41 protein-coding genes and 2 other RNA genes (1 of these 43 running past the window's edge) are annotated in these 51,863 nt (G+C 43.6%); 19 read left to right on the top strand and 24 right to left on the bottom strand.

The genetic code is table 11. From position 1 onward, the window contains the following. Nucleotides 1-2,960 (top strand): ImpA family metalloprotease (locus tag EGV92_RS13950; RefSeq protein ID WP_165525608.1); only part of this gene is annotated, 2,960 nt, incomplete at its 5' end. A gap of 190 nt (nucleotides 2,961-3,150) precedes the next feature. Here EGV92_RS13950 and EGV92_RS10775 read toward each other — a convergent pair. Continuing rightward, nucleotides 3,151-3,666, bottom strand: a complete 516-nt coding sequence (locus tag EGV92_RS10775; RefSeq protein ID WP_131669282.1) for a glycine zipper domain-containing protein — start codon at nucleotides 3,664-3,666, stop codon at nucleotides 3,151-3,153. Nucleotides 3,667-4,099: 433 nt separating this feature from the next. Continuing rightward, the gene (gene glpK / locus EGV92_RS10770; RefSeq protein WP_131669281.1) at nucleotides 4,100-5,692 is read right to left on the bottom strand and encodes a glycerol kinase GlpK; all 1,593 of its coding nucleotides are present in this window, start codon (nucleotides 5,690-5,692) and stop codon (nucleotides 4,100-4,102) included. Between the two features lie 1,129 nt (nucleotides 5,693-6,821). Between glpK and EGV92_RS10765 the strand changes: the two genes are divergently transcribed. The 4 genes from EGV92_RS10765 (at nucleotide 6,822) to EGV92_RS10750 (ending at nucleotide 12,483) form a co-directional block, all read left to right on the top strand. After that, the gene (locus tag EGV92_RS10765) at nucleotides 6,822-8,666 is read left to right on the top strand and encodes a TolC family protein (protein ID WP_242678699.1); all 1,845 of its coding nucleotides are present in this window, start codon (nucleotides 6,822-6,824) and stop codon (nucleotides 8,664-8,666) included. Nucleotides 8,667-8,820: 154 nt separating this feature from the next. Continuing rightward, complete coding sequence (locus EGV92_RS10760; RefSeq protein ID WP_242678698.1) at nucleotides 8,821-9,873, top strand: HlyD family secretion protein; 1,053 nt, start codon at nucleotides 8,821-8,823, stop codon at nucleotides 9,871-9,873. Nucleotides 9,874-9,880: 7 nt separating this feature from the next. After that, nucleotides 9,881-11,287, top strand: a complete 1,407-nt coding sequence (locus EGV92_RS10755) for an ABC transporter permease (protein ID WP_131669279.1) — start codon at nucleotides 9,881-9,883, stop codon at nucleotides 11,285-11,287. Next, entirely contained in the window at nucleotides 11,287-12,483 is a 1,197-nt protein-coding gene (locus EGV92_RS10750) for an ABC transporter permease (protein ID WP_131669278.1), read from the top strand. The genes EGV92_RS10755 and EGV92_RS10750 overlap by 1 nt, the downstream gene beginning before the upstream one ends. A gap of 204 nt (nucleotides 12,484-12,687) precedes the next feature. Here the strand turns inward: EGV92_RS10750 and sthA are convergent, their stop codons facing one another. From sthA to ppsR, 3 genes are all read right to left on the bottom strand, one after another. Beyond that, nucleotides 12,688-14,340, bottom strand: coding sequence for a Si-specific NAD(P)(+) transhydrogenase (sthA, locus tag EGV92_RS10745; protein ID WP_131669277.1), 1,653 nt, complete (start codon nucleotides 14,338-14,340; stop codon nucleotides 12,688-12,690). Between the two features lie 113 nt (nucleotides 14,341-14,453). After that, complete coding sequence (locus EGV92_RS10740; RefSeq protein ID WP_131669276.1) at nucleotides 14,454-14,843, bottom strand: DUF4377 domain-containing protein; 390 nt, start codon at nucleotides 14,841-14,843, stop codon at nucleotides 14,454-14,456. 102 nt (nucleotides 14,844-14,945) lie between these two features. Further along, a complete protein-coding gene (ppsR, locus tag EGV92_RS10735) occupies nucleotides 14,946-15,842 on the bottom strand; it encodes a posphoenolpyruvate synthetase regulatory kinase/phosphorylase PpsR (protein WP_131669275.1) in 897 nt (298 codons plus the stop codon). Nucleotides 15,843-16,856: 1,014 nt separating this feature from the next. On the opposite strand from ppsR, the gene ppsA reads away from it, so the two are divergent. The 6 genes from ppsA (at nucleotide 16,857) to ssrA (ending at nucleotide 22,874) form a co-directional block, all read left to right on the top strand. Then, a complete protein-coding gene (gene ppsA / locus EGV92_RS10730; protein WP_207401781.1) occupies nucleotides 16,857-19,238 on the top strand; it encodes a phosphoenolpyruvate synthase in 2,382 nt (793 codons plus the stop codon). Nucleotides 19,239-19,773: 535 nt separating this feature from the next. Further along, complete coding sequence (locus EGV92_RS10725; protein ID WP_242678697.1) at nucleotides 19,774-20,796, top strand: RDD family protein; 1,023 nt, start codon at nucleotides 19,774-19,776, stop codon at nucleotides 20,794-20,796. A gap of 259 nt (nucleotides 20,797-21,055) precedes the next feature. Then, entirely contained in the window at nucleotides 21,056-21,481 is a 426-nt protein-coding gene (rpsF, locus tag EGV92_RS10720) for a 30S ribosomal protein S6 (RefSeq protein ID WP_131669273.1), read from the top strand. A gap of 16 nt (nucleotides 21,482-21,497) precedes the next feature. Continuing rightward, nucleotides 21,498-21,725 carry a 30S ribosomal protein S18 gene (gene rpsR, locus EGV92_RS10715; protein WP_068404827.1) on the top strand — a complete coding sequence of 76 codons (228 nt, stop codon included), beginning with the start codon at nucleotides 21,498-21,500 and terminating at the stop codon, nucleotides 21,723-21,725. Nucleotides 21,726-21,749: 24 nt separating this feature from the next. Continuing rightward, on the top strand, nucleotides 21,750-22,247 hold the full coding sequence (rplI, locus tag EGV92_RS10710; protein WP_131669272.1) for a 50S ribosomal protein L9: 498 nt from the start codon (nucleotides 21,750-21,752) through the stop codon (nucleotides 22,245-22,247). Nucleotides 22,248-22,516: 269 nt separating this feature from the next. Continuing rightward, nucleotides 22,517-22,874: a transfer-messenger RNA gene (gene ssrA / locus EGV92_RS10705) on the top strand. 279 nt (nucleotides 22,875-23,153) lie between these two features. Here the strand turns inward: ssrA and EGV92_RS10700 are convergent. Together EGV92_RS10700 and EGV92_RS10695 are read right to left on the bottom strand one after the other, a co-directional pair. Then, nucleotides 23,154-23,435: a hypothetical protein gene (locus EGV92_RS10700; protein ID WP_131669271.1), complete on the bottom strand. Its 282-nt coding sequence runs from the start codon at nucleotides 23,433-23,435 to the stop codon at nucleotides 23,154-23,156. Between the two features lie 412 nt (nucleotides 23,436-23,847). Next, a complete protein-coding gene (locus tag EGV92_RS10695) occupies nucleotides 23,848-24,519 on the bottom strand; it encodes an alpha/beta hydrolase (RefSeq protein WP_131669270.1) in 672 nt (223 codons plus the stop codon). A gap of 302 nt (nucleotides 24,520-24,821) precedes the next feature. Between EGV92_RS10695 and EGV92_RS10690 the strand changes: the two genes are divergently transcribed. The 6 genes from EGV92_RS10690 (at nucleotide 24,822) to EGV92_RS10665 (ending at nucleotide 32,110) form a co-directional block, all read left to right on the top strand. Then, nucleotides 24,822-26,159 carry a glycerophosphodiester phosphodiesterase family protein gene (locus EGV92_RS10690; protein ID WP_131669269.1) on the top strand — a complete coding sequence of 446 codons (1,338 nt, stop codon included), beginning with the start codon at nucleotides 24,822-24,824 and terminating at the stop codon, nucleotides 26,157-26,159. Between the two features lie 138 nt (nucleotides 26,160-26,297). Next, nucleotides 26,298-27,074, top strand: coding sequence for a sulfite exporter TauE/SafE family protein (locus tag EGV92_RS10685; protein ID WP_131669268.1), 777 nt, complete (start codon nucleotides 26,298-26,300; stop codon nucleotides 27,072-27,074). Nucleotides 27,075-27,406: 332 nt separating this feature from the next. Further along, nucleotides 27,407-28,168 (top strand): winged helix-turn-helix domain-containing protein, encoded by a 762-nt coding sequence (locus EGV92_RS10680; protein ID WP_131669267.1) that lies wholly within the window; start codon nucleotides 27,407-27,409, stop codon nucleotides 28,166-28,168. A gap of 8 nt (nucleotides 28,169-28,176) precedes the next feature. Then, entirely contained in the window at nucleotides 28,177-30,039 is a 1,863-nt protein-coding gene (gene creC / locus EGV92_RS10675) for a two-component system sensor histidine kinase CreC (RefSeq protein WP_242678696.1), read from the top strand. Nucleotides 30,040-30,262: 223 nt separating this feature from the next. Next, complete coding sequence (creD, locus tag EGV92_RS10670) at nucleotides 30,263-31,771, top strand: cell envelope integrity protein CreD (protein ID WP_131669266.1); 1,509 nt, start codon at nucleotides 30,263-30,265, stop codon at nucleotides 31,769-31,771. 63 nt (nucleotides 31,772-31,834) lie between these two features. Next, nucleotides 31,835-32,110, top strand: coding sequence for a hypothetical protein (locus EGV92_RS10665; protein WP_131669265.1), 276 nt, complete (start codon nucleotides 31,835-31,837; stop codon nucleotides 32,108-32,110). Nucleotides 32,111-32,352: 242 nt separating this feature from the next. Here the strand turns inward: EGV92_RS10665 and ffs are convergent. Beyond that, nucleotides 32,353-32,449, bottom strand: an RNA gene (gene ffs, locus EGV92_RS10660) — signal recognition particle sRNA small type. A gap of 355 nt (nucleotides 32,450-32,804) precedes the next feature. Between ffs and EGV92_RS10655 the strand changes: the two genes are divergently transcribed. Next, entirely contained in the window at nucleotides 32,805-33,539 is a 735-nt protein-coding gene (locus EGV92_RS10655; RefSeq protein ID WP_131669264.1) for an SIMPL domain-containing protein, read from the top strand. 179 nt (nucleotides 33,540-33,718) lie between these two features. Here EGV92_RS10655 and EGV92_RS10650 read toward each other — a convergent pair whose 3' ends face one another. Next, nucleotides 33,719-34,480 carry a DUF4124 domain-containing protein gene (locus EGV92_RS10650; protein WP_131669263.1) on the bottom strand — a complete coding sequence of 254 codons (762 nt, stop codon included), beginning with the start codon at nucleotides 34,478-34,480 and terminating at the stop codon, nucleotides 33,719-33,721. 371 nt (nucleotides 34,481-34,851) lie between these two features. Then, nucleotides 34,852-36,261, bottom strand: coding sequence for a type I glutamate--ammonia ligase (gene glnA, locus EGV92_RS10645; RefSeq protein ID WP_131669262.1), 1,410 nt, complete (start codon nucleotides 36,259-36,261; stop codon nucleotides 34,852-34,854). A gap of 1,179 nt (nucleotides 36,262-37,440) precedes the next feature. Between glnA and EGV92_RS10640 the strand changes: the two genes are divergently transcribed. Beyond that, nucleotides 37,441-39,132, top strand: a complete 1,692-nt coding sequence (locus EGV92_RS10640; RefSeq protein WP_131669261.1) for a tyrosine-type recombinase/integrase — start codon at nucleotides 37,441-37,443, stop codon at nucleotides 39,130-39,132. 264 nt (nucleotides 39,133-39,396) lie between these two features. On the opposite strand, the gene EGV92_RS10635 is transcribed toward EGV92_RS10640, so the two are convergent. The 14 genes from EGV92_RS10635 to EGV92_RS10570 form a co-directional block, all read right to left on the bottom strand. Next, nucleotides 39,397-39,891, bottom strand: a complete 495-nt coding sequence (locus EGV92_RS10635; RefSeq protein ID WP_131669260.1) for a glycoside hydrolase family 108 protein — start codon at nucleotides 39,889-39,891, stop codon at nucleotides 39,397-39,399. Nucleotides 39,892-39,951: 60 nt separating this feature from the next. Next, nucleotides 39,952-40,275: a phage holin family protein gene (locus tag EGV92_RS10630; RefSeq protein ID WP_131669259.1), complete on the bottom strand. Its 324-nt coding sequence runs from the start codon at nucleotides 40,273-40,275 to the stop codon at nucleotides 39,952-39,954. 50 nt (nucleotides 40,276-40,325) lie between these two features. After that, nucleotides 40,326-42,245, bottom strand: coding sequence for a glycosyl hydrolase family 28-related protein (locus tag EGV92_RS10625; protein ID WP_131669258.1), 1,920 nt, complete (start codon nucleotides 42,243-42,245; stop codon nucleotides 40,326-40,328). Between the two features lie 362 nt (nucleotides 42,246-42,607). Further along, on the bottom strand, nucleotides 42,608-45,868 hold the full coding sequence (locus EGV92_RS10620; RefSeq protein ID WP_131669257.1) for a hypothetical protein: 3,261 nt from the start codon (nucleotides 45,866-45,868) through the stop codon (nucleotides 42,608-42,610). A 10-nt stretch (nucleotides 45,869-45,878) separates the two neighbouring features. After that, nucleotides 45,879-47,162 (bottom strand): hypothetical protein, encoded by a 1,284-nt coding sequence (locus EGV92_RS10615; protein WP_131669256.1) that lies wholly within the window; start codon nucleotides 47,160-47,162, stop codon nucleotides 45,879-45,881. 179 nt (nucleotides 47,163-47,341) lie between these two features. Further along, nucleotides 47,342-47,986 (bottom strand): hypothetical protein, encoded by a 645-nt coding sequence (locus EGV92_RS10610; RefSeq protein ID WP_131669255.1) that lies wholly within the window; start codon nucleotides 47,984-47,986, stop codon nucleotides 47,342-47,344. Nucleotides 47,987-47,989: 3 nt separating this feature from the next. Beyond that, the gene (locus EGV92_RS10605) at nucleotides 47,990-48,286 is read right to left on the bottom strand and encodes a hypothetical protein (RefSeq protein WP_131669254.1); all 297 of its coding nucleotides are present in this window, start codon (nucleotides 48,284-48,286) and stop codon (nucleotides 47,990-47,992) included. Then, nucleotides 48,283-48,597: a hypothetical protein gene (locus EGV92_RS10600; protein ID WP_131669253.1), complete on the bottom strand. Its 315-nt coding sequence runs from the start codon at nucleotides 48,595-48,597 to the stop codon at nucleotides 48,283-48,285. The genes EGV92_RS10605 and EGV92_RS10600 overlap by 4 nt, the downstream gene beginning before the upstream one ends. Next, complete coding sequence (locus tag EGV92_RS10595) at nucleotides 48,587-50,002, bottom strand: packaged DNA stabilization protein (RefSeq protein ID WP_131669252.1); 1,416 nt, start codon at nucleotides 50,000-50,002, stop codon at nucleotides 48,587-48,589. Before EGV92_RS10595 ends, EGV92_RS10600 begins: the two co-directional genes overlap by 11 nt. A 1-nt stretch (nucleotide 50,003) precedes the next feature. Then, nucleotides 50,004-50,411 carry a packaged DNA stabilization gp4 family protein gene (locus tag EGV92_RS10590; RefSeq protein WP_131669251.1) on the bottom strand — a complete coding sequence of 136 codons (408 nt, stop codon included), beginning with the start codon at nucleotides 50,409-50,411 and terminating at the stop codon, nucleotides 50,004-50,006. 3 nt (nucleotides 50,412-50,414) lie between these two features. Further along, on the bottom strand, nucleotides 50,415-50,948 hold the full coding sequence (locus tag EGV92_RS10585) for a hypothetical protein (RefSeq protein ID WP_131669250.1): 534 nt from the start codon (nucleotides 50,946-50,948) through the stop codon (nucleotides 50,415-50,417). A 164-nt stretch (nucleotides 50,949-51,112) separates the two neighbouring features. Beyond that, nucleotides 51,113-51,349, bottom strand: a complete 237-nt coding sequence (locus EGV92_RS10580) for a hypothetical protein (RefSeq protein WP_131669249.1) — start codon at nucleotides 51,347-51,349, stop codon at nucleotides 51,113-51,115. A 97-nt stretch (nucleotides 51,350-51,446) separates the two neighbouring features. Then, nucleotides 51,447-51,638 (bottom strand): hypothetical protein, encoded by a 192-nt coding sequence (locus EGV92_RS10575; protein WP_131669248.1) that lies wholly within the window; start codon nucleotides 51,636-51,638, stop codon nucleotides 51,447-51,449. An 11-nt stretch (nucleotides 51,639-51,649) separates the two neighbouring features. Further along, nucleotides 51,650-51,863: the 3' portion of a P22 phage major capsid protein family protein gene (locus tag EGV92_RS10570; RefSeq protein WP_131669247.1), read on the bottom strand. It continues 1,061 nt past the right edge of the window; the window shows 214 of its 1,275 coding nt (coding positions 1,062-1,275); its start codon lies beyond the right edge, outside the window; the stop codon is at nucleotides 51,650-51,652.

Here is a 51,863-nt window from a genome sequence, read left to right as displayed (position 1 = left end):
TGTCTTATGCTGCAAAGCTGCTACAAATTCTTCTAGCTTGCTACGGGTACGCCGATAGAGGCTGCCAAAAATCATCCCAGTACCGCTGCATCGTCGTTTATAAAGAACCAACTGTTAAAGAACCAACTGCTAAAGAACCAACTGCTAAAGAACCAACTGCTAAAGAACCGGCTGTTAAAGAACCGGCTGTTAAAGAACCGGCTGTTAAAGAACCGGCTGTTAAAGAACCGGCTGTTAAAGAACCGGCTGTTAAAGAACCAACTGCTGAGCAGTTGCAAACTCAGCGTATTACTCATGCTCTTAAAACAGGAGATGCTAGTGCTTTAATGCCAGCAGATAGTGCAGTATTACTGACTCAAGCAGCAACGTATTTACGAACCCAGCAAACCCAGCAACAAAAGATATTACATCAGATACTGACCAATGATGCAGGCGAAGCCTTAGATCAAACTTTTGCTATTTCCAATAGTAGCGTGCGTATCATCCCACAAGACTTTGTCAACACCTTACCTTTAATTGAATCTGACAATCATTTGCCAATGGCGGCACTCTCCATCAAAGACAATGGACGAGGTCTAAGCTATGGTGTTGATATACTCAAGCATGTGACTAGAGAAGCAGGTTTTTATCAGCATCAGCCAATTTTGGATAATGCCTTACGTTGGTTGTTGACAGGGAATGCGCACCAACGCCCTCATCAAGTAAAAATTGCCACACAAAATTATAATGCCGACTTTGTAAAATCGTACTTACAGTTTTATTTAAATGCGCAAGTCGAGGTTTTGACATGTCAACCATTAGCAGAGGACAGCCAGTGTTGGCAACAAGCTGACTTAATTGTCTTTGGCGCAGGCACACCAGCAACTCAAGCTACCACTGAGCGAGTTAGTCAAATGATGAAGCAGGGTAAGTCCGTGTTGTACTTAGCAAATAGCTGGAGTAGCGGTTCTAGCGCGCAAGCTGTGGGACAAGGCATGGGGCTAAGTGCCAGCGGTTATGGTGGCAACTACTGGGAAAGTGGAGAGTCTTTGCGCGTTACTAAAGACCGAACTTTAGCTGAAAGCTTAAAAATTGCAGATCGTAATACAGACTTGCTGCAACTATTAAAGGCATTAAAAGCCCCTCAAATTGTAAATCCAACAGATTTAGAAGCAACAGATATTGGTTTTAGCCATCCGTGGATTAAAACGATTAATAGCGCACAGCAACAGCTTCGGGCCTTTAATGAAGCTGGCAACTCTGTGTTTGCTAATAAAACTTTAGAAGATAAACTACTTTGGCGTTATTTAGTATTATTGGCGGACATGTATCGACACGATGCCACTTATACTAATACACAAAAAGATGGTGATTTAACAAAGTTTTTACACACCTATATCGCTGATTCATGGCTTGATTTTAAGCGCCCTATTATCACCCCCTTACCACAGGGTGCAGGTGACTACATGCCAGCGACGGCTAAAGACATACCCGTAAGTAGTGAATGGGAGACAATCACTGTTACTATTCCCCAGCAACGAGGGGTGACTTTAATTGGGCGTGCTAGTATTCCCAGCCATGCAGTTGAAATTGAAGTCGTCGATGATGCAGGTGCTAAACTTAAGATTCAAACAAGTTTTTTACGTCAAGTTGGATCGCCATTTTCTGACAAAGGATATGTTCGCCCACGCCAACCAAATAGTAATAGTATACCGTTAACAGTTGACAATACTACGATTTTCAACTCGCCCTTTGGTGGCCCCTTGATGCTTAACTATAGTGGTGCAACTGCAGGTAGCCAAGTAACTTTGCGTATTAAAGGCAGTGCAAAATATGCCCATCTCGACTTTACTCAACCTGTATCTGATACTCAAATAAATGAAGCAATTGCTGCTCTACAGCGTCAAGACTTTGGTTGGAATACCTTTAAGTTTACAGGTGGCGAAATACAGCAAATTACTCCGTACGCTCTGCAAGCCATTGGCAATAGCGATGCTCGTAGCTATGTTGACCGTATCCGCCAAGTAGTGTTTGACAGTAATCATATTGCTAATGGTTATAACAACATGGCACTAGACCCTCAGACAACACAACGTTGTCAACAGCTCGGCTGGGACTGTCAAAGTGACATACATCGCGCTCCCAGTGTTCAGCATTTTGTCGGCTGGCTAGCGCAATGTGGATTTTTATGTTCCGGCCAGCCAGTAGATGCTTATACAGGGGTTGGAACAGGCTGGGGCTGGGTCCATGAGCTAGGACACAATACAGTTCAACGTGTGCTAAACCTAACCTTCCCAAGTTCAGAAACAGGCGAGACCATTGGCTGTAGTGTTGAATGTGATAATAACCATTTAGCAGGCTTGAGTATGCTCAGAAAGTATGCGTTATTTCGCGAAGATGATAGTGGCGGACGCTTTGCTCATTGGACAATCTACCAGCAGATTGCTAATGCTAGAGCAACTAACCGCACAGGTGAGGCGCTAAGAGCAACTGTCGAAAAGAATATTTGGGATGGCAACGGCTATGTCAACAATAGCGGCAAGCTAGCCTTTGCAGTGCAACAGTCTTTTTTATACACTCAGCTAAACCAGCAAAAAGCTCAGCCAGATGTGCAGGGGGTATTTGAATATTTCCGCTTGCTTAATATTGGTACACGATTACTCAATAACTTGGATATGAAGAATGCGACAGCGGAGCAAAAGGCAAGCTTAGGATTGGGCAATTATACAGATAATAATATCAGCAATATTGATCTTAATTATATTTTGACGTCAAAGATAATCGGCTACGATATGAAAGCTGTATACGAGATGTATGGTTTGCCTATCTCTGAAAAAGCACATGCCTCTATCTCTCAGTTAAATCTACCGTTAGCACCGCTTAAGTTTTATGCTATACCTAGAAATCGAGCCAATCATCTAGATGAGGGAGTATGGATGACTATCCCTGCCACTGGTACTTTACCAGCTTATCCTTATTAAAGGACTATTCTATAAGTCAGAGTTTCAGAGAATCTTAGTTATCGCTATTGACTTTGAACCATAAAAAGCTCTTATAGTTTCCAGCGTACCTCTATCTTGAAAACAAAAAAACCTTTAGGTATACCTAAAGGTTTTTTACTAAAATAAAATTACTGGCTATGATAATTACTCGCTCAAAAGAGCAAAGTATTTATTTGCTAACACGATTCCATGCATCACGTGAAGCATGCTTAGCATCTTCCCACGCTAGCTTTGATTCGCCTTTCACTTCTTCCCAAGATTTTTTTAGATCAGCTTCATGATCTTCAAATCGAGCCTCAGCAGGATAACGATGACGGTTTGCATAACCTACAGCATAGGCTGGGTGATAGTCACGGTCAAAATCATGACCTTCGCGGTAGTAGTCTGCATTAGCATGTTCTGCACGCCAGTACGCTTCTTCACGAGTAGGATCAATGGCTTCAGCTGAAGCATGACCAGCAGCACCGCCAACTACAGCGCCAATCGCACCGCCAATAAGTGTACCTAGAGGTCCAGCTATAGAGCCAATAGCAGCACCAGCGGCTGCACCACCAACACCGCCAACACCTGTTCCTACAGGATGTGAGCCTGGCTCACCAGTAATTGGGTCAGCGTTTAAATCTTCTTTCGCCTCATCTGACATGTGTTTTACTTCATCACGGTCGATGCCATTATGGTCACTCATAATTTTATCCTTAATCTATTAATTTTAAGTTTATTTTCAAAGGTAGCATTAAGTATTAAACCTCACAAAGGCTTATACTAGTACTAGCCATGGGGTGAGTACCTATCTATTCTATCTTTCCAATATCAAACCTCTACTGAATTAATCAGAACTCCAATGTATCGATCATATGATCATATAATGATTCTCATTAGATAGACACTTATTAGATATTGTTGATTAGGCATCAATAGTCACCACCATGACTACAAGTATATAAAACAACTTCAGCAGTTAAGTAGCTGAGTTATGTAATGAATGTCCTTACCGTTATTAGTTTAGGTTACAAGTCGTATCAGATACATTAATTTAGTTTAGATTTATTATAACAGTATGTTATTAGAGACAAATTGACTCGTAATTCAGACTCGATAAGTCGTATAAGAATACTAATCTATTGCGTCTGCATTAACGTCTTTTTTATCGCCTGATGCCATTTAGCCAAATGCTGCTCTCGATGCTCGGTACTCATTTTCGGCTCAAATACACGATCAACCTGCCAGGAAGCTTCCATAAGGGTCTCGTCGTATAGCCCACTTCCTATGCCTGCCAGCAAAGCCGCTCCTTTGGCTGTTATCTCTGTATCTTTCGGTCTTAGGACTGGAACATCCAAAATATCAGCCTGAAACTGCATGAGTAGATTATTATTCGCAGCCCCGCCATCGACCCGAAGTTCAGTCAGTGGTTTTGGGCTGTCTTTTTGCATGGCCGTCAACACATCGTAGCTCTGATATGCGATTGCCTCTAGAGCAGCTCGAGCAATATGAGCCTTGGTCGTACCGCGTGTCATTCCTGAAATACTGGCTGTAATATCTGAGCGCCAGTAAGGGGCACCTAGTCCGGTAAAGGCAGGTACTAAGGTGACTTCTGCACTATCTGGCACTTGAGTCGCCAGTTTCTCAACGTCCTGACTGTGAGCAAATAGTCCTAGATTATCGCGCAGCCATTGAATGATTGCTCCAGCCATGAATACGCTTCCCTCTAGCGCGTATGTGACTTCCCGCTTGGGTGCTTGTAGCATACGTTTGCCGGATTTGACTAGCTTACTAAAGCTCATATTCTCTTGCTCTGAACTTAGACTTTTGCGCTGCCAGCCGACCGTCGTCAATAGCTGATGCTGACTTAGTCTTGGCGCCTCACCAATATTCATAAGCATAAAGCAGCCAGTACCATAAGTATTTTTTGCCATACCAGCACTCAAGCAGCCCTGACCGAATAAGGCCGCCTGTTGATCTCCTAGTACCGCGTGGATTGGGATTTGCTTAGCAAACAGACCCTTTTTAGTCTTACCAAACTCTGCATCTGAAGCCAACACTTTAGGGAGAATACTAGATGGGATGTTAAAGTGCGCCAATAAGGTGTCAGACCACTTTAAAGTATTAATATCGAATAATAGCGTCCGTGAGGCATTGGTGATATCAATCACATGCTCACCACCAGTCAAGTTATAAATGAGCCAACTATCGACAGTACCGAAGGCCAAATGATCTTGATGCGCCATAGCTCTCAGCTTTGGGTACTCAGAGAGCAGCCAGACAATTTTACTTGCACTAAAATAAGGGTCTACTCTAAGGCCAGTAATTGCTTGAATATAAGTATTCATCTGCTGCTCAGACTGCCCAGCATAAGTCACGCTTTGCTTATGCAGCGCCTCACACCATGGTGCGGTCCGCCGATCTTGCCAAATTATCGCTGGAGCTAGTGGTTTACCCGTTCGCTTATCCCAAACTACCGTGGTCTCGCGCTGATTAGTGATAGCAATGCTAGAGATATCCGTCGCAAGCAGTCCTGCTTGGTTAATAACATCATGAGCGCAGCTGATCTGAGTTTGCCAAATCTGTGTCGCATCTTGCTCTACATACCCAGCTTTTGGCGTAAGTAACGTCGTGGGTTTTTGGGCCATTTGTAGGGGCTGAGCAAGATCATCATATATTATAGCGCGACTGGAAGTCGTCCCCTGATCCAAAGCGAGTACATACCCTGACATAGCAGTGTCCTTTAGTAATATCTAATTGATTATGGCATTGCATATTTGTGCGCTGCATACTAATCCCTATTTTCTATCCCTAGTTCTATATTAGGGGCAGTCGCGATCTGCGCGCCATGGCTTCTGATTATAGATGAAATTCAACTCGTTGACAGTTGAGATAAGTTGGGGCTTAGCTATCGACACTATCGCTATTACAGTCAATCCATTTTATATTTGCTACAAAGTCGGTGGGATAGTTTTACGTCTGCCTCAGCCATATCATGACTTCTAGCCAGTAAACTTATCCTAGCGACTGTTTTACGCAGTAGTTTTAAATAGGATGACGCTATCTTTATGGGCAACAGTCAATAGAAACAACAATGCTAGCCCGCTAGTTCAGCCCCCTTAAGCAATATGAGAATAAGTACTTATAAAATAAAAAATAATAAAGCGCAGTGTTTTAAGAGCGCTATGTCATTCGGTATAAAGTAGCAAAAGGACTGAGTAAGGGTTATAGTGACTATAGATTAAGCACTCTGCTCCAAATTACTAAGTGATTATTTAACCGCTACTTATAAGGTAATATGGATAAACCAGTCTGGCTATTTACGCCAGCTAACACAGTTAGCTAGCATCTTCAATAGCTCCTACCATTATAGTATGCCTTGACCCGTCACGATTGACCGCCTAAAGTAAACCCCTGCTCATAAGATAGCAGCGACATTATAGTCGTAAGCTGCTAGGATGTTTAAACTGGTCAATCTATCATAGATGCTCTCTATGCCTTCTATCTTACCTAGTTTATTCACTCCTTTTTTTGATAACAGATTATTCTAATTTTAGTCTTAGGTCTTGGTCCAGTAATCTTGGAGCACATTGACGCTGCAGTATAGTTTTGTTGAGCCTATTGTCCTTTTAAGCGCTATACCGCGCCAAATAATCTCATTATGGATTTTTATCATCAAGTTGCAGGTAGTGGGACTTGATGAATGGTAGCGGCTTTGCATGAAGATGTCTTGTATACAAACTTAATCAGCTTGGCGTTAATATGGCTGAGTTAAGTCAGTCACTACCAGTTTTTGATAATTCGATTGAATTGTAATTAATGATACATTTTTGAATTTTTTTCTTTAGTTTAGGTAATGCCATGACTCTCGATTTACTCACTTATAATGTAGCCAGAGTGAATTCGTCTGCTATGCTGACGATGATAAGTGTTTTATGCTACTGCCCAGTTTCTGCTGCAGCGGCGCAAGATATTGACAGCGTGGTTTCGGTTGAGTCTAGCCTTGAGAGGATAGACGAGACTCAAATAACCCCTATTAAGGCCTTTGCTGATACACCTGCTAAGCCAAATGCGGCTACCAGCTTAGAGGAGGCGCCCACCCACTCAGAAGCGGGGTATCATCGCGTCGCTGGGCAGTCGCCACTCGCATCAGCCAGTAACACTATGTATGACGATACTCATGGCCGCGCCACCCCCTCCTCTTCCATGAGTACTGACTCTATAAGTGCTGGTCTAGGGTCACCTGCGCCCTTAACGACGCTGATAGACCCGACTACTCAGGAACCTATTAGCAACAGCTACCCAATTCAAGTCTCCAGCTATATGAGTCTAGATCAAGCGCAGTCGCTGCTTATCCAAGTCTCTCCTAAATTAGCTGCTGACCAAGCGGCGATTGCTGCCAGTCAATATCAGTCTGAAGCAGCCAGCAGTGTGGATCGACCATTTATATTTGCTCGTGCTTCTGCCAATGCTTATACCCTTGAGCGTGATATCGACTTGAGTAGTGTTAAGAGCAACATCGTCAATCGAGTGGACAGTATCGAGAATACCCTTCCGGATGTACCGCCGCTGCCACCTCTTCCTACAGTACCAAATCTTAGTGATGACCTAAATACACGCCTGCCTGATAATTATGACTTTAAGCATTCAGGCTCTAGTACTAGTGCTGGAGTTGGTGTGGTCTGGCCAGTTTATACAGCGGGACGTAGTGATGCCCTTACTGGACTATTAGATGCCCGAACTTTAGAGGCCAGTGCGGACCACCTCATCGACCAAAATGACCTCTATACCACATTGGTCGAGCGCTATTTTCAAGCACAGTTGGCCATCATTGCCTCCTACTTGCGCGATGATGCACTAGATACTATTGCTAAAACTGACCATATGGCGCAGCGCTTGTTCGAGGAAGGCTTCATCTCGCATGTTGAGCGATTAGAAGCCCAATCAGCTCTAGCCGATGCCAATAGTGAGGCGATTAAGGCTCGTAATACAGCTCGGCTAGCGATGATAGCTTTGCAGCGCCTATTACGCACTGAAACTCGTGTCCGCCCTACCACGCCTCTATTCGTCTCTAGTAGACCTCTTCCTGATGTTAGCTATTTTCAACAGCTGGCCTTATCTCATCATCCAGGACTACAAAAAGTAGCCGCTAAACAGCAGCAAGCCAGCAAAATGCACGCATTATCTGATACTGGATATAAGCCGACGGTCATGATGTTCGGCTATGGTCAACTTGATGACAAGCCCAGTTGGGTTGCTGGCGTGTCTGCGACTTGGAAGCTTTGGGGGGGCATAGATAAAGAGTCAACGTTAGCCGCCAGTCAAGCCAAAATCCGTCAGGCCGACCTTAGCAAGATTGATGTCAGCGATAATTTGCTACTGTTGGTCGAAAAAAACTGGAATGATGTTAATAATGCTCAGGCCCGTTATCAATCGTTACAGAGCAATATTGATCTGGCCGCTGAGGTACTACGACTCCGTCAGCTGGGTATGCAAGAAGGGGTCAATACAGCAATCGATGTTGTGCAAGCTCAAACTCAGTATTTAAAGGCTCGGACTGAGCAAGCGCAAGCGGCAAATGACTATGTCCAAGCTTTAGCTGCCCTACTAAATAGTTGTGGTACGCCAAAGGCCTTTAATACTTATATGAATGCAGCCGATATCCGCTTGCCAACATTATATAACCCTAGTCAACAAGCCCCTTAAGCGCTGCACACTAGTCCTTTACGATTTTTAGTTAGTTTATGATTTAATTATTTAATAGTAAAAAAAGAGTGTTGGCTAGATTACTTAGGCTATTTTAAGCCCGTCAATGAGCAGCACGATACCAATTTTATTATTAATTAGGAGCCACTCACCCATGTCTACCCCGCCGTCTCAGCTGCAGAAGCAAAAACGCTCTCCACAGATCATTATTATTGCTCTGATTGTCATCGGGCTTATAGCCTTTGTTGCCTATGGCTTGTTCAGTAGTAAACAGCAGTCACGAGATGAGACCGTAACCCTACAAGGTCAGATGGAGATGCAACAGACCTCAATTGCTGCCAAAGTCCCGGGCAGGATTGCCAATATATTGGTGATGGAAGGCGACTCAGTAGCAGTCGGGCAACCCCTTATTGAGATGGATTCACCCGAAATTACTGCTAAGATTAATCAAGCAAAGGCTGGCCAACAGATGGCTCAAAGCCAGTTGGACAAAGCAGAAAACGGTGCTCGGCCTCAAGAGGTTGCTCAGGCGAAGGCCGCTTGGCAAGCGAATCAAGCTGTAGCTGATCTGGCTGAAAGTACCTATGAGCGAGTCAATAGGCTATATGAAGAAGGGCTAATGGCGCGGCAAAAGCGTGATGAAGCTTATACTCAATATGTGGCCAATCAAGATAAAGCAGAAGCTGCAAAACAGCAATATGAGATGGCGCTAGAGGGGACTCGCAGCGAAGATAAAACTGCCGCAGAGGCACAAGTTGCTCAGGTCGACGCTAAGCTAGAAGAGGCGCAAGTTGCGGCAGACGAAGCCAATCTGAAAAGTCCTATCTCAGGTATCGTAGACAATGTCATCGTCAATCCTGGCGAGGTTATCGGTCAAGGCGTACCTATCTTAAGTCTGGTCGATCCTAATAAACAATGGGTGGTGTTAAATGTCACTGAAAACTACCTAAGCCAGTTTGCTATTGGCACGACCTTTGTAGGGACTCTACCAGCATTATCAAAGTCAGATACTCCGTATCAAAAGCAGTTTACAGTCTACGCCAGCTCTCCACTGGCTGATTTTGCTACTTGGCGCGCCACCAATAATAGTGATGGCTTTGATGTCCGCACCTTTGAAATTAAAGCACGGCCGACCACGCCTGATCCAAGTATCCGTTCGGGGATGAGTGTGCTCGTTGAAGCTCAGCCAACTAGCAAGACGGATTAGCCTTATTATGTCACGGTCAAACTCACGTCTTAAGTCATTGTCTCAGCACTCCGCCTGGATAGCCTTCTTCCGCAGCGCAAATTATGAGCGACAAATTTTGACTCATAATCGTTGGGACTTCTCGTTGGTCTTTTGGATACCGCTATTGGTGCTTTGTTTGGTCTGGTGGATCTTTTCTCGCTCGCACATCGTCGACCTGCCTATTGGGGTAATTAACGAAGATAATGGCCACGTTGCTAGTACTTTGGTACAGTATCTCGATACCAGTCCAGACTTAGAGGTAGTCGCGCGATTCAACTCGCCAGCTGAGGCCAAGAAAGCTCTCCTTGAGCGTCAAGTTTACGGTATCGTCATCATACCCAGAGACTTTAACCAAAACCTTTTATCAGCCAAACCTGCTCCAGTGGTATTACAGGTCAATGCTCAATTTGGCACACACTCTGGGATTATCCAAAGAGGAGTTCAGGCGGTCGTAGGAACGATCTCGGCAGGCGCGGAGATGCAGCGCCTTGTTAGGCAAGGTACAGCGCCCAGTCAAGTAGCAGCAACCTACTCACCGATTACCATTCAGCGTATTAGCTTATTTAACCCCTCGACTGATTACCAATTATTCTTGGCCTCTACCATATTGCCTTCGCTACTACATATATTGGCTATGATTATTGGCGCAACGACCGTCGGTCGAGAGCTTCGAGATCACAAGATTGACCTTTGGTATCGCTATATCAATCAAAATACTGATAAGCTGCCTTCTTATTATCTGACGGTACAGCCTGAGGATAGAATAACAGCCAATCCGCCAGAGCTAACCTTGAACTCACCGAGCGCACTATCCGATGCCAATAGTATGGCCTCTGACCCTAATCTCGCTCATAGCCCAACTGCTCCTGTGCATGATAAAGCGATTACTTCGACCAGCTTACTAACATTAATCGCGGGCTTAAATGGCAAGTTAATTTGGCCGATGCTGGCATTTACTCTATGGTCAGCCGTGGCGCTTAATCTATCTTATCGTATCAACCCCGTTAGCTTGTCGGCCTGGGCACTGAGCTATATCTGCTTACTGCTATTAATGATGGTCTCCTTTTGGTTAGGCGCTATTATCACTTTAGCGACGTTTTCCTTGCGCATTGGTCTATCTGCTACTGGCTTTATTTCAGCACCTTCCTTTGCCTTTGCCGGGGTGACCTTTCCCTATATCGCCATTAACGATAGTGCCAAATATTGGACAGATATTTTGCCCCTGACCCATTATTTAAAGCTGCATATTGACCAGCTACAAATGGGAGCACCGTTAGCACTGTCTTTCCCGATTGTTTATGGATTTATCGTTGCTACAGTAATAATGCTGCTATTGACTGCACTGCTGACCAAGCGCGCACTAGCCAGACCTGATCGTTGGGGAGCCAGATAATGTCGATTGACTATAAGCCTGATATGATTCCTGCGGATACTGCTATTGACAATATTAATAGCAATCAATCTTTTATTGCTGCCTTTATACAAACCCTTGCCGCTATTTTTAAAGATAAGGGGGTATTGTTAATGCTCGTTATAGGGCCTATTATCTATGGGTTTTTCTACCCTTGGCCCTATTCAACCGAGGTGGTCAATCAAGTACCTGTCGGCATCATCGACTATGACAATAGTGAGCTTTCTAAGACCATAACCCGCTACTCTGCCGCCAGCCCTCAACTGGATACCCAACCCTTTATGAATGAACAGGCCGCTAAGCAGGCCATATGGCGAGATGAGATCGCGGGATACATGATTATTCCGCATGGGCTTGAGAAAGACATTAAGTCAGGTAAAGGGGCGTCGGTCAGCGTTATTGGTAATGGTGGTTATTTTTTATTAAACAAAAATATTCAGCTTGGCTTCTCCAAAGCTGTGGGAACGGTCTCAGCAGGTATAGAGGTCAAAAAGAATGTCGCCAAAGGTGCTTATCTGCCTACTGCTAAGCAAAACACACAAGCGATTCCACTACAAATTATTCCGCTCTACAACCAGTCTGAAGGCTATGGTGCTTATGTGGTCCCTGGCGTATCAATTCTTATCCTGCAGCAGACTTTATTAATGGGTACGGCACTGTTAATCGGAACTTTATACGAGCAGCGACGTCACCATACCAGCGCTAGCGGCTGGCTTGGACGTATTGGTGCTTTAAGCCTTGTCAGTTTCACCATGGGCTGCTTTTATTATGGTTGGGTGTTTAATCTGCATCACTATACTCGAGGCGCTAATCTAGTCGGTAGCCTAGTATTTCTGGCCATATTCTTCCCCACCGTCTCCGCTCTTGGCTGCTTTTTGGGGCTTTGGTTCCGAGAGCGCGAGCGTGGACTTCAGATACTGATTGTCAGCTCCTTACCATTATTCTTTATCAGCGGCTATCCTTGGCCTGTTGATCAATTGCCGCTACCGCTGCAATTCCTTCGCTGGTTTATCCCTACCAGCTCTGGTATTACCACCTCGGTTCAGCTCGATCAGATGGGAGCTAGCTTGACTCAAGTATTGCCTAGCTTATGTCTACTGATCGCTCTATTCTTTCTTTACTACATTGCATTATTGACCTTAGAGGCGAGTCGCAGACGTCGCGACGCCACTCACTAGATAGTGATAATGTTGGCACTTATAGTCAACCAACTACTATAAACTGATATATTAGAAGAGTGATTAGCTATATCTTGTATGATTGTGATAAGTGATCAACTCAGTACTGTCGCTGCCAAGCAAAAAAAACTGAGCATCTATTATGATGCTCAGCTTTAGTTGTGTCAGTTACTGACGTTTAAAACAAACGCTTAACTTCGACTATTAAAACACTCGGTTTAGACCATTTAAGGCCGCTACCCGATAGGCCTCTGCCATAGTTGGGTAGTTAAAGGTGGTGTTAACGAAGTACTCCAACGTATTATTACACTTCATCACTGCTTGACCGATATGAATAATTTCAGAAGCATGATTACCATAACAGTGGATACCTAGTATCTCTAAGGTCTCACGGTGAAAAAGAATCTTCAAGACGCCAGATCGCTCACCGATAATTTGCGCGCGAGCCAGATGCTTAAAGAAGGCTTGACCGACCTCATAAGGGATCTTCTCATCCGTCAGCTCTTGCTCAGTCTTACCAATACTTGAGATTTCAGGAATGGTGTAGATACCCGTTGGGACACTTGAAACCGGCTCAGCATCTTGATCGCCAATCATAAAGGCAGCGGCACAGCGACCCTGATCATAAGCAGCTGAAGCCAGTGATGGCCAACCGATGACATCCCCTGCCGCATAGATATTATCCACTTCAGTGCAATAAGTATCATCTACCTTTAACTGACCGCGATTATTGGCCTTAAGCCCAATTGCGTCGAGGTTGAGCCCTTCTGTATTACCTGAGCGGCCATTACACCACATGATGGCATCAGATTTGATCTTCTTACCACTCTTCAAATGCAAGATCACACAGTCATCATGCGTCTCAAGATGATCAATCTCTTCATTACTACGAATCAACACGCCAAATTGTCTAAAATCGTGTGACAAGGCATCGCTAATCTCATCATCAAGATAACTTAATAGCTGGTCTTTATTGTTAATAAGATCAACTTTATAGCCCAAACCGGTAAAGATAGAAGCATATTCACAGCCAATCACGCCTGCACCATAGATAATGATCTTTTTGACAACATAGTCCATCTGTAAGATTTTATCTGAATCAAAAACACGTGGATGATCAAAGTCGAGGATATCAGGACGATATGGTCGGCTACCTACGGTAATGATGGCATTATTGAAGGTAATGGTGTCATAGCCATTATTATCATCATGATCGATTCTTAAGGTGTGACGATCAATAAAGCTGGCCCAGCCATGAATGACATCAATTTGATTGCGCTCATAAAATCTAGTATGAGTATTGACTTGTCGGCGAATAACTTGGCGCGCATTGGTCAGTACTTTATTGAGCGGTACTTGATGATACTCCATCGCTTGGGTGAACATTGGATCACGGCGGAAGTTAATTAGGTTAAATACCGACTGACGTAAGGCTTTACTCGGAATAGTACCGACATGAGTACAGTTACCACCGACTTGGTCTCGAGGATCAACGATAGCGACTTTTTTACCAGATTTAGCCAGTTTCATTGCTGCCGCTTCACCAGCCGGTCCCGCTCCTAAGACTACAGCATCATACTCAAATTCATGATCGTCTTTTTTGATTCGCTGCGAGTCTTTAGTAAAGCCAGAATTGATATCGATTCGTTCCCCATCTAAAGGACTGATAAGATTAGGATGATGTATGATGTCCTCATGAGCTTGTTCATGCGTATGCTCAATTCTAGCTTTTAGATCCTGCGGTCTAGTCTTTTCAGGTACCGTTGCTGGTGCGCTGCCGCTGTCTTTGTTAGAGACTTCAGTATTGGTGTCTTCACCGGTGTCGTTGGTTTCGTCGTCTTTACGCTTTTTTGCCATGAGTTCCTCTTTTTAATTCATTTCAGGGTATTTTATCGGTTGCTTCAAGGTATTCAACTTAACTTAGCTCGCAAATTAATTAGTCTGCTAACTTGATTTGCTAAGTCGTTGAATTACGACATTGCTACCATGCGCTGAGAAATAATATTTTGTAGTGTCCAATGCCCAGTTAAGCTTTGTTTATTTTCATCAACTTGCGGTCGAACGCTAATTTGATACTCCATTCCTGGCACTGCACTAAAACCTTCAATCCAGTCATAAGGAATCTGGAATATCTCGCCGCTTGCTGCGCTCTTAGCTAACATACACTGCATCGGTAGGGCAGACTCACAGGAGACGCGCGTGGGCAAGATGGTCAAGGTCTGCGCCTCGCCTAATATAATGGTGGGTACGTAGCGTGGCTCTGGCACTGGTTCACGCTTAAATACATTGCTTTGGCAGCCACTAATAAGGGTCATCGCTATAAACAGCCCCCCAAAAGCAATAGATTTATTTAATTGCATAACTCTCACAATATGTCCTACCTCTTATAGTAATAGTATTTAATGAAGATGATGGTGGCTAATTTCAATCTATAATTGCTGCTCATTGAACCAATTATTGGATTAACCAATTCGACGTTTTAGCCCAGTCATCTGTAAGATACGTGTGGCGATCTCTTCAACGGACATCTCAGAGACATCAATACTAGGAATGCCATGAGTGATATAGATACCTTGAATGGCACGCTGCTCTTGCTGTACCTGCTGATAGCTTGAATAGCGGCTATTGGCTCGTCGCTCGTTACGGATTCGAACCAGTCGATCGGTATCGATCATGAGTCCAAACAATTTATCTTTATGATCACGAAGCGACTTGGGCAGCTGATTGTCATACAGATCATCTTCTGTCAGTGGGTAGTTAGCCGCGCGGATACCGAATTGCATGGCCAAGTACAATGATGTCGGAGTTTTGCCTGATCGGGATACGCCGATCAAAATAATGTCAGCCATATCATAGTGCCGTGTCCGAGCGCCATCATCATTATCTAGAGCAAAGTGCACTGCATCAATACGAGATTTGTAGGTTTCTGAATCCACTCGATCATGGGCATGTCCCGAGTGACCATCTGGCTCAACGCCAATCTCATCTGCGATGCGGCCGATGAGCCCTTCATACATATCTAGGTTGCAAGCCTGAGCAGAATTAATCTTCTCACGGATCTCAGGGTTTACGATGGTATCAAAGACCAAAGGCAGCATTCCATCTTGCTGATAGGCCATATTAATCTGCTCAACCGCTTCCTCAGCGCGCTCAATAGAGTCTACGTAAGGCAAGACTCGCGTCTCAAACGGCACCGAGGCAAACTGACTTAAAATAGACCGGCCTAAAGTCTCAGCGGTAATCGCCGTACCATCAGAGATAAAAAATGCGCTGCGAAGGGCTTGCGGATTACTAACATTAAGAGCGTGACGGTTTTGAATGGTGGGCTTAGGCTGAACACTGCTGCTAAATTGGGGCATACATAACCTCAAATTGATAAGATATTAAAACGCAATTTTAAAAGCTCGACCAATTAAACATACTAAGAGACACTAGTACAATAAGCGAAGCCGTTTTAAGGCCGAGCCTATAATTTAAGGCGGTGCTTATAAAAGACATAGGCCACGTCTATCTACTGTAGCGCTTAGATATGACATAGCCCTAAAGATAAATAATGCCTACTATATAGTAGTCAATTAAAATGACAATCCATACATTGCTGTACTACAGCAATAATTTTGACTTAACACTCAAAGTTTGTATTGAGATTGAGGGATTCTACTTTTTTGGCATCATTAAAAATATAACTGAGAAAAATAGCTACGGTCAGTCTCCATTCTATCTTTTAAGGATCACACAGACCCTAGACTGACCCTATAGACATATTATAACCACAATAGACCTCTAATACGAATCGATGTTAGCATAAGCCATTGCTAAGTGAATGCTGATTTTATTCTAATTTTACCGTTACCAGATGAGTATAGTGTCTCACTTAGTAACTAAGGCTACTTATAGCTATGACTCTTATCAGCCCCAGTGACGGATCAGCGCCATATCTTACCTTCTCTCTATGAGAATAAGGAGTATCGATATATCTAGAACTAAAACATGGAGCGTTTGGAGCGTGGTATATAAGCCTTTATAGATAATTTAACCGCTTACGAGTGATAGACACTAATCTTAATCAGTCGCTAACTTAGCCATTATAATGGTCAGGCAAATAGTCAGACGCCTGCTAATACTAAGGCTTCTTTGATCAGTCATGATTGCTGAAGAAGGTTATTGATTAGCACTTGATCGCTTGACGACTAATAGCTTAAAGCAAGCTACTTTAAGCAATTACTAATATCTTCGTGCAATTAAGATTAATAATTAAGGCCGTTTGGCTTTTTTTTAATTTGTTTTCACTTATTTTCTCGAAATTTTTATCATTTAGCGTTATAATTTGGCGTTATAATCGTAAATAAATAACCTTATTTTCTGGAGTTATCATGACATCAGCCACAGCACAAGTAATTACCCTCGATAAATTAGGAAAAAATGATATCGAAAAAGTGGGTGGTAAAAACGCCTCCTTGGGTGAGATGATTAGTCACTTATCAGATCTTGGTGTGAGCGTTCCTGGTGGTTTTGCAACAACGGCAGACGCCTTTAATAGATTTTTGACCGAAACGGGTCTTATTGAAAAGATCAATAATGAGTTAAAAGAGTTAGACGTCAACGATGTTAATAAGCTAACAGCGACGGGCGAAAAAATTCGAGGCTGGATTATCGATCAAGAGTTGCCCAGTGATCTTGAACGCGAAGTGCGTGAAGCTTTTGATGTTATGAGCGGCGGCGAAGATATTGCCGTAGCGGTACGCTCTTCTGCTACCGCTGAAGACTTACCTGATGCCTCATTTGCTGGTCAACAAGAGACTTACCTAAACATTCGTGGTATTGATAATGTCTTAATCGCCATTAAAGAGGTCTTTGCTTCACTATATAACGATCGCGCTATTGCTTACCGTGTTCATAAAGGTTTTGAGCACGCAGGTGTTGCTCTATCTGCAGGTATTCAGCGCATGGTTCGCTCTGAAACTGGTGCAGCTGGTGTCATGTTTACTTTGGATACCGAAAGTGGCTTTGATGAAGTTGTCTTTATTACTTCAAGCTATGGTCTTGGTGAGATGGTCGTTCAAGGCGCTGTCAACCCTGATGAGTTCTACCTCTCTAAACCTTTACTAGAGTCAGGCCGTCCTTCTATTATTCGCCGCAACCTCGGTAGCAAACACAAGAAAATGGTCTATGGTGACGAAGGCAGCACTGCTAAATCGACCAAGATTGTCGACGTGGATAAACAAGAGCGTATGCAGTTCTCTTTATCTTCTGATGAGCTAGTTGAATTGGCTAAGCAAGCCCTAGTTATCGAAAAGCATTATGGCCAAGCGATGGATATCGAGTGGGCCAAAGACGGCGACAATGGCAAGATCTACATCGTGCAAGCGCGTCCAGAAACTGTTAAGAGCCGCCAAGATAGTAATATCATGGAGCGTTATGTCATCAATACCGCTGATGCTAAAGTGTTGTGCGAAGGTCGCTCAATCGGTCAACGAATTGGTGCTGGTAAAGTGCGTATCGTTGATAATCTTAATGAGATGGACAAAGTCGAAGATGGCGACATCCTAGTCTCTGACATGACAGACCCCGATTGGGAGCCGGTCATGAAGCGGGCTTCTGCTATTATCACCAACCGAGGCGGCAGAACCTGTCATGCGGCCATTATTGCCCGTGAACTTGGCGTTCCAGCTATCGTTGGCTGTGGCAATGCCACTGAGCTATTGAGTGATGGTCAAGACGTCACTGTCTCCTGCGCTGAAGGTGACACTGGCTTTATCTATGACGGCCAGCTGGACTTCGACGTTCAGACCAACTCTATCGAATCTATGCCTGACCTTGCGTTTAAGATTATGATGAACGTTGGTAACCCTGACCGTGCCTTCTCATTTGCGCAAATGCCAAACCAAGGTGTTGGCCTTGCTCGTCTTGAGTTCATCATCAACCGTATGATTGGCGTGCATCCTAAAGCGCTACTGAACATGAATAGCCTACCACGCGAAGTTGCCCAAGCGATCAATGAGCGCATTGCTGGCTACGCATCGCCTGTCGACTTCTATGTGGATAAACTGGTTGAAGGTATCTCGACCCTTGCTGTGGCCTTTAGAGAGCAGCCGGTCATCGTTCGTATGTCTGACTTTAAGTCGAACGAATATGCCAACCTGATTGGTGGTAAGCTATACGAGCCATCAGAAGAGAACCCAATGCTAGGTTTCCGCGGTGCTAGCCGTTATGTCTCTGATAACTTCCGCGACTGCTTTGAGCTTGAGTGTAAAGCACTAAAACGCGTCCGTGATGAGATGGGTCTAACCAATATCAAGATTATGATTCCATTCGTCCGTACTACTGCTGAAGCCAAAAAAGTCATTGAACTACTTGAGAAAAATGGTCTGAAGCGTGGTGAAAATGGTCTTGAAGTCGTGATGATGTGTGAGCTGCCAACCAACGCCCTATTGGCTGAAGAGTTCCTTGAGTACTTCGATGGCTTCTCAATTGGCTCAAACGATTTGACTCAGTTGACGCTTGGTCTAGATCGCGACTCTGGCATTGTCTCTCATCTATTTGATGAGCGTGATGCTGCTGTCAAAAAGCTGCTATCAATGGCTATCGCAGCTTGCCGTAAGCAAGGCAAATACATTGGTATCTGTGGTCAGGGCCCATCTGATCATCCAGATCTTGCAATGTGGCTCATGGAGCAAGGTATTACTTCTGTGTCGCTAAACCCAGACTCAGTGCTAGATACTTGGTTCTTCTTAGCAGGTGAGACTGCTAAGTAAAAAAGCTAAGTAAGTCAATTCCTAAAGCAGCACTCTACTTGTTACTATTATGCTTGTTACTAAGGAATGCTTATTATTAAGGGGTGCTTAACGCTCTAAGCGCTCCTTCTAGATAGCCAAAATTATCTTCGATCAGGTAAAAGACTGACTGGCGAGAGCCGACAACCAAGTCTTTTGCCCCATATCACGGATAATTTTGGCATCAGTCGTTTTGGGGCAGGATTATTTATTAATATATACTCGCTGACTACCGCCCCTATTTATTGCCTCATCTTATAGCCTACTATCAATTACCTTTTGCTAATTTAAGATACTTCGGCAGAGAATGTAGGTACTATAGCGATGCTTAATTCAGCTTAAATAACCTTGCTTGAATAATTTTGTTTGTCTAACCTATCTCATCTAACAAGATTAGCTTAATGCTCAGAATTGGTATAAGTTATGCCACTACGAATTATGGTTAAGTGTGAGCGACCACACCAGCAGTAAATAATTTACTTACCTAAGTTTATTTTGTTATTTTGATGACAGCACTATGACTGGTCTCAATACCATTAGAGACAAGACTGACATCAGCCGCAATATAAGGATACTATTTGCTATGCAGATATTTCTTGCCCGAAACAATGTCCAGGCAGGACCATACACGCTAGACCAACTTAATAGCATGCTCCTATCAGGAGAGGTATTACTTGACGACCTAATGTGGCACGAAGGCATGTCAAACTGGCAGCGCCTTGGCGACGTTACAGGCAATCAGACCCGATACATACCTAGTACTACAGCTACTCCTCATACGACTGCTCACACTACCTCTGTAGATTCTGCCGAGGGCCGCGTGAGTGTTGATAAACTCTATGGCAAGTCTGATTCCAGTCACCCATCAGCGACAGAAGCCAAGTCCGATGCCAAAAGCCGTCCTATCTCCCTAGGTAAGAGCAAATCAAAGACACAATCAGCGCTATCTACTTCAGAGACTACCATCGGTGGCAACCCACCAGTCGTTCTAGCGCCCATTATGTCGCGTATCTTGGCACTGGCGATTAATGGCTTGCTGTATCTACTTTCGGTATTGCCATTACTTTTGGCCCTAGCCAAGCTAAATATCGATATGGAGAAGTTTCAGAACTTCAATGATTTCAATGCCGCCTATGACTATACGGTTAGCCTGATGCAGAGCATCCCTGATGCGACTATTATGGCTTCTCAGTTAATGATGTTTGGACTCTTTGCCGTTCAGTTATTATTAATTGTCACTCGTGGTCAGTCGCTTGGCAAAATGATGACGGGAATTCGCGTCGTCGATCATACCACGCACCAAATCCCGCCTTTAGGCCGACTGCTTGGCTTAAGAACGCTATTGCTGTTGTTGATCTACAATCTTGTATTCTCTGTAACTAGCTACTTGGGATTTGCTGTCATTGCTGCGCATTACTTTTTGGTCGCCAAAAGCTCAGAGAACATCGGTTGGCACGATAAGATTGCTAAGACATTAGTGGTAAAAGCTGCAGATGATCAATTAAAAAAATCTAGTAAAAAAACTAAGCTAACTAAATAGTTGGTTTGTTGTCCATCTTTAACTTTGATGATGGCGAGTAAATTCACTTATCTTATTTTACTACTGACTCAATCCGGCACATTATATTGCGTAATCATTGCATTATCGGCAGCTCTTTGATATAATGTGCCGCTTTATAAAATTAAGTCTATTTATTATTAAGGTTGATTAGACAACTTGTTGATGATGACCTTGATTTTATAAATCTCCTTGCTATTGACATAGGGTCAATGGCTGACTAATCCGTAAGGAGTCCAATATGCGACATTATGAAGTGGTGTTAATTGTACACCCTGATCAAAGCGACCAAGTCGTTGGTATGGTTGAACGCTATATCAAATTGGTTCAAGACAGTGACGGTATTATCCATCGCCTAGAAGACTGGGGCCGTCGTCAATTGGCTTATCCGATCAACAAAATCCATAAAGCTCACTATGTGCTGTTTAACATTGAGTGTAATGGTGAGACGTTGGCTGAGCTTGAAGAGCTGTTCCGTTACAATGATGCTATCATTCGTAGCCTAGTCATCCGCCGCGATGAGGCTATTACTGAAGAGTCTCAGTTAGCTAAGAACGCTGATGAAAAACGCGCTCGTAAAGCTAATCGTCGTCCTGATTCAGACAATCGCTCTGACGATAACGATGATGACGACAACGATGACACTGACGACAGCAGTGACGACTAATTAAAGGAGAAACCTCATGGCACGTTTTTATCGCCGTCGCAAATTCTGCCGATTTACCGCAGAAGGCATTACCCACATCGATTATAAAGATGTAGAATTACTTAAGCAGTACATCAGTGACAATGGCAAGATTGTTCCTAGCCGTATCACTGGTACTTCTACTAAATATCAGCGTCAACTAGCGACCGCTATCAAGCAAGCTCGCTACCTTGCGCTACTTCCGTATACTGACAACCATCAGTAAGTCCCGATTATCTAGGAGTGACTCATGCAAGTTATTTTGTTACAGCGTATCGTCAACCTTGGTAAGCTCGGTGAGACTGTCGATGTGAAGCCAGGTTACGGACGTAACTTTCTTATCCCTCAAGGCAAAGCCCTTCCAGCTACTGCAGCGAACGTTGAAAAATTCGAAGCTCGCCGTGCTGAGCTTGAAGCGCAAGAAGCTGAAGAACTAGCTGCTGCTCAAAAACGCGCAGACGCACTTAAAGACGTTAATGTCATTATGCGTGCTAAGTCTGGCGACGAAGGCAAGCTATTTGGCTCTATCGGTACTCGCGATATCGCTGAAGCCTTGACCAAGTCTGGTCTAGAAGTAGACCGTTCTGAAGTTAAATTGCCTGAAGGCGCGTTCCGTCAAGTGGGCGAATTCAATGTTGATATTCAGTTGCACCATGATGTAACTACGACCATCCTTGTTACTATCTTGTCAGAAGACGGTCATGACGATCAAGCAGCCGCTACTTCTGAAGAAGAAGACGCTGAATAAGCTTATCTTTATCAGTAAAGATACCTAAGTACTGATAGATAGTGATATACATGGTATAATTAATAGAGCCGGCGATTGCTGGCTTTATTTTTACCTGCAATGTAATTTACCTCTATAGCTTTTTTTTAGCTGTTTTTCTACCCCGTTTTTTCTCTATACTCTCTTTTCTATAAAGTCGTCATTGATAAGATATTTGTTACCAAGTGTAATTATGTACCAAAATATCTTGCCAATACGGATAGTTAGCCTATATAATATGCCGTTCCATTGGGGATGTTCTGGCTTCGACGCTGGTGATGAAACTCAATGATGCATGTCGAGAGTATATGTCCTCTCGTAAATCAAACATATATTGTTATAGTCGCAAACGACGAAACTTACGCTCTAGCAGCTTAAACCCTGCTTACTCCGCTGCTGATTACCTATAGTCGGTTAGCCGAGTTGAAGCGCACGCATATAGGTTCGCTCAGGCAGTTGTCTCAGCTGTCTGGGTTCAAACTTAGAGACTCGCCCTATCCACCCTGACTGTCGGGTCGGTGTGGGCTAAAACTAAAGACAGACCCTAAACATGTAGAGTCATGAGTGTAGTGCTGGCGGACGCGGGTTCAACTCCCGCCATCTCCACCAAATATTAAAAAACCGATTACGTTATGTAGTCGGTTTTTTTTGTTTTTAATTAATAGCATCTTATCTTCTTAAGAATATACACCTGTTTAACTCTCTAGCTGTAATTGTGATCATGAGACCTTTTAGCTACTAATGGCTAACAATAGGGTTTACAAACCAATTGCCGTTGTCCGAAACTTCTAAAAAGCCTTATTTTTAGAATCATTATCCCTATGGCTATCGGTCAAGCTCGCCAGTGCTTATTAAGAGCTACTACTTAAAAGTGTTACCACTCCACACCTACTCACAAGTTTCTGCATTTAATAGCAGATTAAGTACCGCTACCCCTCCAGTGTCAAAAACTGACAACCTCGTATTAACGTCGTTGGCTTGGACAGACTTATCTGCAAAATAAAACTCATGACAGGAAGCCTTAATCTCCTCTTCAGATAAGAAACTGTTCCTTAACTTGCGCTTTTCTTTTGCACTTAGCTCCCCACTATATTGAAAGTCAAACGACATTAAATAAGGCGGCAATCTTATACTGCGCACTGTGAGATCTTCATGATCTATACCATACACATCTTGATCTCTTTCTACCTGCTGCGTCGCTATGTTAAATAGCTTATGGACTTTTGATACATCAGTATAACCATGTTTTCGTCCACAAGACTCATCTCTTTCAGGGCTCTATCCCTATCCGATAGCTCATCCTATCGAATAGGCTGAGGGTGATAAGCTCAGTATAGTTGTGACAGAGCCTATCGATGCCAGCTTCTTCATAGCCTTTCTTATAATAACTAATTATCATTAAACAAACATTATGGCAAAACTAAATAAATCGCCATAGTTATTTATATTTTAGAGAATTATTGATAATAGCTATTGTGATGTAATGACGTAGTTAATATAACAAAAAAAAACCAACCATATCATATAGTTGGTCTTACAACTTTATAACAAAGAAAGCTAGATTTATTACTTATCTGGAGAACTATCCCAGTACTTCATTTAACCACTCACCAATATCATGAATCTGTGGCATACACACTTGATGTGCCATAGGATAGGTACGATAGACGACTTCATAGCCTTTGGCTTCCAGTACTCTATAAGCTTTTTCGCCTAGTATCGCAGGTACGACGGGATCATGCGTACCATGATTAATCATGATTGGCATCTCTTTATTCGCCTCGCTATAGTCGATATGATCATTAGAGGCAAGGTATGTCGATAGTGTCAGTAGTCCCGCTAGCTTTTGGCGATGACCAAGTGCGACATGGTAAGCCACTGCCCCACCTTGAGAGAATCCTGCAATAACAATATTCTCAGCAGGTACGCCCCGCTCAATCTCACGCTCGATAAGATCATTAATCTTCTGTGCCGACTTCTCAATCTGCACAATATCCACCTTACGGTCAATGCTCATCTCAAGGATGTCATACCATGCTGGCATCACCATCCCCCCATTAATAGTCACCGGAATCTGCGGTGCATGGGGGAATACAAAACGCACTGCTAAATCTTGTGCTAAGCCAAGCTGCGGCACGACGGGTTCAAAGTCATGACCACTAGCACCAAGGCCATGCAACCAAATTACGGCATGGTCAATGTCCTTACAGCTAGGATTATGCTCTACAGTTACACAATCTAAGTAATCGCTCATTGTCTGTCCCTTCTTAATGGTTACATTATTAGATATAAAATTTAATCTGTCTGTCATCAATTCTTAAACACTACTAAGTATGGTTAAGGTCGGTCTGATCCTAGTTATTAGTGACCTATTGTTACTCCTCACTCTTCTCTTAGTAGTGATCTGGCTAATTACTAAGCTGAGTCACTTTACACTTTTAATCAGCTTTTTACCTTTGCCAAGTGTCCTATTTTACTTATGCTCATAACTGAGCAGTTTTCTATACCAACTACTTACATTTATAGCTTTATTACAATTGTATAGGGACAGTTTACATGACAACTTCAAGCAATTCATTAGCCTCGCTCAGGAAAATAGCTCATATTACTATTGCCCTTCCACTTTTGGCAGCCGGTACACTTATGATGACGGGCTGTGATGAAGATAATAACGATACTACTGTGGATGACCCAAAGCTTTCTACGCCCACGACCGAGCAAAAAGTAGCCTACAGCTATGGAGTGCGGCCATTTTATCTAGTAGACGACATGGATGCAGGGCCATTAAAAGACGAGCTACTCGCTTGTAAGTCGCAAACGCCAAGTAAAACGGATTTCTCAATAGCTCATCGCGGCGCACCCTTGCAGTTCCCAGAACACACATACGATGGCTATATGGCTGCCGCACGTATGGGGGCTGGTATCTTAGAATGCGATGTGGCCTTTACCAATGATGGTGAGCTGGTCTGCCGTCATGCACAAAACGATCTACATACGACGACCAATATCGTCGCCACGACTCTTGCGAATAAGTGTACCGTAGCACCAATGGTCGATACCAATGGCAACTTGAGTAATGCCGCAAGTATCGAGTGCCGCACCTCTGACATCAGTAAAGATGAGTTCAAAAGCTTGACGGGTAAGATGGATGCGGCTAACACACAAGCGACCACTATTGCTGGCTATATGAATGCCACTGCCCCATGGCGTACTGATTTGTACACACAAAACGGTCAATTACTGACGCTAGAGGAACATATTGCATTGGCAAAAAGCCTCGGGATGAAGCAAACGCCAGAGCTTAAAACACCAGCCGTCGCCATGCCATTTAATGGCTATAGCTTAGATGATTACCGTCAACAACTTATCGATACCTATAAGGCCGCTGGCGTATCAGCCGATGATGTCTATGCCCAATCATTTAATATCGAAGATGTGGAGTACTGGATCAATAATGAGCCTGCCTTTGGTGCTAATGCTGTCTATCTGGTCGATGACAGTAATGAGACTGCTGATGGTCGCACCTTTAACAAAGACGATACGACGACATGGAAGCACTCTATGGCTGAGATTAAAGCTAAGGGCATCAATATCATCGCTCCGCCGTCTTGGATACTGGTCACTACCGATGGCAATGGCAAGCTACTACCGTCAGAGTACGCTAAGCAGGCCAAAGCCAATGGTCTGGACATTATCACTTGGTCACTTGAACGCTCAGGCCCTCTCGCGAGCGGCGGCGGTTGGTACTATACGGGTCTTGACGATGCGATAAATAACGATGGTGATATGATGAACTATATTGATGTTCTCGCTCAAGATGTGGGTGTTAAAGGCATCTTCTCAGACTGGCCCGCAACGGTGAGCTACTACGCCAACTGTAAAGGGCTTCAATAACCCTCAACTCAAGAAAAGCAGCTTAATAGCCAGCCTTTGATAGTCAACTTGATAATAATTAGGTTGGCTTTTACCGACGATTGGCTTATTTATAGTAAGGATGTTAGGTTAGATGAGTTATTTATTAGGTGACCAATCATGCTTGAAATACTCAATCCTTTGTTAGCTGACACGTCGCTTTGGGTATATTTTGGCCTATTTATCGCCGGTATTGCTGCTTTTATCATCTCTACAATATCTGGGGGCGGAGGCGCGCTACTACTGATACCTCTAACGTCATGGCTTATCGGTACCGTAAATGCGCCGCCGGTAATTAACTTGGGGACCTTTATCGGTCGCCCAGTTAGATTATTTCTATTCTGGAAAGATATCGACTGGCAGCTGGTACGCTATTATGCGCCTAGCGCCATTATTGGTGCAGGCCTTGCTGGGCTCATATTTAGTAAGTTAGATGCGCATTGGATTCAGCTAGCAGTAGGGGTATTTTTAGTCTCTACGCTACTACAATATCGCTTCGGCAAGATCGATAAAACCTTCAATATGCCTAAAGTTGGCTTTATTCCATTGGGGTTTATCGTTGCATTGGTGAGCACCTTGGTCGGTGGTCTCGGTCCGATAATGAACCCATTTTATATGAATGTCGGCTTACAAAAAGAGGACTTAATAGCGACCAAGACGGCCAATGCCTTTATCGTAGGATTCGCGCAGATTGGTAGTTATTCATTCTTTGGAATATTAACGGGTAAATTATGGCTATTTGGTTTGGCTTTAGGCTTAGGCGCCACTCTGGGCAACGTCATTGGTAAGCGCTTCTTGGCAAATATGAGCGTGAGACAATTTCGCGCGGCTCTCATTGCACTCATGGTCATTAGCGGCATAATCATGATTTACAATAATTGGCAGCTCGTACTCTAACGACTTCTCAAACACCTCCCAAATTATTTAATATCACTTGACGACGCTTATAGCTAGCTGCTGATAAAAACGATATAGTGGCTCTGGGATGACGTTTTTGTAGCCTCTGGGAGCTGAACACAGCAAGTCAGAAAAGCTTATACTAGCTTGGCATCATCATGTCGTGACTTTATATCTAGTAATTTTATATCCAGTAACTTTATATCTAGTATATTTTATTTAGAATCGACTATAGTGTCATTTCCATTGAATTTTCACGTTGTCCAAATAGTAGTCACCTTAAACTGTGCTAGGATATCACCATAGTCTTAGTAAAAGAAAAGCTTGCCACTATGAGTACCACTCCTCACATACTACTGGTTGAAGATGACCCCGCCATTGCCACCTCCTTGAAGATAACCTTCAAACGCGAAGGCTGGCAGTTGACTTGGCTCGACAATGCCAGTGCTGTCCTTCCGACGCTTCGAACGCTAATGAGCTCAGCCACAGCGCTCACCGGTATCATTCTCGATGTTGGCTTGCCAGATGGTGATGGACTCAGCTTATGTCAGCAGATTCGTCATAGTAAAGATATCGGCTCTCAGGCGGATCTGCCCATTCTATTCTTAACCGCTAGAAGTGATGAGGTGGATCGTATATTGGGGTTGGAGATGGGTGCGGATGATTATTGTGCCAAGCCGTTTAGTCCGCGAGAGCTCGTCGCTAGGCTAAAAGCAATCTGGCGACGAGAGCAACTTATCGCCCAGGCGCAGCCCGAAGCTAATACCGAGACTGCTAATGAGCCGCAGCAATTTGACTCCCCTTATGGTAGCTGGCAGTATGAGCCGATGGATTATAGCTTACACTGGCAGGGTCAAAAGCTTGAGCTTAGTAATACCGAGCGCAAACTTCTGATGGCACTGCTTAGTGCTCCCAAGCAAGTCTTTAGTCGCGAGCAGTTGCTAGAGGCCATCAGCGACTATCCCGATCACCGATTGGCTCGCACTATTGATAGCCATATCAAATCTATTCGTAAATTATTGGCTAAAATCGATGCCGACACTGAGGTGATTCATACTCATCGAGGCTTAGGCTATAGTCTAAGCCCCGCATAAGCCAAACTATGAACGCTCCTAGCGATGAGCCAAAGCATACAGTTAATGTCACTCACTCTATTAGTGATACAGCTAACTGTACTACCAGCACTGCTATGGATGACCAAGAGCTATCTGCGGCCGCTCAAAACTGGTATGCCAAGCTGCACCCCATTGGCACTGCAGTAGAGCCTTCCCAATCCTCTAATAAATCGCCAGCAACGCGCCCTCTTAATCTAAGTATTTTCTTTCGTATTTGGCTGGCCGTCGCCGTGATTATCGTCGTCTCAAGCTTAGTGGCTTTTTCGCAGCTTTTTGAATACGTCAAGCCTACCACGCAGCAGGTCATTGAAGACACGCTAGTCGATACCAGTATGTTGTTAGCAGCCAGTCTTAAGCTACCTATGCAATCAGGCAGAATCTACGATAGCGATTACCAAGAAGCCTTAGACCAAGCTTTTATCGGAACGAAGCCTAGCATTGAGACCTTGACCGCAAAAGCGGACGATAAGAATAACCCAGCACAGCCTTGGTATCATCAAAAAACCCATAGTAGCTTTCGCGTCTATGTCACCGATGCAAATGGCATCGTCATCTATGACTCACAGCCGAATGAGCGCAACGCTGAGGGGCAGGACTATAGCCGCTGGAACGATGTCTATCTATCTATGCGCGGAAAGTATGGTGCACGCATTACCGCGCAGCGTCCGGGCGACTCGACATCCTCAGTCATGTATGTGGCACAGCCTATCTTAGATGAGGAAGGAGTGCTACTTGGTATTGTCAGTGTTGGTAAGCCTGTGGCAACTATTGTGCCCTATCTTGATACCACGCGTAGTCGGATGTTTACTGCACTTCTTGTCATCAGTCTTTTGGCACTAATTATGGCGGGATTGGTCGCTTGGTGGCTAAAGCAAAGCATGGCTTTGGTGACACGCTATACCCGATCACTCGCCAAGCAAACCAATAAGCCCTACTTCTATCTCGGTCGTGAGCTTAATGAGCTATCTGATACGATCGAGGGGATGAAGCATCGCCTTGAGAATCGCGCTTATGTCGCCGATTACGTTCATACCCTAACGCATGAGCTAAAAAGTCCGCTGACAGCCATTCGCGCCAGCGGTGAATTGCTTGAAGACCCAGCATTGGACGAAGAAGATCGGCTGATGCTCAGTCAAACGATCACTGAGCAGAGTATTAAGCTGCAATCTTTAATAGACCGACTCCTATTATTAGCCAAGGTAGAGCAGCCTACTTTTAAGCTGCACAAAGAGCCGGTATACCTACCTGACTTTCTTCAATCACTGCTTCATCTGTCTGAGGCAAAACGTCAGCAAAAGCAGCTCGCACCGATTCCAATTTGGCTAAATGAGCAGCCTATCCGCTTAGACGAAATAGAGGCACATAGTGCTCGTGAGACCTTAAGCTTATCTGCTGATAAATTCTGGCTTAGCCAGGCGCTACAAAATATCCTCGACAATGCCATCTATTTTGCTCGGTCACAGGTCATCATTAATTTGCGTCCTCATCAGCATACCATCCAAATTGATGTGTTTAATGATGGTGACTTGATTCCGCATTATGCTTTAAATAAAGTCTTTGATCGCTACTTTAGCCTCTCTCATCAGGCCAATCAAGCCAGCTTGCAGCAACAGTCACGCTCGCAAGTCAAAAAAGGTACTGGGCTTGGCCTCACCTTAGTCAAGCAAGTGGTCGAGCATCACGGCGGTAGCGTTAGCATTCGCAATATCACTAAGATTGATACAGACGAGCATGATATGCAGGCCCCCAAAGCCCCTTCAACCCATACTCACGATATCAGCGACCTAACCGCAGGAGTACTGGTCACAGTTGAGCTGCCTCTAGCCCCCGCCTCCGCGTTTGAGACATAAAAACTTATAACAAAAAAGTCATAAAAACTATTAGCTCTTAAATACCACTCTCCCCAAGTGTCAATCCATCATTTTTTCATTTTGTCCCCATCAACTTTTCTTATCACTATCGTAAATTAGATATTACTAACTCAAGGTGTGGCTTTAACGTTGGCGTTAACGTTGGCATGGTCATTCGATCTGCAAGCCACCACAACCTGTCTAATAATAATTAGGAAGTGATATGCAAAAAACCTTAATGATAAAACTGTCAGTCATTGGTGGACTCTGCTTACTGTTTGCCATTGGTCTTAGCCTTATTCAGTCACTGGTTTATGAGCGGCAGCAATATTCAGATTCCGTGATTAGCGAGATCAGCAGTCAGCACGTTAATCCTCAGGAAGTCATCACCCCTTTTATTGCTGTGCCCACGACCATCACGCCAGCTTGCAAAGCCTATGATTCTGAAAAATGCCCAAAGGCCTATCAAACCACGACACCGCAATTTGCCAAGAGCACCAAAGCTGAGCAATCACTAGCCGTCAATACCGATACCTATAAGCGCGGTATCTATCATGCGACCAGCTACCAGGGTCAGCTAAATTTTAAGCAGCAATACACCTTAATCAATACCAAGCTGCCTACCGCCAGCACTGAGACAACTACTACAACTGCCCTCGCAGCTGACGCTACGGACAACTCGTACTATGAGCGCGGTGAGCGAATCGATTACGATTGGCAAGACGCTCGGCTAATTATTCCCGTTTCTGATTTACGCGGCGTATCCCAGCTGCCTACCGTAAAGATAAATGGTCAGGTAATGACAGCCAACTACCCTGCAACGCCCAAAATGTCAGGGCTAAGTTACGTCGAAGTCGTGCTGCCTAGCGACTTAGCACAAAAACCAAAGCTTCAACTCGCCATCGAGCTGCCGCTTATAGGTCTAAGCGCCATTCGAACCGTACCTCTGGGTCAGCACTTCTCCTTAACCATGACGAGCGACTGGCATGCGCCAAACTTCATTGGTCAAGCCCTTCCCGCGCAAAAGTCAATGGACAACCAAGGCTTTAAAGCGACGTGGGGAAACCAGTATTTGACAGTCGCAAACAATCAAATGATCAGTCAGTGTCTGACGCGCCCAAACACAGGCTGTGACATTCAAGCCAATCTAGCAGCTCTAGGGGGACAAAATGACAATGGTATTGACGCGATGCGCCAAGCAGAGATAGCCCTCATTGAAGCTACAGACAACGCAGGCAGTCAAGTTAGGCAGCCGGTTCAACTTAATGGCTTCGGGGTTAGCTTTGCCGAGCCTAATGACGTCTACTTGCAAACTGAACGCACTATGAAATATGCACTACTACTTATTATGGTATCGTTCGGAACGTTCTTTTTATTTGAAGTTATCAAATCGCTACGCATTCACCCTATCCAATACCTATTGGTTGGCTCGGCACTACTAGTATTTTATGTGCTATTACTGCCACTTGCTGAGCAGGTTGCTTTCTGGCAAGCCTATGTTATTGCCGCCACTGCCTGTATAGGACTTATCGGCTGGTACACCTACTACGTCCTAAATAGCGTCAAGCGAGCTGCCATATTTACGGTCATCTTGGGCGGACTATACGCAGGCTTCTACGGTATCTTGACCACCGAAGATATGAACCTCCTACTTGGTGCCATCTTCTGCTTTGTACTGCTGGCAAGCGTGATGTATCTCACTCGAAAAATTGACTGGTATCAAGTCGCGTAAGCCTACCTATTCGATAGCAACTTGTACTTCAAAAGCTACTAAATAACAGATAAAGGACTGATTATGAAACAAGGTATTGAAAACTCTTTTACCAGCTTTGGCAATGTTGGTAGTATGGTTTATGGCATCAAGCGCCAGTCGTGTGAATGGGTGACTAGCTCGCCTCTACAGCTTGGCAGTACCCGTCAGGACTGTAGTACCTATTTAACTCAGCGGAGCATTGCCAGTATTAACTTTGCTCATTGGCTCGCCATTCCTACACTACAACTACTATTAGTCTTCAGGGGGCAGCACTGTATTGCTATTGAAAAACTAACCCCGCCGGCACACTTAACGTAGCATCTTATTTAATTTAAAGACCAAAAAAAAGCGAACAACTCAGTAGCTTGTTCGCTTTTAGGTATCTGTTTTCACTTAATAAAGACTTATATCTAGGCCATATGACAATACTTGATGATTAAAAATCAATAAATAACCACTCATCAAATTGGCTACCTAACAGCGACCAACATAGCTCAAAAAATACTTTATATTCAACTGCTTATAATTAATCTAACGAATTTTAGACAAAAAAAAAGCGACCCCATCAGCACATCCTCGGCACACATTGAATCCACTACCGTTGCTACCTTCCGGTCCTGGCGGGGTTCGTAGTACAATGTTGCGAGGCTACCAATGGAGCCACCAAGGGGTATTATACCGATATTTATCTGAATTACAAGTTTGTGATTAAATTAACTGCGCGTACTGTTTAAATTGTAGCTATTTTCATAGCAAATTCAGGTCTAAAAACCTTAGCGTGCTTAGATAGTTAGTCCTAACTTTTGCTCCCGACTTATAACCTGTCAGTAAGAAGGATGACTTACCACCGCCGCAGAGTACTGAAGCTACAATAACAATTATCTAACAGCGGGAACAGGCGCAATTGATAAAGCTACATAGCAATCGTGTTATAAATAGTAATTAATTAAAAGTAGTCAATTAACACAAGCTGCCCTGCTTTGTAATCCGTTCAACTATAAGAGGAATAATAATGATGTCATCTAAATACTTAAGCCAGATAAATAAAGCGCTTTTCACTTCAGGCACGGCGCTATCATTGTCTGCGCTATTGACTATAGGTAGTACTGCCCATGCCGAACCAACTGGCTACAATCAGTTGACCTTTTCATCTGAAGTAAAGTCTGAAATCGCCAATGACGAAGTTCGCGCTAGTCTATACAAAAAAGTGCAAGCGAGCGATGCCAAAACCTTAGCGCGTCAATTAAATACGGCTATAAATGCAGCCACCACCATAGCCAAGCGCTACCCTACGGTCACGGTCAGTACCGGCCAACAGCGCACTTACCCTCGCTATGATAAGAATGACAAAATCATAGGCTGGACTGGTCAGGCGAACATCGATCTAAAAAGTACAGATTTTACGGCAACCAGCCAGCTTATTGCCGACTTACAAGAAACTTTGGTGATGGATAGTTTAAACTTTGGCGTGTCTGAGGCTAAGAAGGATGAGCTAGAACGTCAGCTTATGAGCCGCGCATCAAAAGCATTTCAAGAGCAAGCCCAAAGTCTAACGGCAGCTTGGGGTGCTAAAGGCTACCGTGTCATTAATGTCAATCTAAATACTGGGCAGAATTATCCACGCCCAGTATATGGCACTATGATGAAGGCAGAAGCTATGAGCAGTTCTGTACCATCGCAAAACTTTGAATCCGGCGACAGCACCATTACAGTATCGGCAAATGGTACGATTGAGATGGTTAAATAACTTAGCATATTGATTGGTATTGATGACTGACTTGTAAAAGCGGCTCATCTAAACAGGTATCGAATCCTGTATTATTCTGCCCAAAAAAAGCGGCTCATAGTCAATGAGCCGCTTTTTATGGGTATTAATAATATTAGCAAACCTTTCTATTTCACTTTACTACTTATTTTATCTATTAGCTAATTAAAGGCCGAACTTACCGCAGGTTTGCTATTGTTTTTAGCCGCGCTATTGCCAGATTTTGAAGTGGCAACTGCTGGAAGATTTTGCTGCTGCAACTTTAGAAGCACCTTTTGGTGCCAAGGTAGCCGCTTATAGGCCATTAACTGCTCGGCTAACTGCTTTTTTTGCCTTAAAGCTTGGGTGTTTTGAATGATATAAATAGTGCGACTGACCTGATTGATAGTATCACCATTCGCGTTAATAATAGCTGCAGAGAGCTGATGCTGACCAGGCGTTAAATCTAAAGTTGCTATACTGGTAGTCAGACCCTGTGCCACTTCATTACCATCTAGGTAGATTATGACAGTATCACCTGATTTAAGTGCAGGCGAGAGGCTCAGCTGAACGTCTATCGTTTGCGCTGGTCGGCGATAAGCACGCGAGCTTTCAGGCGACGTTAATGACAGTCGATAGTCAGAAGCCCTAGATACTGCCTGCGACTCTGCTGCTGGAGACGCTGATTCGCTTAGACCAGCAGCAGTGCCCACTGAGCTATCAGATTGGGCTGTAGCATAAGGCTGTGATGTCGTCTGGATATGGGTGTCGACGACCTGCTTATGACTGTCTTGTTGATAGCTATTAGGACGGTCTGTAAAAGTCACTTGACCTGTATTTTCGTCAATGACTTTGTAGATTGTCCCAGCGTTAGCTGTATTTAAGCCAATCGAGGTGAGCGTCGTAGTAAGCATTACAGCCAAGACATTAGTTATCAGTTTCATCAAAGCCTTCTTTAGTTAGTCCGAATCTATAAGGGCGGTTACAGGGTGCTTGAGCACTGTTTTTTGCTGATCTAGGATATGACCCATACCCCCACTATACCAACATTCGACCTTCTATACTATCTATTACCTTAGTCATAGACTACGAAAAATTCACCCTAGTATCGCTATAACACTTTTGCAGTGAGTCCACTATAAAGCTGACACACCAAACAACTGAGTGATAAAATTTAAGGTAGCTGCTAGGGAAGAGAGTTATTTTGCCATAAAAAAATCCAGCCAAAATGAACCTGACTGGACTCAAAACGAAGAGCTGTTTATTTATATGACAGATAGTGGAATAGCTCTAATTGAACTACTCCACCGAGCTATTAGCAGCTGTAGTACATATCGAATTCGATAGGATGTACAGTCTGGTTTAGACGCTGAACTTCTTCATCTTTTAGCTCGATATAAGCATCAAGCATATCTTTGGTGAAGACATCACCTTTTAATAAGAATTCGTGATCGTCTTTTAGTGCTTGCAAGGCAACTTCTAAATTCTCAGCGACTGTTGGGATTAGCGCTTCTTCTTCTGGCGGCAAGTCATACAAGTTTTTGTCTGCGGCATCGCCAGGATGCATTTTGTTTTGGATACCGTCAAGGCCAGCCATCAATAGCGCTGCAAAAGCCAAGTATGGGTTAGCCGTTGGATCAGGGAAGCGTGCTTCAACACGGACTGCTTTTGGACTGGTCACGTATGGAATACGGATAGACGCTGAGCGGTTACGAGCTGAGTAAGCCAGTTTAATTGGCGCTTCATAGTGAGGTACTAGACGCTTATAGCTGTTGGTCGATGGGTTCACAATCGCATTTAGGGCGCGTGCGTGTTTGATGATACCACCGATGAAATACAAGGCTGTCTCAGAAAGTCCCGCATACTCATCACCGGCGAAGGTGTTGACACCGTCTTTAGAGATTGACATGTGTACGTGCATACCTGAGCCGTTATCACCAACCATAGGCTTGGGCATAAAGGTAGCCGTTTTACCAAATTGATGCGCAACATTATGGACAGCGTACTTCATTTGCTGAACTTCATCCGCTTTACGAACCATAGTGTTAAATGAGACACCGATTTCAGACTGGCAAGAAGCAACTTCATGATGATGCACCTCAACGCGATCTTTGCCCATGATGTCTTCGATACGCTGACACATTACTGAACGAATATCTTGGCTGCTATCGATTGGTGGTACTGGGAAGTAGCCACCTTTGACACGTGGGCGATGGCCCATGTTGCCCCACTCATACGCTTCGTTAGTCGACCAAGCGGCTTCTTCAGCGGTAATCTTAGAGCTAGATCCTGACATGTCGACCGACCATTTTACGTCATCAAAGATGAAGAATTCTGGCTCAGGACCAAAGTAGGCGGTGTCGCCGATACCTGTAGACTTTAAGTACTCTTCTGCACGGCGAGCAATCGAGCGTGGATCGCGCTCATAGCCTTGCATAGTCGTTGGCTCAATGATGTCACAAGTGACCACGACAGTTGGTGCGTCAAAGAACGGATCAATAAATGCAGTCTCTGGGTCTGGACGCAAAATCATGTCTGAAGCTTCAATGCCTTTCCAGCCAGCGACAGATGACCCATCAAACATCTTACCATCTTCTAATACATCTTCATCAACGCTGGATGCAGGATAGCTGATATGTTGCTCTTTACCGCGAGTATCAGTAAAACGGAAATCAACCCATTTTGCATCAACTTCTTTGATGAGATCTAATAGTTTATTCGACATAAAGGACTCCCTAGTGATTATCATATGGTTAAGTTAAGCTTGGACACAGCCATGCCCATCATTAAATTTGTAAAATCATTATCCACATTTAACATTTAAGTATCATAAGTTATTAATGTCATGTACCGCGCTTAAGTATAGGTCAAGGCGCTTGAAAATCATAGGCACAATTCTAAATCTAACCCTGCCTATAATAAACGTTACGCTGATATGACTCATTATATCTATCGGTGCTCTCTTAAATCAGCTTTCAGATAACCCAAAGATAATAACAGTGATAGTGACAGTGAACGCGGGTTGCATTTTTCTTACTGCTTTTTAACTTCATTTTCAACCTTAGCTCTGGCACTTCTTGTTTTAACTTGTCTTCTCAACCTTAAACAACTTAAGCTAAGCCGTCTTACAATACTTCAAATATAACAAGATAGTATCACTACAATTGCAATCCTTATGCCATTCATGATTAACCGTTAATAATTTGATTAACCAGTGCGACCGTTATGATTTCACAATAATTGCACTATTTTAGTTCAAAATTACTGCTATAAATTAATCAATTTGGTGCTAGTTATCCTTAATTAGTTTAATAAGCACTTTAATGGTGCAAAGTTGGTCAGCTTTTAGTCGCAGTTAGGGGCGGTTAGGGTATAACCTTAATTAAATCATGAGACTAAAAGTGAGATAGATTTTGCAGAGAATACGAGCATAATGTCTAAACCACTTTTCGCCGAGTGCCGCTGTTAATCTAGGCTACAGCCAGTTTTAGTGCATCAAATGCTAGTATTGTTAGTTGATTACATGCCTCAGTAGCCATAAATCTCCTATCTTTAACTACTGCTTACCCGTCCCAGCACGGTGCTTTAGTTAGTCATATATTTTATCAATAATAAAATGATGCTAAGATGAGCGCTTACAGCAAAATTTAGATAACCTATCACCCATTAAGCTGTCTATTCACCGAACTCACTCCCATGACTATGCCTAACAAAATTTTATTTATCGATAACCACAATATGAGTAAAGATGATTTAAGATGATTTAAGATGAGTGATATTACAGTATTTACTTAAAAAAGCAGCAACTTAATCACCTTTCCTCAACTTTAATCATTATTCCTCATTGCACCTCATTTTTTTTTGAGTAAAATTGTGAGTAATATCAGCCGTTACTCACATAATTATGCTTACAGACACTCAAATTCGCAATCTAAAACCTACCAACAAAGTTTATCGTATAGCTGATCAGGGCGGTCTCTGCATCGAAGTCAGGCCCAGTGGAGGTAAGTTTTGGCGGTACCGATTCCGATTCGACCAAAAACCCAAAATGCAAGCGCTTGGTAGTTATCCATCTACAAGCTTGGCGGAAGCTAGAAGAAAGCACGAAGCATCAGTTAAGATATTAGAAAAAGGCATTAATCCTATTACTTATGCCGCCGAATTAAAAGAGAAAGCAGCAGCCGAACGCAGAAATCTTTTTTATTATTATGCTGAATCGTTTCTTAAAAAAATGAAAAGCAAAGGCAAGTCATCGGGCTATATCAGACAAATCAAGACTAATCAAGATAAACATATCCTTCCCGCTATTGGTGATAAGCCTATACGTGATATTGATACTATGGATATCACTCAAATGATGCATGATACAGCCAAAAGAGTCAAAGATACCAAACGGTATGGCACTGGAGAGGTTACTGCAGAAATTTGCAGGCAGCAAGTTAGTATGGTTTTCCGCCATGCTATGAGAACTAACAGAGGATTGCAAGACCCCACTATTGCAGCTAAGGGTGAAATTGAGCGTCCGCCGATAAATCATGCTAGAGATCTTGCTCGCGATGAATTGATTGAAATGCTAAATGCAGTTGCCCGTTATGGCGGCGTCGTTTCTACAAAAGGTGTTATTTGGACAATGTTATATACCATTACGCGTACAAAAGAAGCACGCCACATGAGGTGGGCGCATATCGACATAGAGCGTAAAGTATGGACTATTCCATTGGCTGAAATTTCAAAACGTCGTCAAGGCGAACGTAACATGAAATCTGATAGGCCTCATATAATACCGCTAAGCGACCAAATGATGACTATTATTAATTACATGAAGCCTGTGAGTGGTGGTGGAGAGTTTGTTTTTCCTTCGCCTAAAAATCCTAAAAATCCGTTAAGCTCCAGTACTGTTAATAGTGCTTTAAAGTACATGGGCCTAGATGATGTATCAGGACATGATACAAGGGCTACTTGTTCAACTTATTTGCACGGCATGGGCTTTAATACGGATCATATTGAGTTTCAAATGGCTCATATTGACGGCTCAGTGCGTGGAGTTTATAACTATGCTAAATGGCTACCTGAGCGTCGAAGCATGTTACAAGTTTGGGCTGATTATCTTGATGCACTAGTGAGCGACAAGCCAAAAGATGAAGATATTGTTCAGAATGCAAAAATACTATGCACTCAACCAACTTTATCTATAAAGAGTAATAAGTACGAGTGGAGAAATATTAATAAGAAAGAGTACGTCTCAGTTCAAGACTTGAATGGTGCGGGCGCAATAGACGACTTCGTAAAAGAGCTAGAAGCATGTTACAACATTAAGCTTACCGAAGTTGAAGCTCTTGATGTCTTCAGGTCTGCTGGCACTGAAAAGTTAATGACAACTCTACTCGATAAGACTTTAGCTAAAGATGGCAAAAAGAATTACCAATTAATTAAAAACAGTCCGGCATATGATGCCATAGTTAATGCTTTGTATGTCTTGCGTGGTAAAAATGCTTTAAATATGGGGTTTAAAGGCTGCAAAGACTTAAGTAAGGGCGATACTGATGAAGCTATGACTGATCTTTATATCACGCCCATTCAGCTTGAGACAAATTAAAAAAGGAAATATAGATGTTTATTAATCACAATCGCTGTCCAGACTGCGGCAATAGACTAAAACATTATTATTGGTATTGCGGACGATGTGGCAATCAGGATATAACAAATTGGAAAACAACTATTATTTTTGGTTTGATAATGATAATGGTAATAGCCATTGCCGCCTCATTTTTTATCAATAGATTTTGCAGTGTTGATAGCATGATGACGACGGCAATACTAAATAACTTTGGGGTTGAATGTAGATAGTGTTTTAAAACAATTAATTATCCTGAGCGGCATAACGCAGATTGCCAGCTACACGCCTTGCCCAGCCACGTCCAAAAGTTAACCAAGTCCGCAAATTGGTATAAAACTCTAGCCGTTCAGCATTAAAGAGCAGCACCACGTCATTTTTATCTTTAGCTTTGACGGCCGCCAAGGTGCGAGGCCCAATAATGCCATCAGTACTTGCACCCACTGCCTTTTGTAAAAACTTGATGGCTTGTCGGTTACCGTGGTTGTAAGCGGCATCTAGCACTTGCCATGCAATCAATGGATCTAACTCGTCACCATGCACAGCTTGCCAGTATAGTTTATCCGCGATAGCCTGCGCTGTGGCTTTGGGCAACTGCCGCATTGGACCATTGTAACCATAAGCACGAGCAACGCGCTTAGTAACCCCCCACATTGTCTCACCGCCGGGGTCCTTCGGGTTGTTGACGTAGCCACCCTCGTGGCCCATTAATCGATCAAACAAATCATTAAAAATACTCATACCGTTCTCCAGACATAAAAAAAGCCACTCATTAAAGTGGCTGTAATTAATGATATTTAATTAAATAGTTTTATCCATCGCTAAATCCCATAACTTAGCAATCCTATCAATAGCCCCGCCGCCAAGATGTCCGCTGATAGCAACAAAAACTGCTGTTAATAGCTGGCTAAAATCCCAATACTCGCACAGGTAAAATGTTAGCACCCCCGCAAATCCGCTAATGATCAACTCGCCGCTAAGCTTTACAAACAGCTCAGCCAGTGGTAACGGCTTACGTGATTTATTCAAACGCCGGATAAACGCTACTAAGCCGCCGGATAATGCTAGTAAAAACACCCACAGGTACGTGAGTGCGCTATAAGTAGTTGGGTCCTTACTGGGCATACACCCTCCTTAATTTTTTGGTAATAAAAAAACCCTCAAAAGAGGATTTTTTAAAAAGACAACCACTCGCCACCCAGTCCTATGAGGCTCAGAGCTGCTTTAGTTGTTAAAGATGCGGACGCAGCTCCATTTATTAACTCTCCTGATTTTGCAGTAACAATCAGCGTGTTTGCACTACTGTCTGTTTTGACAATAACAAGGACACGACCATAATCGGCACTTAAATTGCTCAGATCAACCGTTCGTGTGCCTCCTGTAGTATCAACAATAACAAGTCCTGTTGTTTTTAACGGTTTAATGTTGGATGATGTTATCTGAGCAGTATGTGCAAAACGACCGTGGTACTCATTACTCCCTGATGCTACTTTACATAGCCCCGTGTTACCTAGGTAGATATCTCCTTGATTTGGATTTAGAGTCAGCTTGTAACTATCACCGTAGCTTTGCATCGCTGCTGAGTAATTATAAGTACCTAAAGCTATACCAACATCTGGATAACCGGCATTAAGTGCAGCGTAAGTATTGGGGCTAAAGCTAACCTCTGACATATCTCTACCGTAAACAGCATACGGTCTATTAAGCTGCTTTACAGTAGCGCTTGAGATAGCGTTGCGCTTAATATTAGCAGTAGCTTTAGTCTTGTCAGCCGCATTAGCAAGTAGCATATCTGTTATCTGCACATTTGTGCCGACCTCGGGCACTGTAGACACTCCATTGCGTACCCAACGCTCTTTATAAGTAAAGCTCTTGATATTATCAACAAATAAGATGCCTTTGCCGTCTCGATTTTCAGCACCTGTATTGTTGATAACACAATTAATAACGCTTGCTGATGATAGAGAACGTAGTGTAGGTGGCTTAATGTATACGTGATAATCGTCAACACTATCTATGCAGTTACCCTCAAAAAAGCATTGGTTAGTTTCGACTGTATAACAGTCATCTACACGCAATCCGCTGCGATTACTAAACTGCGATGCTACGTCTTGCATGATAACTTCAGCTGATACGCTGTTAATGTAGACACTATGACTGGCGGCAGCATCATAGCGTCCTCCATAGATATGTAGGCCGCCAGTGGCAGTTCCGCCGTAAATGTTATGGCGCTTTGCTCTCAACCCCATACACTGCTCTATTTTGTGCGTCCAAGTCTCACTAAATACAAAGTTGTCGTAAAAATCCTCTACAACAACATCAAACATATAACAGTTGCGTATTGTCTTAGATTGTTGTATCCCAATATTACCCTCAACACCACTGCCTTTATTGCTAATCTTAAAGCCTGTCAAGTGTATATTCGCTAGCCAAGCTATGGTGTCTGGCGTTTTAAAACCAACTCCATTGTGATGGATATTAAACAGCGCAGAGCCACTACCCGATCCTTGCATCTGCACAGAGTTTGCTAAAATCACTGTATCTGTAAGCTTGTAAGTGCCGGACGGTATAATTACTGTTGCAGCCACCGTATTAATACTAAGTTTGGCTGTCTGCACAACAGTTGACGCATAGAGTATGGCATTTTGGATAGCAGCAGTGTCATCTGCAACCCCATCACCTTTTGCGCCAAAATCTTTTACAGATATAATGTCTGCGTTTTTTTCCGATTGAGTGCGAGCGACAGCATCGGGATGAGTTAGTCGAGTGCTAATACTGTCATCTGAGTTTGTCTTGCTCATACGTGACTTATAAAAAACTTTAACTCCGTATTGGTCTAACACTTTGACACTATACTCAAGCTCTTTTGCATAAATCTCAATCATGTCGCCATTAGCATTTAAAAAGCCACCTTTTGAGCGTACTGGCTGCATAGCTGGTATTGTCAAAGCCTCGTCATAATAAATATTAATTGGGTAAAATTCGGGGTCTTTGTCGGGTTCTCCAAAAAATACACGACCGTAATCTAACGGTCGACCAGCAGCATCACCGATGTATAAATGGGGCTGCACAGCTAAAGAGGTGCGTACTGACATTTTCTTTGCTCCATAAAAAAAGCCCAGCACGATGGCTGAGCGATAGGTATTAAAAAACCCCAACTATTGCTAGTCGGGGTATTTAAAGTAGTTTGTTTGGGTTAAGGGGTTAGATTTTCTTTAAGCCTACCATTAAATAAAGAGATTGGATTTACTGACGCAAAAACAAGATACTGTACAACTAAGCTGGGGATGCCAAAAACAAACAAAACCGCACTAGCCGAATCAACGCTAAAGTTTTCGATAAAGAAAGCAAAAATTGTCATACAGATAGTAAGCATCCACACTACCTGTAATAACCTAATTAAAAATAACCTAAAGTTTTCCATGCTGTCGCCTTTTTTAGTAATAAACTAAATATATCAAAAGGTAGGCTTCAATGCATTATCTTCATACTGATTAGCGCCTTGGGTAATCATCGTTAACACGTCAGCATTGTTCATAGCTGCTTTTCGAGCTTTTACTGGCAGAGATTTGACGTATGATTTCCAAGCGTCAGTTTTGACCAATTTCTTTTGCAGAACCTTAATTTTAGTCTCGTTTGGTTTGGGTTTTTCGAACTCATCAATGATCATCTTCATTTCGTCAGTGCTAATCACGCGATTAACTAGCTGCTCATTGGCATTGCGATACGTCTTAGCGCGATCCGGACTTAATGATTGATTGTAATCAGCACGAGACTGACGCTCAAGCATAACACCTTTTATTTTTTGGTGCGCCATCTTTCCTGCAATTGCAGTGCCAGCTCCAACAATACCGCCGATTCCAGTCATTGCTCCACCGATTGCGCCAACTGTGCCAGCGGCAATATTTTCAGGGCTGTTCCAGTCGTCAATATTTCTCGCCGTGGTCGCTGTGCCAGATGGGTTGGGATCTTGGTGCTGTAAGATATTCCGGCCAGCGATATATGTGTCTAGCTTTTTAGCAACATCATCGCCAAATATATCAGCCGCCTTATATGATCCATCGTCATTTGGGCGACGATACTGCATATACTCTTTATTAACTGACTTAAGCCCACCCTTACCCAGTATGGTTTCAGCTATGGCCGCTTGTATCTCGGCCTTAGCGCGTTTACCCTTTGGCTTGATCTCATCAGGTAAATTATCAAGGAGGCCGTAAATATGGTTAAATTGAGCACCATCCTTGGCTGCCAATTGCTGTAAGCTTCGACCAACTTGCTCAGGTGATACTTTACGATTAATGCCGTCTACGTCCAGTATCTTAGCGATTCCCTTGGGATTTTCAAATGTCTCTTTGTACTGGCGGTAACGTTTACGTGCATCAAGATAAGCATTGTCATCAAGCTTGCTAAATACACCCATGTCTACTGACTCATTAACTATACCAATAAGACTGGCGCTGTCGGGCGACCACTGGCTATTGATGTATTGGCGTAAACCCTCGGCTTGCTTTGCAGTCATAGGCTTAATTGAGCCGTCATCTTTGAGCAGGTCAAGCTCATTAAGATACGACTTAATACCGCGCCTTAACTGCTGATTTGATGCTTTGCCCTCCCACAGGCTATTGCGATCTAGAGTGTTGGCAAACTCTGTTAGCTCAATACCGCCTTTGCCATCCATGATCTCATCAGCTTTTGCATAATCCTCCTGAACCTTGCTTTTATACCAGTCTTTATATTCTTGCAGCGCGTCGATCACCACTTGACCACGGCTTTCGGGGCTTGCTCCAGCCCTTGCTCCGATGTCGTCTTCAATAATCGACTGAGCGTAGTCGTTCATGGTTTTATATTCGTCATCGAGCTGAGCGCGCATATCTCGACCAGCTTCAGTGTCGAGTTTTGATAAAGACTTCTCGGTTTCAAGCTGAGTTATATCACCTGTCACTGCACCTTTCCGCACTTTTTCATCGGGTAATCCTAGATCTTTTAAGACTTGTGCCCGTAGTCCTTGTACATCTATAGGTACGCCGCCAGTCTGAGGACGCGACTCATCAAGGTTTAGCAGATGATCAATAGGCACTACTGAGCTGCTAGGTGCATCAATATCAATGCGCGGTGCAGGGCTAGCCGCAGAGTTTGTGTCAATTATTCGCGGCCTAGTGTTGATATTGTTGATAGCTCGACTGGTATTGAGTGACTGACTATCTAACCCGTCTAAATTAGCTCGTACATTATCTATAGACCCAGTAGTTCTGGCCGTAGCTTGTTGGTATATCTCTAGGGGTGTTAGTTGGCGTGGTGGTGCATCAATTTGAGCACGGTTAACACCACCAATTAATCCATCATCACTGCTTCTAGCAGCTCTAACTACTGCGTCATTTGCGTCGGGTCTAAGTACACTATTATCACCTGCACGTCTTACTGATTCGTCATGTGATGCAGCCCTGCCCTTTTTACCTTTGAGTGGAGATATCATGCCTAATGCGTTTAGTGCTGTTTGAGTGCCTGCGCCAACTACAGGACTGCCTGTAGTATCGTAAGCTGCGTCACCGGCAATGACAATGGCATCATCAACGATCCCCAACACATCAAGTATTTTGCCGCCAGTATTTGTACGTGGAGTGGCGGCAGATTTTAGAATGCGGCTTGGTGTCGTATTATCATAATTACTAACACCATTGTTATAACCTTCAACGATACTATTGCCGTTAACTGCCGCTCTCCCTATACCACCTATGCCAGCCATACCTTGCATAGCCATATCTAGCATACCACCGCCCACAGCTAGTGCAGCATCAGCCGTGCCGCCAATATTAGCAAGGCCACCATTGTCAAAAACATTATCAATACCTTGCTGTGCAGCAGCTTTGATTTTATCGCCCGATCGACCAATAAAACCTTTAGGTTTTGGCTTTTGCAGCTTAAAGCCTGTTGGGATTTTTGCAATCCCAGCTTTCACATCAGCCTCAAGCTCTGCTTGTTGTAGCTGGTTTAATTTACCGTCATTGTAAGCCATTACTACAGATAACGGGAGTTCTTCGCCCTTTTTTGCCGATGGCTGAGGACTGGATTTTATCTTGCCGCCTTTAGGCATCGATACCACTCCTGCTTTAACATCAGATTCATATTGAGCTTTTTGTACTGCGTTCATTTTTCCATCTTTGTATGCACGATATAGCTTTACTTTTTGCGTGTTTGTTAGGCTCATCGGCCCAGCCCCCTGTGTAGATACTATACCGCCTAACTGTTTATAGTAATTATCTCGTTTAGCGTGGTGCTTTGATACTTGTTTTCCTAGCACAGCGCTGCCATCATAATCCCATGCAATAAAATTGCGGCCAAGGACGTTTTCAGCAGTTCTGTAATCAACATTGGGATTGTCAAGAAACAAGCGCTTCGTTTTAGCGAAGCGCTTGTTTGTCTTAATCTCATTAACAAGATAACTAGCCATTTCATTTAAAGCAGCTTGGCTTGGTACAATACTACCTTTTGAGATAAGACCTTTTTTCTTTAATCGACTATCAAGTCCAGCTGCTCTTGACCCCTGCCAACTAATCATGCCTAGATTTATTTTCCCATTTGCCTCATCTACATGACGGCCAAACAAATATTGCGGCTGAAAGTCATTTTCTCGACCCACTTCTGCTGTTAAGGCTTTAGCTTGGTTGACTGACAAGCCGTTATTGATAAATGCTTGATAGACGTTCCGCATCCAACTCATGATAATTACCTTAATTTAATACTGACATGTAAGAGCGACCTGCGATAGAGCCTGTGTTATTTTGTGATGCTTCACTAATTAAATCTTTATATTTGGTTTGTAGGCGCTTGTCTGCTCTACTCATATAATCATGCACTAATAACAAATTTTGCTTCAATGTTTTTTCATCCATATCCAAACTAAGATTACTAATAGACGCTTCTAATTTTGCACCTTCAGCCTCTGTTAAAGCTCCCAATCCTCGCATTTGACTTACTTGAGCTAAAAAGACTTGACTTTTAAGAGTCTGTAAATCCTTCTCAAATTCTTTAGACTTCGGCCTAAATGTAGGAAGTTTACTATCTATAACTCCCACAGCCTTATTCATGCCCTTTGTGTTATTTAAAAGTCGTGACACAGTCGCTTTAGCAACAGACAGGCTTTCTTTTGAGTTTTCATAGTCAGCCAGCCTTTCTTGGTTTTTAATTTGTGTCTCAACTTGCTGTTTGCTTAATCCAGCTTCAAACATCGCTGATTTCTGCTCTAATTGAGCGAGCTGAATACCCAGTCTTTCACGCTGAATAGCATTACTTTCAGATTGTAATTGCAACTTAATCTGATTGATTTGATTTTGAACCTCTCTTTGCGCCTGATCGGCCTCAAAGTTTTTAGGTATATAATCTGCTTGAGTCTGCTTTAGACTAGCTCCTGCTGTTTTTTCACTGGCCGAAGCTGTCATTTCCGCTTGCTGATATGGCGTAAGCGCATCACGATTATTGGCCTGACTAATAGAGTCTTTTGCAGATGCTAGATTTTTAACTTCTGTAGACTTAATCTCATCTTTTCGGTAGGGCAAAAGTTCATCAATTTCTTTTGCTTCAGCTTCAACTTTAGCAATCTCAGCCGGGGTTTTATCTTGAGCAACAAACGCATCAGAGTAAGCTTTATAGTTATCCGCCGCATCTTTAGGCGACATAACCGCATAGCCCATCGATAATGTGCCCAGCGCTGCTTCAGGTGACATTTCAATAAACTTGGCCATGTCTTCAGCTTCTTTGGCTTTACTTTCATCACCCATATTTCTATGGGCTTCAGCTTTGGCCTTTAGATCATTAATGGCAAGCTCAGGTTTGCCGCTTCTGATAGCTGAGATATAACGACTTGAGTCTGCTAATATCGCTTGGCGCTCTTTTTCATTCATTTGCTCGTAAGCTGACTGCACACCTTTAATCGCAGGCATATCGGCATAGCGACCGATAAATCCTCGCATATCATCCATATTGCTAAAATCAAGCTGATCAACTTCGTCGTACATCTGCATTTGACGCTGTTGCTGCGCTCGCAATAATTCATTCTCATCTTGTATGCGATTGTTGGCCAACTCGTTATGTTGATTAGTTAAATCATTACTGCGTAGACCTTGCACTGCATTCATACCGCCAAAAAACGAATCAAAAGGCGATTTATTGTCGAGTAGATAGTTAATTGGTTGCATTAAAACCACCCCTGTTGTTGACCGATTTGACCAATAGCACCAGCGCCTTGAAATAATCCGTTAAGCATATTTTGATTAGCTTGACCTCGTGCAAGTTGATATCCTGCCTGTGCCTGACCAATACCATTTAACTGATTACCGACTGCTGCGGCTGTCTGTAACCCTGCATTACCAACACCTGCGGCAGCATTCGCACCCATGCCTGTAAGTGCTGCTAGGTTTTGGTTTTGGTTCATGACGTTTGCATACAGCATGTTTGAGCGATTATCAGCCAATGCCTCTTGTATATTGCCACCTCGCAATCCACCTGTAGCAGCGGCATTTTGACGTATCGCATCTTCGGCTTGCTGATATTGAGACTTAAAAAACGGGCTGTTCTCAATGCTGGCTATGGCTTGTTGCTGTGCAGGATTGCCATTAAGTCCAAGTAGGTCTTGCTGCCCAGTTAACGCCTGATTACCGGCCGTCACATACGGATTAAGTAGTTTTTGCATCGCATCAAACTGGCGCTGTTGTTCTGCGATTGCTTCGCGGCTCATGCCTTGCTGTGCGCTTGACGCTGCTTGCGCGGCTTTGCGCTGACTGCGACCACCCAATACACCGCCAATGATGCTCGCACCTGCGCCTAATAATGCTCCAAACATAACTTACTCCGTAATCTCAACAACCGTTAGTAGTACATTTAAACCCTCACCTATCATGGTCAGCGCCTCTGTCTTTTTAATCTGTTGGTTAAAAAGCTGACTAATAACCTCAGTCGCATTCGGTGTGACCGTCTTTTTAACGTACTGCTTGTCGCCCAAACTGATTACTAAGTCAATATTGGCTTCGGTTGGATTGTGGACTGTCAGCGCTCGGATTTGAGCGTCTACGTTTGTCTGATAGACAGTGTTGTCATCAGCCACTAGGGTTACGTTATTAGCTTGCTTATTAATAAATTTCATACAGTCACCAGATAATTAGTTTCGTCATGCGGTAAATTAACAGGGTTTAAGTTAAAAGATGACTCAATCGGCACGCCTACCGCCTGTAAATAAGGGGTTTGCTCTTGCGCGACTTGATGAGCAATGATCGTTGCTTGTATTGTCTGCGCCATCACCTCGGCAATTGAGTCAAAAATCACTTTGATTTCAGCGGGATTTTGCTCAAAAACTTGTGACTGCATACCTTCAAACGCTTTGATAGCTTGAGGGTCGTTGCCTGTTATTTTTGCTAAAGTGGCTCTTGGTAGCTTTAATCGCTTATTATCCGCCATTACCAAAGCCCTCCACGTCAATCTCAACCGCTGTAAATGATGCTAGCGAGTCATCACAACCACGGAAGCGTAAGCCTACCATCTGCTGAAACTTACCCACGGCTCTAAGCCATACAATGCGCTTGCTGTAGTGTCCACGCATACCTTGGCTTTGCAGCCGCTCATTGGACCATCTCAGGCCATCTTTGGTGTAGCTTAAAAATACTTGCGGATTGGACATGTCATTAACACGGCCAGTTAATCCAACCAATTCAACTGATTTGATTTGACCAGATTGTCCGCCGTTATAGATAAAAGTGGTCTGTATCTGCCAAGTGACTGGCTTGCCATAGTGACTACTCAGCTTGTTGTCTAAGACACCAATACGTCCATCGATGCGATCTCCTACTATCCAGCGGTTATAACACCAAACGTGGTTAATCGCTCGATATGCGCCCTTGCCATCCGTAGACGATGACAACTCAAACCAAATTGGCTGCTGCATTACCTGAGATGCTGCAAAGTCATACACCATTGTTTTATCAGGCAAATGCAAGTACAAATGCTGGTGCATGTCTTGTTCTTTTGATTCCAGCACAACCTCAGATAATTGAGCATCTGTATAATCAGCTAAAATGCGCTCAATCTCTCGAGTAGCGACCTTAGATAAGCCGCCATTAGCGCCAAGGTACACACTGCATGGCTGATTCTTTCCGCTGCCAACAAAAGCAAAGCTTCCGGCAAACTGACACTTGGCACTTGTACCAATCAGTCCTTTGGTCATCATTGCGCCATCGATTCGACTAAACGCAAACCCTGCGCCGCCTGTGTTGTCAAAAACTTCTATGGTATAGCGGTTAAAGACGCATAGCTCGTTACGCACTTTAAGCAAGCCAATAATAGGGTCAGGATCAGCCTCAGACGAGCCGTATTTAGTTGGACTAACTTTGGTAGGGTCGTTAAGTTCAGTCTGTACGACATATTCACCATCAGTAGTGACAAAATAGCCGTCAATCCACTCTGCATCTACGACACGGCCTAGATTCGTATTAGTCACTTGTGACAGCGTATTACCTTGCAAATAGTAGAGATTGCCGCCGCCTGCAATGGCCAATCGGTCAAACGAGTAAGCAAACGTGCATTGATTGCTACCAGAGATTGCTCCAATAGCAGTGCATTGTCCATGCTCTGTAACTCGATAGAGAGTACTGCCAATTACTCGATAACAGACATCTTTCCAATTGATGCCACCTCTATCTACACCCGACCGACTCGCACCACATAGCAGCTTGATACCATCAGCCTTGCGTAGATAGCCCGCGCTAATGCCGTTTTGTTTTGGCACTGGCACAAGATTAAGCGGATATGACGTGCGATAGTCAGCCGTCATGTCAGTGTAAATGCCATTAACTATGGGTATTTGCATATCACCACCACCTAACTTTATTACCCGAACCAAACTGCCAAGTTTTTGTAGCACTTACCGCATCAGGTATCTTTTGATAGCGAGTCAGCAGAGCGTTGTAAGCGTCGTCGGCTTGATTGACAAGCAGAGGCGGCGGCACTTTGCCATACAGACTACAGATTCGCAGCGCAAGCTTATGAGCGATGCCTGAGACAGCATCTCGCTTGATGCCCGCCTCGTCGCCCAGGTAGCTATCGACCATATCAGACACGATATAGCCAAAATGGCAATTGTCAGTCTGAATCTCAGCCATCAAGTCATCGAGCGTCTGTACAATGTCTTGCTCATCCTCTGGCGAATCATCAAGCTCATAGCCAGACATGGCTAAAAGCTTAAAAGCTCGGTCAACTATGTCTCGCTTAGTGATCATGATTTACTCGCTGTCTTGTGCTTTTTGGACTAAATCTGACTTGCTATCACGTGCTTTATACTCAACTTTCCGCTGGTCTAATAGCGCTCGCAGCTCATCAGCGGTCATCTCGTCATAAGAGACCTTGCCATCGCCGTCGGTGTCTTTAGCGGTCTCATAGATGGCCAGCTTATCTTTCAGATCTTTAACCTTCACCTCATAACCTGCAATCTCAGTTAACGCAGTGGATAGCTGCAATTCAAGTTCTTTGTGGCGCTCTTTTAGTTCTTTGTTTTCAGTTTTTAGCTGTTCAACGTGTTCTTTAAGCTGTAGCTCACCGACAGCGGTTCCTAGCGCTTTGTTTTGAGCCTTGAGCTTTTGACCTTCGATTTCATCAATCACAGGCTGTGGAGAATTGTGCCAACCGTCTGCTTTGGCTTTTTCAACCGCTTCAGCATCGGTAGGGTCGATAAGGTCGGTTCGCATCTCAACGCCCCAAACGTTTTCAATAGTGCCGCCAACTGCGCCTAGCGCTGCGTAAATCATCATTTTTGACATAGTGTTAGTCCTTATTTTTAGGCAATAAAAAAACCCCATAGTGGGGTTTTTTATTGCGTTTAACTTTAGCTTCTACCAAGATATTTTAATGCCACTTACTTCAGCTTTACTATTGTCATACTTCTAGCTTCTGCAGCTGATATTAATCGACTCATTATGCACTACTATTGATAAAACTCCGGTGTAGTGCATCGCACTACGTCATCAGCACTGCATACTATATGCTCAGCTATGGCGGTGTTAATTTTAGCCTGCGCTGACAAAAGCTCACTAAGACTTGCTTTACCCTGCTTGTTTAAGTTTTTACTATTTGCAGACATTAAAAAACTATGTTCGGCTACGATTTTAGCTAACTGCTGCGCCTCGGATTCGGTCAACTCAAACCTAACCACAATACTCATAAAAACCTCCAGTTTGTAAGGTTATTATAGCAAAATCTATCGCAATATGCGCCGTCCGTAGACAGCGCATATAACTATAAATCTCGGTAATTAATCTCTACTCAGGAATATCTAAAAACGCTAATGGGTTTTCCTTACGGTACTTGGCAACTGCGTTTCGCTTAGCTTGGTATGGCGTATCGCCTACACCCTCCATCACATCTTTGCCATCTGCTTTTATCATGCAGTAATGCAGACCTGTTTTAGCATCTTCACTCTTATCACCCACTGTTAATACTGGTTGTACCATTGGTTAACCTCCTAGCCTTGTTCAAATAGTTGAATGCCGCCCATTTCGGGGTTAAGTAGTGCTGTACCAAACACCACGTCATAGCGGCATTTGATGCTAAGGTCGTCAATGTCACCTTGGCGGCTGTAGTAAACCTCCAGGCCATTACTCAACCGCGCCTTAGTGGTATACCACCCATCACGAGGGTCAAGCCCTAATGTTGAAGGAACGATCTCTAAAGCATCT

The sequence above is a fragment of the Psychrobacter pygoscelis genome (assembly GCF_004335015.1).
GTDB lineage: Bacteria > Pseudomonadota > Gammaproteobacteria > Pseudomonadales > Moraxellaceae > Psychrobacter > Psychrobacter pygoscelis.
The sequence above is the reverse complement of the archived record's forward strand: the minus strand, read 5'-3'. Positions and strand labels throughout refer to the sequence as shown.

Bases quoted from the DNA above. Each gene is read 5' to 3' on its own strand.
- EGV92_RS10775 (WP_131669282.1), bottom strand. From the start codon at position 3,666: ATGAGTGACCATAATGGCATCGACCGTGATGAAGTAAAACACATGTCA.
- glpK (WP_131669281.1), bottom strand. From the start codon at position 5,692: ATGTCAGGGTATGTACTCGCTTTGGATCAGGGGACGACTTCCAGTCGC.
- EGV92_RS10765 (WP_242678699.1), top strand. From the start codon at position 6,822: ATGACTCTCGATTTACTCACTTATAATGTAGCCAGAGTGAATTCGTCT.
- EGV92_RS10760 (WP_242678698.1), top strand. From the start codon at position 8,821: ATGTCTACCCCGCCGTCTCAGCTGCAGAAGCAAAAACGCTCTCCACAG.
- EGV92_RS10755 (WP_131669279.1), top strand. From the start codon at position 9,881: ATGTCACGGTCAAACTCACGTCTTAAGTCATTGTCTCAGCACTCCGCC.
- EGV92_RS10750 (WP_131669278.1), top strand. From the start codon at position 11,287: ATGTCGATTGACTATAAGCCTGATATGATTCCTGCGGATACTGCTATT.
- sthA (WP_131669277.1), bottom strand. From the start codon at position 14,340: ATGGCAAAAAAGCGTAAAGACGACGAAACCAACGACACCGGTGAAGAC.
- EGV92_RS10740 (WP_131669276.1), bottom strand. From the start codon at position 14,843: ATGCAATTAAATAAATCTATTGCTTTTGGGGGGCTGTTTATAGCGATG.
- ppsR (WP_131669275.1), bottom strand. From the start codon at position 15,842: ATGCCCCAATTTAGCAGCAGTGTTCAGCCTAAGCCCACCATTCAAAAC.
- ppsA (WP_207401781.1), top strand. From the start codon at position 16,857: ATGACATCAGCCACAGCACAAGTAATTACCCTCGATAAATTAGGAAAA.
- EGV92_RS10725 (WP_242678697.1), top strand. From the start codon at position 19,774: ATGACTGGTCTCAATACCATTAGAGACAAGACTGACATCAGCCGCAAT.
- rpsF (WP_131669273.1), top strand. From the start codon at position 21,056: ATGCGACATTATGAAGTGGTGTTAATTGTACACCCTGATCAAAGCGAC.
- rpsR (WP_068404827.1), top strand. From the start codon at position 21,498: ATGGCACGTTTTTATCGCCGTCGCAAATTCTGCCGATTTACCGCAGAA.
- rplI (WP_131669272.1), top strand. From the start codon at position 21,750: ATGCAAGTTATTTTGTTACAGCGTATCGTCAACCTTGGTAAGCTCGGT.
- EGV92_RS10695 (WP_131669270.1), bottom strand. From the start codon at position 24,519: ATGAGCGATTACTTAGATTGTGTAACTGTAGAGCATAATCCTAGCTGT.
- EGV92_RS10690 (WP_131669269.1), top strand. From the start codon at position 24,822: ATGACAACTTCAAGCAATTCATTAGCCTCGCTCAGGAAAATAGCTCAT.
- EGV92_RS10685 (WP_131669268.1), top strand. From the start codon at position 26,298: ATGCTTGAAATACTCAATCCTTTGTTAGCTGACACGTCGCTTTGGGTA.
- EGV92_RS10680 (WP_131669267.1), top strand. From the start codon at position 27,407: ATGAGTACCACTCCTCACATACTACTGGTTGAAGATGACCCCGCCATT.
- creC (WP_242678696.1), top strand. From the start codon at position 28,177: ATGAACGCTCCTAGCGATGAGCCAAAGCATACAGTTAATGTCACTCAC.
- creD (WP_131669266.1), top strand. From the start codon at position 30,263: ATGCAAAAAACCTTAATGATAAAACTGTCAGTCATTGGTGGACTCTGC.
- EGV92_RS10665 (WP_131669265.1), top strand. From the start codon at position 31,835: ATGAAACAAGGTATTGAAAACTCTTTTACCAGCTTTGGCAATGTTGGT.
- EGV92_RS10655 (WP_131669264.1), top strand. From the start codon at position 32,805: ATGATGTCATCTAAATACTTAAGCCAGATAAATAAAGCGCTTTTCACT.
- EGV92_RS10650 (WP_131669263.1), bottom strand. From the start codon at position 34,480: ATGAAACTGATAACTAATGTCTTGGCTGTAATGCTTACTACGACGCTC.
- glnA (WP_131669262.1), bottom strand. From the start codon at position 36,261: ATGTCGAATAAACTATTAGATCTCATCAAAGAAGTTGATGCAAAATGG.
- EGV92_RS10640 (WP_131669261.1), top strand. From the start codon at position 37,441: ATGCTTACAGACACTCAAATTCGCAATCTAAAACCTACCAACAAAGTT.
- EGV92_RS10635 (WP_131669260.1), bottom strand. From the start codon at position 39,891: ATGAGTATTTTTAATGATTTGTTTGATCGATTAATGGGCCACGAGGGT.
- EGV92_RS10630 (WP_131669259.1), bottom strand. From the start codon at position 40,275: ATGCCCAGTAAGGACCCAACTACTTATAGCGCACTCACGTACCTGTGG.
- EGV92_RS10625 (WP_131669258.1), bottom strand. From the start codon at position 42,245: ATGTCAGTACGCACCTCTTTAGCTGTGCAGCCCCATTTATACATCGGT.
- EGV92_RS10620 (WP_131669257.1), bottom strand. From the start codon at position 45,868: ATGAGTTGGATGCGGAACGTCTATCAAGCATTTATCAATAACGGCTTG.
- EGV92_RS10615 (WP_131669256.1), bottom strand. From the start codon at position 47,162: ATGTACGACGAAGTTGATCAGCTTGATTTTAGCAATATGGATGATATG.
- EGV92_RS10610 (WP_131669255.1), bottom strand. From the start codon at position 47,986: ATGTTTGGAGCATTATTAGGCGCAGGTGCGAGCATCATTGGCGGTGTA.
- EGV92_RS10605 (WP_131669254.1), bottom strand. From the start codon at position 48,286: ATGAAATTTATTAATAAGCAAGCTAATAACGTAACCCTAGTGGCTGAT.
- EGV92_RS10600 (WP_131669253.1), bottom strand. From the start codon at position 48,597: ATGGCGGATAATAAGCGATTAAAGCTACCAAGAGCCACTTTAGCAAAA.
- EGV92_RS10595 (WP_131669252.1), bottom strand. From the start codon at position 50,002: ATGCAAATACCCATAGTTAATGGCATTTACACTGACATGACGGCTGAC.
- EGV92_RS10590 (WP_131669251.1), bottom strand. From the start codon at position 50,411: ATGATCACTAAGCGAGACATAGTTGACCGAGCTTTTAAGCTTTTAGCC.
- EGV92_RS10585 (WP_131669250.1), bottom strand. From the start codon at position 50,948: ATGTCAAAAATGATGATTTACGCAGCGCTAGGCGCAGTTGGCGGCACT.
- EGV92_RS10580 (WP_131669249.1), bottom strand. From the start codon at position 51,349: ATGAGTATTGTGGTTAGGTTTGAGTTGACCGAATCCGAGGCGCAGCAG.
- EGV92_RS10575 (WP_131669248.1), bottom strand. From the start codon at position 51,638: ATGGTACAACCAGTATTAACAGTGGGTGATAAGAGTGAAGATGCTAAA.